The 57671-nt window shown below is 72.4% G+C and carries 36 protein-coding genes and 2 pseudogenes (2 of these 38 only partly in view); 9 read left to right on the top strand and 29 right to left on the bottom strand.

Going from position 1 to position 57671, the window contains the following annotated elements:
* Together ACZ4WQ_RS33220 and ribA are read right to left on the bottom strand one after the other, a co-directional pair.
* Window positions 1-319, bottom strand: partial view of an antibiotic biosynthesis monooxygenase gene (locus ACZ4WQ_RS33220; protein ID WP_311728670.1) — the 5' portion only. Its footprint begins 278 nt before the window's first position; only the first 319 of its 597 coding nucleotides appear in the window; it begins with the start codon at window positions 317-319; its stop codon lies beyond the left edge, outside the window.
* Between the two features lie 345 nt (window positions 320-664).
* Window positions 665-1321, bottom strand: a complete 657-nt coding sequence (ribA, locus tag ACZ4WQ_RS33225; protein WP_468022673.1) for a GTP cyclohydrolase II — start codon at window positions 1319-1321, stop codon at window positions 665-667.
* Between the two features lie 170 nt (window positions 1322-1491).
* Here ribA and ACZ4WQ_RS33230 point away from each other — a divergent pair, with 170 nt between their 5' ends.
* Both ACZ4WQ_RS33230 and ACZ4WQ_RS33235 read left to right on the top strand, forming a co-directional pair.
* A complete protein-coding gene (locus tag ACZ4WQ_RS33230; protein ID WP_361185591.1) occupies window positions 1492-2241 on the top strand; it encodes a creatininase family protein in 750 nt (249 codons plus the stop codon).
* Window positions 2238-2891 (top strand): annotated as a pseudogene (locus ACZ4WQ_RS33235) (RibD family protein); the annotation flags it as partial. The gene ACZ4WQ_RS33230 and the pseudogene ACZ4WQ_RS33235, both read left to right, overlap by 4 nt.
* A 279-nt stretch (window positions 2892-3170) precedes the next feature.
* Here ACZ4WQ_RS33235 and ACZ4WQ_RS33240 read toward each other — a convergent pair.
* From ACZ4WQ_RS33240 to ACZ4WQ_RS33260, 5 genes and pseudogenes are all read right to left on the bottom strand, one after another.
* Window positions 3171-4010, bottom strand: a pseudogene (locus ACZ4WQ_RS33240) (lysylphosphatidylglycerol synthase transmembrane domain-containing protein); the annotation flags it as partial.
* Window positions 4007-4861 (bottom strand): class I SAM-dependent methyltransferase, encoded by an 855-nt coding sequence (locus tag ACZ4WQ_RS33245; protein WP_311728667.1) that lies wholly within the window; start codon window positions 4859-4861, stop codon window positions 4007-4009. The gene ACZ4WQ_RS33245 and the pseudogene ACZ4WQ_RS33240, both read right to left, overlap by 4 nt.
* Entirely contained in the window at window positions 4858-5979 is a 1122-nt protein-coding gene (locus ACZ4WQ_RS33250; RefSeq protein WP_361185595.1) for a glycosyltransferase family 4 protein, read from the bottom strand. The genes ACZ4WQ_RS33245 and ACZ4WQ_RS33250 overlap by 4 nt, the downstream gene beginning before the upstream one ends.
* Before the next feature lie 11 nt (window positions 5980-5990).
* Window positions 5991-6389, bottom strand: a complete 399-nt coding sequence (locus ACZ4WQ_RS33255) for a 6-pyruvoyl trahydropterin synthase family protein (RefSeq protein ID WP_311728665.1) — start codon at window positions 6387-6389, stop codon at window positions 5991-5993.
* 81 nt (window positions 6390-6470) lie between these two features.
* Window positions 6471-7472, bottom strand: coding sequence for a zinc-binding alcohol dehydrogenase (locus ACZ4WQ_RS33260; protein ID WP_398373629.1), 1002 nt, complete (start codon window positions 7470-7472; stop codon window positions 6471-6473).
* Window positions 7473-7605: 133 nt separating this feature from the next.
* On the opposite strand from ACZ4WQ_RS33260, the gene ACZ4WQ_RS33265 reads away from it, so the two are divergent.
* Together ACZ4WQ_RS33265 and ACZ4WQ_RS33270 are read left to right on the top strand one after the other, a co-directional pair.
* Window positions 7606-8382: a CDP-alcohol phosphatidyltransferase family protein gene (locus ACZ4WQ_RS33265; RefSeq protein ID WP_311728663.1), complete on the top strand. Its 777-nt coding sequence runs from the start codon at window positions 7606-7608 to the stop codon at window positions 8380-8382.
* 269 nt (window positions 8383-8651) lie between these two features.
* Window positions 8652-9770 carry a mechanosensitive ion channel family protein gene (locus ACZ4WQ_RS33270; RefSeq protein WP_361185601.1) on the top strand — a complete coding sequence of 373 codons (1119 nt, stop codon included), beginning with the start codon at window positions 8652-8654 and terminating at the stop codon, window positions 9768-9770.
* Window positions 9771-9817: 47 nt separating this feature from the next.
* On the opposite strand, the gene ACZ4WQ_RS33275 is transcribed toward ACZ4WQ_RS33270, so the two are convergent.
* Window positions 9818-10141 (bottom strand): hypothetical protein, encoded by a 324-nt coding sequence (locus tag ACZ4WQ_RS33275; RefSeq protein ID WP_361185604.1) that lies wholly within the window; start codon window positions 10139-10141, stop codon window positions 9818-9820.
* Between the two features lie 27 nt (window positions 10142-10168).
* Entirely contained in the window at window positions 10169-10579 is a 411-nt protein-coding gene (locus ACZ4WQ_RS33280) for a DUF6010 family protein (RefSeq protein WP_311728660.1), read from the bottom strand.
* A gap of 276 nt (window positions 10580-10855) precedes the next feature.
* On the opposite strand from ACZ4WQ_RS33280, the gene ACZ4WQ_RS33285 reads away from it, so the two are divergent.
* Window positions 10856-11803: a GlxA family transcriptional regulator gene (locus ACZ4WQ_RS33285; protein ID WP_311728659.1), complete on the top strand. Its 948-nt coding sequence runs from the start codon at window positions 10856-10858 to the stop codon at window positions 11801-11803.
* 16 nt (window positions 11804-11819) lie between these two features.
* On the opposite strand, the gene ACZ4WQ_RS33290 is transcribed toward ACZ4WQ_RS33285, so the two are convergent.
* The 4 genes from ACZ4WQ_RS33290 to ACZ4WQ_RS33305 form a co-directional block, all read right to left on the bottom strand.
* Window positions 11820-12791: a phosphotransferase family protein gene (locus ACZ4WQ_RS33290; RefSeq protein WP_398373630.1), complete on the bottom strand. Its 972-nt coding sequence runs from the start codon at window positions 12789-12791 to the stop codon at window positions 11820-11822.
* Between the two features lie 88 nt (window positions 12792-12879).
* Window positions 12880-13227, bottom strand: a complete 348-nt coding sequence (locus ACZ4WQ_RS33295; protein WP_385345982.1) for a DUF1330 domain-containing protein — start codon at window positions 13225-13227, stop codon at window positions 12880-12882.
* Window positions 13228-13324: 97 nt separating this feature from the next.
* A complete protein-coding gene (locus ACZ4WQ_RS33300) occupies window positions 13325-13585 on the bottom strand; it encodes a hypothetical protein (RefSeq protein WP_398373659.1) in 261 nt (86 codons plus the stop codon).
* 56 nt (window positions 13586-13641) lie between these two features.
* Window positions 13642-14454 (bottom strand): phytanoyl-CoA dioxygenase family protein, encoded by an 813-nt coding sequence (locus ACZ4WQ_RS33305; RefSeq protein WP_398373631.1) that lies wholly within the window; start codon window positions 14452-14454, stop codon window positions 13642-13644.
* A 70-nt stretch (window positions 14455-14524) separates the two neighbouring features.
* Between ACZ4WQ_RS33305 and ACZ4WQ_RS33310 the strand changes: the two genes are divergently transcribed.
* Entirely contained in the window at window positions 14525-15322 is a 798-nt protein-coding gene (locus ACZ4WQ_RS33310) for an AraC family transcriptional regulator (RefSeq protein WP_385345986.1), read from the top strand.
* Window positions 15323-15342: 20 nt separating this feature from the next.
* On the opposite strand, the gene ACZ4WQ_RS33315 is transcribed toward ACZ4WQ_RS33310, so the two are convergent.
* Window positions 15343-16335, bottom strand: coding sequence for a helix-turn-helix domain-containing protein (locus ACZ4WQ_RS33315; RefSeq protein WP_398373632.1), 993 nt, complete (start codon window positions 16333-16335; stop codon window positions 15343-15345).
* Between the two features lie 307 nt (window positions 16336-16642).
* Window positions 16643-19060, bottom strand: coding sequence for a glycoside hydrolase family 65 protein (locus ACZ4WQ_RS33320; RefSeq protein WP_398373633.1), 2418 nt, complete (start codon window positions 19058-19060; stop codon window positions 16643-16645).
* Between the two features lie 211 nt (window positions 19061-19271).
* On the opposite strand from ACZ4WQ_RS33320, the gene ACZ4WQ_RS33325 reads away from it, so the two are divergent.
* The gene (locus tag ACZ4WQ_RS33325) at window positions 19272-21890 is read left to right on the top strand and encodes a cation-translocating P-type ATPase (RefSeq protein ID WP_398373634.1); all 2619 of its coding nucleotides are present in this window, start codon (window positions 19272-19274) and stop codon (window positions 21888-21890) included.
* Here the strand turns inward: ACZ4WQ_RS33325 and ACZ4WQ_RS33330 are convergent.
* The 14 genes from ACZ4WQ_RS33330 to ACZ4WQ_RS33395 all read right to left on the bottom strand — a co-directional run bounded on the left by ACZ4WQ_RS33330 (window position 21856) and on the right by ACZ4WQ_RS33395 (window position 49589).
* Complete coding sequence (locus ACZ4WQ_RS33330; RefSeq protein ID WP_398373635.1) at window positions 21856-23016, bottom strand: alkaline phosphatase PhoX; 1161 nt, start codon at window positions 23014-23016, stop codon at window positions 21856-21858. The two genes, ACZ4WQ_RS33325 and ACZ4WQ_RS33330, sit on opposite strands and share 35 nt — an antisense overlap.
* A gap of 182 nt (window positions 23017-23198) precedes the next feature.
* Window positions 23199-24842, bottom strand: a complete 1644-nt coding sequence (locus ACZ4WQ_RS33335) for a hypothetical protein (protein ID WP_398373636.1) — start codon at window positions 24840-24842, stop codon at window positions 23199-23201.
* Window positions 24843-25013: 171 nt separating this feature from the next.
* Window positions 25014-25859 (bottom strand): SAM-dependent methyltransferase, encoded by an 846-nt coding sequence (locus ACZ4WQ_RS33340; RefSeq protein ID WP_398373637.1) that lies wholly within the window; start codon window positions 25857-25859, stop codon window positions 25014-25016.
* A gap of 141 nt (window positions 25860-26000) precedes the next feature.
* Entirely contained in the window at window positions 26001-26705 is a 705-nt protein-coding gene (locus ACZ4WQ_RS33345) for a VOC family protein (protein WP_398373638.1), read from the bottom strand.
* A gap of 13 nt (window positions 26706-26718) precedes the next feature.
* Entirely contained in the window at window positions 26719-28080 is a 1362-nt protein-coding gene (locus tag ACZ4WQ_RS33350) for an MFS transporter (protein WP_385346002.1), read from the bottom strand.
* Window positions 28081-28120: 40 nt separating this feature from the next.
* On the bottom strand, window positions 28121-29095 hold the full coding sequence (locus ACZ4WQ_RS33355; protein WP_385346004.1) for an amidohydrolase family protein: 975 nt from the start codon (window positions 29093-29095) through the stop codon (window positions 28121-28123).
* Window positions 29092-29562 (bottom strand): hypothetical protein, encoded by a 471-nt coding sequence (locus ACZ4WQ_RS33360; RefSeq protein WP_398373639.1) that lies wholly within the window; start codon window positions 29560-29562, stop codon window positions 29092-29094. Before ACZ4WQ_RS33360 ends, ACZ4WQ_RS33355 begins: the two co-directional genes overlap by 4 nt.
* 47 nt (window positions 29563-29609) lie before the next feature.
* Window positions 29610-30800, bottom strand: a complete 1191-nt coding sequence (locus tag ACZ4WQ_RS33365; RefSeq protein WP_385346008.1) for an FAD binding domain-containing protein — start codon at window positions 30798-30800, stop codon at window positions 29610-29612.
* The gene (locus ACZ4WQ_RS33370) at window positions 30797-32200 is read right to left on the bottom strand and encodes an MFS transporter (protein ID WP_398373640.1); all 1404 of its coding nucleotides are present in this window, start codon (window positions 32198-32200) and stop codon (window positions 30797-30799) included. The genes ACZ4WQ_RS33365 and ACZ4WQ_RS33370 overlap by 4 nt, the downstream gene beginning before the upstream one ends.
* A gap of 77 nt (window positions 32201-32277) precedes the next feature.
* Window positions 32278-33765 carry an aldehyde dehydrogenase gene (locus tag ACZ4WQ_RS33375; protein WP_361185639.1) on the bottom strand — a complete coding sequence of 496 codons (1488 nt, stop codon included), beginning with the start codon at window positions 33763-33765 and terminating at the stop codon, window positions 32278-32280.
* A gap of 264 nt (window positions 33766-34029) precedes the next feature.
* Window positions 34030-36519 carry a SpoIIE family protein phosphatase gene (locus ACZ4WQ_RS33380; RefSeq protein WP_398373641.1) on the bottom strand — a complete coding sequence of 830 codons (2490 nt, stop codon included), beginning with the start codon at window positions 36517-36519 and terminating at the stop codon, window positions 34030-34032.
* A gap of 101 nt (window positions 36520-36620) precedes the next feature.
* Window positions 36621-37991, bottom strand: coding sequence for a cytochrome P450 (locus tag ACZ4WQ_RS33385; RefSeq protein ID WP_398373642.1), 1371 nt, complete (start codon window positions 37989-37991; stop codon window positions 36621-36623).
* Window positions 37992-37995: 4 nt separating this feature from the next.
* Window positions 37996-39333, bottom strand: a complete 1338-nt coding sequence (locus ACZ4WQ_RS33390) for a cytochrome P450 (RefSeq protein WP_398373643.1) — start codon at window positions 39331-39333, stop codon at window positions 37996-37998.
* Window positions 39334-39401: 68 nt separating this feature from the next.
* Window positions 39402-49589 carry an SDR family NAD(P)-dependent oxidoreductase gene (locus ACZ4WQ_RS33395; RefSeq protein ID WP_398373644.1) on the bottom strand — a complete coding sequence of 3396 codons (10188 nt, stop codon included), beginning with the start codon at window positions 49587-49589 and terminating at the stop codon, window positions 39402-39404.
* A 241-nt stretch (window positions 49590-49830) separates the two neighbouring features.
* Between ACZ4WQ_RS33395 and ACZ4WQ_RS33400 the strand changes: the two genes are divergently transcribed.
* Together ACZ4WQ_RS33400 and ACZ4WQ_RS33405 are read left to right on the top strand one after the other, a co-directional pair.
* The gene (locus tag ACZ4WQ_RS33400; RefSeq protein WP_398373645.1) at window positions 49831-52599 is read left to right on the top strand and encodes a helix-turn-helix transcriptional regulator; all 2769 of its coding nucleotides are present in this window, start codon (window positions 49831-49833) and stop codon (window positions 52597-52599) included.
* 79 nt (window positions 52600-52678) lie between these two features.
* Window positions 52679-57671: part of an SDR family NAD(P)-dependent oxidoreductase coding region (locus ACZ4WQ_RS33405; RefSeq protein WP_468022681.1), annotated on the top strand (this coding region is incomplete at its 3' end). 2183 nt of the annotated region lie beyond the right edge of the window; the window shows 4993 of its 7176 annotated nt.

The following is a 57671-nucleotide window of genomic DNA, read 5'->3' on the forward strand; positions in this document are numbered from 1 at the left end:
GCCGCACCGGCCCTTCGAACCAGTTCTTCAGACCGGCCATGCGCTGCACCCCGGTCTCCTGCACGAAGGACCCCGCCCGGGCCGCCCAGCGGGCGCGTTCCATCGAGTACTCCCAGGCCTGGGCGGATTCTTCTCTGTCGAATCGGTAGATGACATGCCACTCCGCGCGGCCCTGCCCGGAGCCCAGCACGCCGCCGCCCAGATAACCGGGAAGGCGGGCCGTGACATTCAGCATCGCAATGGCCCAGGCGTAGAACTCGCTCTCCTGGCCGGGGTCCACTCGGTATGCGGCAGTCACCGTGACCGGTTCACTGTCCACTCCAGCCGCAACTCCTTTCCGGGCAGCGTACGGCCCGACTGCGGGCCGTCGCCAAAAGGCCGTGCCGACGGCCTCTTCCGCCGCATCGGCCCGCCGGAACAACGCTTTCTCGGTGGGTCCTTGCTGCGGACGACTCGAAGTGTCGCACACCGGACATGCTTTGCGAGCGAAATGCTCACCAACGGATATAAATAAGCGAAGGAAAGGCCGTGACCTGGGCGTTACCCGGGGTTCTGGCGATAGCCGCCCGCGAAAAAAGGTTTTCTCGGGACCGAGGGGCGGCGCGCGGTGTATATTTCCGGGGCGGGTGAGTTTCCGTGCGGCGGCCCCCCGGCCACGCTTCTGTCAGGAGCGTTCGGCCATGCCGTTCAGATGCGGCAGATGATGGTCGAGGCGGTCCGCTTTGGCCTGGAGATAGGCGAGGTTCTCCTCGCGCGGCGGGATCAGCAGCGGCACCTGCTCCGCGATCTTGATGCCATGCCGTACCAGCGCCTCCCGCTTACGCGGGTTGTTCGACAGCAGCCGCACGGACCGCACGCCGAGGTCGTGCAGCATGTCCGCCGCCACCCGGTAGTCGCGGGCGTCGACCGGGAGTCCCAGCGCGAGGTTCGCCTCCACCGTGTCCAGCCCCTCCGCCTGGAGTTGCATCGCGCGGAGCTTGGCCAGCAGCCCGATGCCACGCCCCTCGTGACCCTGGAGGTAGATCAGAACGCCGCGTCCCTCGCTCACGATGGCGCGCAGCGCCGCGGAGAGCTGATCGCCGCACTCGCAATGCCGTGAGCCGAAGGCGTCTCCGGTCAGACACTCCGAATGCACGCGGGTGAGCGCTCTGTCTCCCTGGATATCGCCGTAAACCAGCGCCACTTGTTCGTCTCCGCGAATGCAGTCCAGGTAGCCGACCGCGCGGAAAGCGCCGTACTCGGTGGACAGTTGGACCTGTGCCACTCGTTCGACGCCTGACGGTCGAGTGTTCTCGCCGAACGGGCCATCGCTTTCTGTCATGTTCTGATCCTAACTGGAAAACGGGAAAATACTCGCGGTGTGCGCGAAAATGACAAAGGAAACCAACTCGCTGTCCGGTTCATCACGTTCGGTCGATGAAAGTGCGCCGGACCGCGTAGCCTGGCATCCCGCGCACAAACACGGAACGCAGAGCGAAAGGCCAAAGAGACATGACCGGTTCGGGAACGCGACCGCAGGCCCCGGGCCTGCTGCCGCCGGACACCACCGAGGACATACGGGCCCGGAAGGCCGGCGTCGCCGTCCTCCCCATCGGCAGCTTCGAGCAACACGGCGCATTTCTGCCCCTGGTGACCGACACGGTCATCGCCTCCACCATAGCCCGGGAGATCGCCGCCGCATATCCGGTCCTTCTCCTTCCCCCGCTCACCATCTCTTGTTCGCATGAGCACGCGGCCTGGCCGGGAACCGTCAGCATTTCCGCAGCGACCCTCCACGCCGTCGTGCGGGACATCGCCGATTCGCTCCGCCGATCCGGTGTCGACGCCCTGGTTCTGGTCAACGGGCACGGCGGAAATTACGTGCTGCGCAACGTGGTTCAGGAATCCGCCGCCACCGGTACCCGCATGGCGCTTTTCCCGGGGTCCGCGGACTGGAACACCGCGCGCACCGAGGCCGGAATCCAGACCCCGGCGCCGAGCGATATGCATGCCGGGGAAGTAGAGACATCCATTCTCCTGCATGCTCACCCCGAACTCGTCCGCCCCGGATACGAATCCTCTGATTTCCTCGCCGACGACCGTAGACATCTGCTCACCCTCGGTATGCCGGCCTACACCGAATCCGGAGTCATCGGCCGCCCTTCCCTGGCGTCCGCCGGGAAGGGAAAGGAACTCCTCACCGCACTCGTCGATTCCTTCGCCGAATACCTCTCCCTGCTGACCGAGAAGGAGGCGCGATGACCGTGCTCGACGAGGCGGCGGCCTGGGAGCGGCTGCGCGCCATCCGGTCGGCGGCGGACGCCGAGGCCGCCGGCCTGGTCCGCGGCCCCGACGGCGCCCGGCGCTGGCGGGAAGAGGCCTCGCCCGCGGCGCGGGCCCTCACCGACCGCTATCTGCCGCTGTGCCTGGCCGGCCCGCGCCTCACCTTCGCGCAACTCGGCCAGAGCCTCGACGGCTTCATCGCCACCCGCACGGGCGACGCCGACTATGTCACCGGGGAGGAGGACCGCGCTCATCTGCACCACCTGCGCGCGCTCGCCGACGCGGTGGTGGTCGGAGCCGGGACCGCCATCGCGGACGACCCCCAACTCACGGTGCGCGCCTGCACGGGGACCAACCCGGTGCGCGTCGTCCTCGATCCGCACGGCCGGGTGCCACCGCAACGCCGGGTGTTCACGGATGGCTCAGCTCCCACCCTGTGGGTGGTGGCCGCGGACAGCGGCCACGGCCGGCACCCGGCGCACGGCGACGGCGACAGCGTCGGCGTTGACATACTCACCCTCCCGGACAGCGAGGCGTTCGCGCCCCGGCGCCTGGTGGAGGCGCTGGCGCGCCGCGGCCTTGGCCGGGTGCTGATCGAGGGCGGCGGCGTCACCGTGTCGCGGTTCCTGCACGAGCGGGCGCTGGACCGGCTCTACGTCACGGTGGCCCCGGTGCTGCTCGGCGACGGCGTCCCCGGGCTGCGCTTCGCCGGTACGACCGTCATGCGGGAGGCGCTCCGCCCGCCGATGCGCCGTGCCCACCTCGGCGAGGACACCCTCTTCGAGATCGATCTGCGGACGGCGCAACCCGGCACACCACTGCGCCACGAGCACGCCGAAGCCGGGCAGGCTCGCCGCGAAGCTGAGCACTCCGTACACCACGGCGACGGTCAGTCCCTGGGCCGCGCCCAGTCCCGCGGCGCCGAAGGCCCAGGCGGTGACGCCCTCCCGGGGCCCCCAGCCGCCGACGTTCAGGGGCAGCGCCATGGCGAGCAGCGCCAGCACCATCAAGGGCAGCAACTCGGCCACCGGGGCCCTTGATCCGGCGGCCCGGGCGGCCAGCAGGAACATCCCCAGATAACCGGCCAGCACCACGACGGACGAGACCGCCACCCCCGGCCAGCTCCCACGGGCGAGCAGTCCGCGCCGCGCCTCCGCCAGCGCGGCGCGGACCGCCCGCCGCCACCGCGACGTACCCGGACCGCCACGCCGCCGTACGGCGGCCACCACCGCCAGGGCGCACACCACGGCGAGTACCGCCAGGGCGCCCGGCGTCGTCGCCACGTGGTGAGCGAGGCGGCGGATCTCCGCCACGGCCACGGACGGGTGGGCCAGCAGGACCGCCACCCCGACCACGGCCAGAACCACCTGGCCCGCGGCCCGCTCCAGCACCACCGCGCGCACCCCCCGGCCGACGTCGCCGGAGTCGCGACCGTGCCGCACCGCGCGGTGCACATCGCCGAGGACACCGCCGGGCAGCGCCGCGTTCAGGAACAGGGACCGGTAGTAGTCGGCGACGGCCCGGCCCAGCGGCAGCCGGATGCCCAGCGCCCGGGCCACCACGCACCAGCGCCAGGCGCTGAACACCGTGGTGAGCAGGCCGAGACCGAGCGCGCCCACGAGCGTCACGGCGTCGATCCGGCGCAGGCCGTCCAGAAAGGCGCCCGTGCCCACCCGCCACAGCACCACGGCGAGGATGACCGCTCCCGCGACCGTGCCGAGCCGGGCCTTCAGCGCCCCCGCCTTCATGAGACCCCGCCCCCGTAAGGCAGCGGCCCGGGCAGCGCCAGCAGGTCGCTGTGGTGCACCACCACCCGCAACTCGCCCGCCGCGCACTGCGCCAGACGGCGCTCCAGATACGCCTCGGCGCGCGGCGCGAGCTCCGGCCGCTGCTCGACGGCGGCCCCGACCCAGCCCCGCAGCCACTGAGCCGTCAGCGCGGACTCACCCGCGCCGAGCCGCCACGGGCTGCTGTGCACCCGCACCGTCGCGCCCCGTTCCGCGAAGGCCTCCGAGGCCACCGTGACCGCGTCCGGCCCCAGCAGGCCACCGCGGCGCTGATGGGCGTTGAACGCCTCCGCGATCTCGGCGTCCAACGGGTCGGCCGGGGCGAGCTCGACCCGCCCCGCCACCGACAGCGCGAGCAGCACCGGGCACTCGGCCCCGGCGCACGCGGCGACCAGCGCGTTCACCTCGTCCCGGGTCAGCACGTCCAGCAGCGCGGAGGCCGTCACCAGCGAGGCCCCGGCCAGGTCGTCCGCGATCAGCCGGCCGAGGTCGGCGCGCCGGGTCAGGACCGTGACGCCGCTGCCGTCGGCGGTTGTCGAGGGCGTCTGCGCGGCGGCCCGGCCCAGCAGCGCCGGATCGCGGTCGTACAGCACCCAGTGCTGCGGGCCGGGCAGCCGGGGCGCGAGCCAGCGGCCCATCGAGCCGGTGCCGCAGCCGAGGTCATGGACCGTCAGCCCGCCGGGCCGCAGTCCGGGGCCGGCAAGCCACGCGCGCAGCGGATCGAGGAGTTCAGGGGCGCGGGCGGCTGCGTCGGCGTCCTCCCGCAACTCCAGCCACTCCGGCTGGTACAGCGGCACATCCGTGGTGCTCATGCGGCCCTCCGGGGTTCATATCGAAGCTGTTCCAGCACCTCGGCCAGGCGCCGCGCCGTCGTCTCCCACCCGTCAAGAGCGGCGCGCCGCCCCCGGGCTGCGGCCTTCAACCGCCCCCGTACTCCCGGCTCGCCGAGCCAGCGCCGCAGCGCCGCTGAGAGCGCGGCCGGGTCCCGCGGGGGCACCAGAACGCCGGGCAGCCCGCCGTCGGGGGCCCGCCCCATCGCCTCCGGGACCCCGCCCACGGCGGTGGCCAGCACCGGAATGCCCCGCGCCAGCGCCTCGGTCACCGCCATGCCGTACGTCTCGGCGTACGAGGCGAGCACCAGAAGGTCGGCCGCGGCGTAGCTCGCGTCCAGATCGGCACCGGCGCGCGGGCCGGTGATCCGCACCCGGTCGCCGAGGCCGTGCCGGCCGATCAGTTCACGCAGCCGGGTGACATAGCCGGGGTCCTGGCCGAGGCCGCCGACACACAGCAGGCTCCAGGGCAGGTCGGCGACCTCGGCCAGGGCCTCGACCAGCTGATGCTGGCCCTTGCGCGGGGTCACCGCGGCGACGCACAGCAGCCGCGAGGCGCCGTCGGTGCCGGGCGCCGGGGGCGCGAGGTCCGCGCCGGGCGCGGCGACATGGACCCGGCCCGGGGCGAGCCCGTGGTGGGCCACCAGCCTGCGGGCCGCCCAGTCGCTGGTCGCCACCACCGCCGGGACGGCGCGCAGCGTCCTGCGCTCCAGCGCGTCCAGGTCCGCGGCGCGGCCGGGGGCGAGCCCCGTCTCGTCGCCCAGCGGCAGATGCACCAGCACCGCCAGGCGCAGCCGCTCGGCCTCGGGGACCACGAGGTACGGCACGGCGCAGGCCACCAGCCCGTCGATGAGGACGACGCTGCCGTCCGCCCGCTCGGCCAGGACACGGGCCAGCTCCGCGCGCGCCTCGGCCGAAGGCTGTGGCCAGGCGCCCGCGACGGCGTGCTCGTGGACCTGCCAGCCGACGCCGGGCAGGTCCCGGCACACCCTCAGGTCATAGGTGTTCCCGCCGCTCGGCGCGGCCGGGTCGGCCACGCCGCCGGGCATGACGACGTGCACGGAGCGCGGGTCCGTCGCGGTGGCGTCGGCGCGGCTCATCGGGCGCGCCCTCACAGATCCCGCTCGTAACTCGCCCAGGCGATGTGCGACTCGTGCAGCGTGACCGTCAGGCTGGACAGACCGCGGGCGCCCTCGCCCAGTGCGCCGTCCTGTACCCGGTCGGCGAGCCGGTCGGCGATGACCTTCGCCAGGAACTCCGTACTGGTGTTGGTGCCCGCGAAGGCGGGCTCCTCGTCCAGATTGCGGTAGTTCAACTCGCCGACCACGGCGTTCAGCTGCTGGGTGGCGAGGCCGATGTCGACCACGATGTTGTCGGCGTCCAGCTCGGCACGGCGGAAGGTGGCGTCCACCAGGAACGTCGCCCCGTGCAGGCGCTGCGCGGGCCCGAAGACCTCGCCGCGGAAGCTGTGAGCGATCATCAGGTGGTCACGGACGGTGATGCTGAACAACGTACGACCCTCCAGGTGCGGCACATCCGGCGGCCCTCGGCCGGGCCGCGTCATGTAGTACGGCCTACCCGTTCCCCTTGTTCAGAGCCGCGGCGAATCCGGATCCCCGGCGGGCGCGTACCGGACCAGGTGACACAGCGCGGGCAGCTCCCCGGACGCGAGGCGGGGCAGCACCGCGGGCAGCTCCTCGAAGGCGCACTCCCCGGTCAGCAGCGCGTCGAAGACGGGGTCGGCGAGCAGATCAAGCGCCAGCGCCAGCCGGTCGGCGAAGGTGCGCGAGCGCCGGGCCGGGGACACCGTCCCCACCTGGCTGCTGCGCATCACCAGGCGGCGGGAGTGGAAGGCCTCGCCCAGCGGCAGACTCACCTTCCGGTCGCCGTACCAGCTCAGCTCCAGAACGGTCCCCTCCGGGGCCAGGAGTTCGAGAGAGCGCGCGAGCCCGGCCTCGGTGGCGCTGGCGTGGACGACGAGATCGCGGTCGCCCGCGGCGTCCTGGGGGAGCGCGAAGTCCACCCCGAGGGCCTCGGCGAGCGCGGCGCGCGCGGGCTCCGCGTCGACCAGCTGGACCCGCACGCCCGGGTAGCGGGCGAGGACGGCCGCCACACACGCGCCGACCATCCCGGCCCCGACCACCGCGATCCGGTCACCGACCAGCGGTGCCGCGTCCCACAGGGCGTTCACCGCCGTCTCCACCGTCCCGGCCAGCACCGCCCGCGCGGCCGGCACCGTGTCCGGCACCGGGGTCACGGCGCTCGCCGGGACGACATACCGCGTCTGGTGCGGATACAGGCTGAAGACCGTACGGCCCAGCAGGGCGGGCGGCCCCTGCTCCACCAGGCCTACGCTGAGATAGCCGTACTTGACCGGACCCGGGAACTCGCCCTCCTGAAACGGGGCCCGCATCGCGGCGTACTGGCTCCGCGGCACCCCACCGCGGAAGACCAGGGTCTCGGTGCCCCGGCTCACCCCGGAGAACAGGGCGCGCACCACGACGTCGCCGTCGCCGGGCTCCGGCAGCGGGGCCTCCCGTATCTCGCCGTGGCCGGGTGAGCGGAGCCAGAAGGCGCGGGCGACGCGCTCCATCGACGTCCTCCAGAAAGATCGGGTCGAACCAGGTGCTGAACACTCGGCCCGTGACGCACGTACTGACCATCATCAAGCCGCGAACACGGTACGCGGCACTCAACAACTCCGCCACACAGCCGGAGGGTGCACGGTGGCTGCCCTGAACAACACATACGACACGACGCTGTTGCGGCAGGAGACCGCCGTCGGAGCGGTCGCACAGATACTCCTGCTGACGCTCCTCGGCACGGCGCTCGGCCTGGGACCCGCGGGATGGCTGACGGGCCTGGTCTTCGCGTTCGCCACCTGGGCCGTGCTCACCCGCGCCGTGTGCCGCTCCTGGCTCAGGACCTTCGGGGCGGCCAACCGCGTCACCCTGGCCCGCGCCACGCTCGTCGGAGGCGTGACCGCGCTGGTCGCCGACTCCTTCGAGAGCCCGCCGCGCGTCCCGGTCCTGGTCGCGCTCACCACGGTGGCGCTGATCCTCGACGGGGTCGACGGCAAGGTCGCCCGGCGCACCGGAACGGCGTCCCCCCTGGGGGCACGCTTCGACATGGAGGTCGACGCCTTCCTCATCCTGGTGCTCAGCGTCTACGTCGCCACCTCGATGGGCCCGTGGGTCCTGGCCATCGGTGCCATGCGCTACGCCTTCGTCGTGGCGGCCCGCGCGCTGCCGTGGCTGAACGGGCCACTGCCCGTGAGCACCGCACGCAAGACGGTCGCCGCGCTCCAGGGGATCGCCCTCCTGGTGGCCGCGTCCGCGCTCCTCCCGCGCCCGGCGGCGCTCGCGGTGGTCCTGGTGGCGCTGGCGCTGCTCGTCTGGTCCTTCGCCCGCGACATCATCTGGCTGTGGCACCACAGGACCCGCCACACCGCCCTGCCCCAGTCCGCCACCGCCGTCCGGCACATGACCCACGCGGACGCCTGATGTCCTGCGGCGGTGGCTGGTTGGCGCCGCCCGCCGGGAAGGCATGAGGCAGGATGGCAGACCGCGTCAGGGCCCCGCAGCACGCCCGGGCGCGGCCCGACATCCCAGGCACGAGCAGGTGACACGGTGACAAGACAGCACTCCGAACACCCCGGCAGACGCCGCCGCGAGGGCGCACCCGGACCACGGCCCGCCGCCCCGTACGGCCCGGCCCGCCACAGGTCGCCTCGCCCCTCGCGGCGCACCGTCCGAGGCGCGGGGAGCGGCCGGTGAACCGCGCGCTCACCCTGCACGACCTCATCGTCGTCTGCGCCGCGCTGGCGGCGAGCGTGGCGATGGGCCTGCTGTCCCGCATGGCGCTGCGCTGGCTGGGCGAGCGGGCGAGCAGAACCCGGTGGCGAGGCGACGACATCATCGTCGACGCGCTGCGCACCATCGCCCCCTGGGCCTGCGGCGCCGCCGGTGTGTCCGGGGCGGCCGCGGCTCTGCCACTGACCGCCACGGTCGACCACAGCGTCAATCAGGTGCTGACCGCCGTGCTCATCCTGGTCACCACCGTCGCCGTGGCCCGCGTGATCGCCGACCTGGTGCGCGCCCAGGCGCTGTCCCGGTCCGGAGTGGCGGGCAGCGCCACCATCTTCGTCAACATCACCCGCATCGCGGTGCTGGCGATGGGCGTCCTCATCCTGCTGGAGACGCTCGGCATCTCGATCGCCCCGCTGCTCACCGCGCTCGGCGTGGGCGGCCTCGCGGTCGCCCTGGCGCTCCAGGACACGCTGGCCAATCTCTTCGCGGGCGTCCACATCCTCGCCTCCAAGACGGTGCAGCCCGGCCACTACATCCGGCTCGGCAGCGGCGAGGAAGGCTATGTCGTCGACATCAACTGGCGTAACACCACCGTGCGCCAGCTGCCGGACAACCTCGTGATCATCCCGAACGCCAAGCTCGCCGGCGCCATCACGATCAACTACCACCAGCCGGAAGAGCAGATGTCCATCATGATCCAGGCGAGGGTCGACTACGACAGCGACCTCGACCACGTGGAGCGGGTGAGCATCGAGGTGGCCACGGAGGTGATGGCCGAGGTGTCCGGCGGTGTCCCGGACCACGAACCGGTCGTCCGATTCCACACCTTCGGGGAGGCCGGCATCGACTTCTCGGTCATCCTGCGCGTCCAGGAGTTCAGCGACCAATACCTGATCAAGCACGAATTCCTGAAGCGGCTCCACCAGCGCTACCGGACCGAGGCCATCGACATCCCCCTGCCGATGCGCACGGTCGTGCTGCAACAGCCGGGCCAGGTACCGCTCCCCGGCCCCCGGACCCCGGAGGGCGACCCCGCCCTGGGCCCGAAGTCGCCGGTGCGGATGTCGAAGGCCGGCCACTGAGCGACGCGCCGCACGCGGCGGCAGCGCCCGCGCGCTGCCGCCGCGGCCTACTCCTCGAACCAGACCACCAGGCGGACATGGTGTTCGCCGTGGACATCGGCGAGCGCGCGCATCACGGTCCACACCGGCCGCCAGATGCCGTCGGCCGGCACGGCATCGCGACGCCGGGCGCGCTCGGCGCGGAACACCGTGGTGCCCACCTCCCACTCCGTGCCCTCGTCCCACAGCTCGCCGATCCGGTCGGCGCCGACCGTCAAGGTGTCCACTCCGAGCATCGACAGCTCGATGGCCGCGTACCAGGCCGTCTCCCCGATCTCGAGCCCGGGGCCCCAGGTGCGGCACTCCACGAACCCTCTGATGTCTGTTCCCACAGGCAGATTCTGCCCCGGCCCGACCGGTCACGGGTTCTGGCGTACGACACGCGCCGAGGTGAGGAGCTCACGCGGCGACGGGCCCCCGCGCAGGCACCACAGCGCGATGACCGGGTCGCAGATCGCGCAGCCCAGCGACGAGTCGTGGAAGAACGGGATCAGGGGGCTGCCCTTGAGGTGGTGGACGATGTCCCACGCGGTGTGCAGCAGCCAGCCGATGCCGATGAACGTCCATGAGTCCAGGCCGCGGTAGGCCACGTAGGTGGCGAGCGCGGCGAACGCGAACTCCCAGCCGCCCAGACCGGCGCCGTTGCTGAGGTAGGCGGCGCCCGCCCCGGCGACCATGATCGCGTTGAAGCGGCGTCGGTGCGGTTCCCGGATGAGGGACATCAGCAGCGCGTAGAGGACGCCGATGACGATCGGCATGACGTATTGCATGGGTGTGCCCTTCCGGGAGCGTGACGGTGCGTCCTGCCGCCGGCTCGGTGGCGCGCGCCCGGGCTGCGAGACCTCTGGGTACGGGGGCGGACGCGGACCGGGCCGCGGAGTCGATCTCGACGCTATCGACGGGGCCCGGCTCCTCCCAGTGGCGTTAATGACGGATTCCAACGGGATACCGCCACTGCCGTGAGATGTGCGCCGACCTCCTCGGAAAGGCAAGATCGGCGCCGGGGCGCCCGCGGGGTCGGCGTGGCGGGCCGGTAGGTTCCGGACATGCACACGGTGGCCGTCCTCGCGCTCAGCCAGGTGATTCCGTTCGACCTCTCCACCCCGATCGAGGTCTTCACCCGCGCCCGGCTGCCCGACGGGCGCCCCGGCTACCGGGTGCGCGTCTGCGCGGAGCAGCCGGAGATCGACACCGGTGTGTTCACCCTCCGCGCGCCCTGGGGCCTGGAGGGGCTCGCGGCCGCGGACACCGTCGTCGTGCCGGGCATCGCCGACCCCGCCGCCCCACTCGCCCCCGCCGTGCGCACCGCCTTGCGCCGGGCCGCCGCCGACGGCACCCGCATCGCCTCCATCTGCACCGGCACCTTTCCGCTGGCCGCCAGCGGGCTGCTGAACGGCCTGCGCGCCACCACCCACTGGCTCGCCGCGGACAAGCTGGCCGCCGCCTACCCGGACATCGAGGTCGACGCGAATGTGCTCTACGTCGACAACGGACAGATCCTCACCTCCGCCGGCGCGGCCGCCGGGCTGGACCTGTGCCTGTACCTGATCCGCCGCGACTACGGCGCCGCGGTGGCCGCCGACGCCGCCCGTCTGTCCGTGATGCCGCTCGAACGCGAAGGCGGGCAGGCGCAGTTCATCGTCCACGACCACACACCCGCTCCGGCGGGCTCGGCGCTCGAGCCGGTGCTGGCCTGGATCCGGGACAACCTCGCCGGCCCCCTCACCCTCGACCAGATCGCCGCACACGCCGGGATCAGCACCCGTACGCTCATCCGCCGCTTCCGGGACCAGACCGGCACCACTCCGCTCCAGTGGCTCCACCGCGCTCGCATCCGCCAGGCCCAGCACCTGCTGGAGACCACCCAGCACTCCGTCGAACGCATCGGCGCCCAGGTCGGCTTCGGCTCACCCACCGCCTTCCGTGACCGCTTCAAACGCACCGCGGGCGTCAGTCCGCACACCTACCGCCGCACCTTCGGCGGTCGGCAGTGAGGGTGTCCGGTCCCGCTCAAAGCCGCCGGCTCAGCCAGCGCAGCGAGGAGAGGCCCAACGCGGTCATCATGGCCACGAGGTTGCGGTCCGCGGCCGGCCCGGCCGAGGTGGCGGCGCGCAGCAGAAAACCGGCGTGCAGTGCCAGCACCTCGTCGAGCCGGCCGCGGTCGAGGTCGCGCGTCAGCGGGTGGCTCTCGGCGATCGGCTGTGGATCCACACCGCTGAGCGACGCGCTCGACAGCAGCGTGACGACATCGCAGTGCCGGGGCCCGACCCAGGCGTGCGGCCAGTCGACGACGAAGACACGGTCCGCGGTCAGCATGATGTTGAACGGGTAGAGGTCTCCGTGCAGGAGCGTGCGGCCGTCGAGCGAGGCGTTCTCCTCCAGGCCGACGAGCCGGTCGATGCGGCGGGCCGCCCACGGCGACAGCTCCGCCACCTTCGCCCAGGCGGCGGTGTCTTCGGCCAGGGCCGACCATCCGCCGAGGCGCGGTCTGCCCAGCACCGCTGCCTCGACGGGCGACGGCGTCAGGACGTTCGCCATCTCGGTGACCGCCGAGAGCACCCTGTCGAGTTCCTCCGGCCGCCACGGCTGGGCCGGCAGACGCCCCGGGATCTCCTCGAAGACCAGCGCCACCCAGGTGCCGTCGTCGTAGGCGTCGAGCAGCCGCGGCACCGGCGCCCGACCGGGAAGCCGCCGCGAGACCGCGATCTCCCGGCGGTGGAAGTCCGCCACCGCGGGCGCCGTCGACGAGCCGGCCGCCTTGACGAACGCCCGGCTGCCGTCCGCCAGCAGCACTCGCGCGGCCAGGCCCTCCGAGAACCCGCCCGGCTGGCTGATCGCGGTGACCACCGGGCTGCCGAGCAGCCGCTCGATCCGGGTCGTCACCTCACGCGGCAGCGCCGCCCAGGCCACCCTCCGGCTGCCGGTGGCCTCGGGCAGGGCCAGGGCCACCGCGGCGAGCTCTTCGCCGGGATCGCGTGTCATCGTGGTTTTCCCCTGTCGATCGGCGTGGATGTGGCCGCGTGAGATTCCATCCGCCACTCGGCCGTGCCGGGCCGCGCCGTTCGCAGGGCTACCCGGCGGGCAGGGCCTCCCGCATCGACTGCGCGGTGGAAGCCGCGTCGTAGCCGTCGGGGAGGCCTCCGACCAGGATGATGTCGCTCCCGATGTGCTTCGAGCGCAGAGGGGCGATCTCCTGGTACGCGGGGGAGTCCCACCAGGCCCGCGCCTCGGCGGTCCCGGGGAAGCCGATGACCACGGCATACCCGGGCCAGCTGCCCTCCAGCACCTCGTGGCGCGTGGCGTGCACGAGGAAGCGGCCGCCGTACGGCTCGAAGGTGGCGGTGATGCGCTCAATGTACTCGGCGATCTCCGCGTTCGGGGCGGCTTCCTGGAGATGGGCTATGACGTAGGCGGTCATGGTGTCCCTCCGGTCGGTCTCCGTATGCCGACGATCGTGGCAGGTGGCCATGGCCGGGTCGATGACCTCACAGGTAAGCGGCCGTGCGTGAGGCCGTTCAGGCGAGCTTCTCGAAGAAGAACTCGTGCTTGAGGAACGATGTCTCGTGCTCGGCCCCGGGGTACGGCGGGATGAGCTGGGCGGCCTGGAACAGCCGCCAGCCGTCCTCCAGCGCCGCGACACCCGTCTCGTACGGGGGCTCGTCGCTGTCGCCGGTCGTGGGGCGGGTGCGGCCGGTGCCGTCATAGCGGGCCCAGCCTACGACGTCGGAGTCGAGGGCGGAGGTGGTCAGGTACAGGACGAGGACCTGCTGCTTCACGGCGCTCTCCGGAATCCTGGCGCTCTCGGTGTTCTCGGTGGTCACGCGGTGCTCCTTCACGCGGGCCGGTTGGCGACGCGAGTGGCCCAGTAGTCGATGTCGTAGCCGGGGTCGGCGGTCATGGCCCGCCACAGCTTGATGCGGTTGTGGATCTCCAGCCGGCCGGTGGCCTTCTCGTACCAGGGGAAGCTCCGCCGCAACTCCTCGCGGACCGCCGGGCTGTCGGGGCTGTCGGGGGCTGTGGTGTCCCACAGGCGGACCTGCGGCACGGTCGGATTGAAGCGGATCTTGTACATGTGGCGGACACGGCCGCTGTCGTTGCGGCGTCCGCCGTGCCAGATGCCGTGGTGCAGCAGGATGACGGTGCCGGCCGGACAGGTCAGCCGGGTCTGGCCGCGCAGGTTCTGGTAGCGGCCGGTGTCGGACTCGTTGGTACGGCGCAGATGGCTGCCCGGGACGATGAGTGTGCCGCCCATCGCGGCGGTGACTTCCTGCGGGTAGTACATGAGCTGTACGTCGAACGCGTCGGTCCGCAGGTCGATGAGGGCGTCGGCGTGCAGCGGCTGGGCGCTGCCCTGGTGCGGCTCCCGGGTGTGCACGAAGTGGTGGTCGACGGTCGGGTCCGGCCCCACCAGACTCTCCAACGCCCCGGCCACGAAGGGGAGCTCGACGAGCCGTCGGGCGAAGGAGCCCTCGGGAAACGCCTCGGGGACCGGCGTACCGTACGGCACCGAGGGCAGCCCGGCCTCGAACACGCCGAACGCCTCGTCGTTCATCTCCTGGGGGACGGCCCCGTCGAGCCTCAGGAAGCCGTGCGCCACGAACCGCGCCACCTGAGCGGACGTCAAAAGGTGTCGTGTGGTTGACATGCGACAACCATAGGAAGCCCCACTCGGCCAGTCGTGGGTCGTAATCAGCATCGACTGGTAATTTTTCACCATGACCGAGCGCGTGGAACTGGCCCTCGACCTGCCGCCGCAGGTCGTCAACGCGGGCGTGGGGGTGCACGGCTCGGCCGGGCCCGAGGTGTTCCGGCTTCCTCACCTGTGGCAGCTCCATCTGTACGGCTACTCCGGGACGTTGGAGCTGGGCGGGTCCGCGCATCCGATCCGGCCCCGGTATGTGAGCCTCGTACCGCCGGACGCGGAGGTGCGCTTCCACTACGGCGCGCGACGCTGTGAGCACCTGTACGCGCACTTCCGCCTGCCCGGCGGCGGGGAGCGCCGGAAGGTGCCGGTGATGCAGGACGCCGGCGCGGAGGCGGCGGCGCTGCGAGAGGCGCTGCGGCAGACGGTCGCGGCGACCGCCCAGTCCCAGGCGCGGGCATCGGCCGAGCTGTGGACGGTGCTGTGGCGCACGACCGGCCTGACCGGTGCCGCCGAGAGCCGCCCGGGCGCCCCACACCCCGCCCTCCGGACGGCCCTGGCCCATATCGAGGAGCGCCTGGCCGGCCCCGTGAGCGTTCCGGAGATCGCCCGTGCCGCCGGTGTCTCGCACACCCATCTGACCCGGCTGTTCCGCGAGGGCACCGGGGCCACGGTCGTCGGTTACATCAGACGGCGTCGCATGGAACGGGCCCGGCACCTGCTGCGGGCCTCGACCCTGGCGATCCCGGCCGTCGCGGCGACGGTCGGGATCCCGGACCTCCAGGCGTTCAACAAGGCGTGCCGCAAGGAGCTCGGGGCCTCGCCGCGCGCGGTGCGCGACGCCGCATGGTCGAGCGCGGCAGATCGCTGACCGTGCGCCGCGGGTCGCCGTTATTCGCGCGGCCCGCCTGTCGCCCCGCCCACCAGGGACTCGTGGGCGACTCGGAACTCGCTGGGCGATGCGCCGTAGGTGGCGCGGAAGAGCCTGCTGAAGTGGGCGGCGTCCGTGAAACCCCAGCGTGCGGCGATGGCGTGAATGGCGCGTCGGCTCTGGCGGGGATCCATCAGGGCGCGGCGGCACTGCTCCAGGCGTTTCCGCCGGATCATGGACGCGGGAGTCGTGTCGGCGGTGGCGAGCAGCTGTTGCAGATGGCGCAGGGAGACATGGTGAGCCTCGGCCACCGTCTGCGGGGAGAGGTCCGGGTCCCCGAGATTCTGGTGGATGAACGTGTGAACCCGGGCGAGCAGAGCCTGCCGATGGCTCTCCGGTGGCAGAGTGCGCAGCGCGTGGAGTTCATGGGCCAGGAGCGTGGTCAGCAGTTCCAGAGCGATGTCGAACAGACGGATGATCTCGGCGGCTCGGTACGGGGCGGGCTCCCTGAGGATTTCGCGCAGGCACTGGGACAGGATGCCGCCGATGCCGTCGCGGCCCGAGAGCGGTGTGGCCAGGAGGATGGCCACTTCTGTGGCGGGCAGCGGCAGCACGGCTTTGGGCAGGAAGAACATCTGGTGCGCGCCGCCCTCGTAGCACGCGCGGAACGGCTGCGAGGAGTCGAAGAGCACCAGATCGCCCACCCCGACGGTTGCCTCGCGGCCTCGTTGGCTGAAGCCATGGGTGCCGGTCCGGATGACTCCGAGCAGGTATTGCTCCGGATCCGACTGGCGGATGTGCTTGGCGGTGCGGTCCGCGCGCAACGGCGACCGCACCACTTCGGTGGACACCTGAAAGGTGTTCGTGCCGATCACCCGGGCCGAGGCGCGGAAGTCGGCCGCGTCCTCACTGCGCACCCGGGTCGAGATGAGCGCGTGGCGGGTCATCTCGTACCAGCTCGCGAAGCGCTCTCCGGCGGGTAACCTCTCGCTGTCGAAAACCGTCTCGATCATTGATCCCCCCGTGTGGCCGACCAGTCTTCGAGGCACGGACTCACCATGTGCGGCCGGTCTTGCCGGAACCTTGGCGGCACCTTGAAATGGCTGGCCGGGGCGTGGCGGGCGGCGACCGAGCCGCGGCACGATGCGTACAGGGGCCGGTCAGCACTGTCGCTCCGGGCCGCATGGTGGTGTTATGGAAGTGGCACCGAGGGCGACAAGAGACACGGAGAAGCGGTTCAGGCCGCGCACCGTGCAATCAGGGCCCGCGAGAAGTGGGCAGCCCTCGGCGCCCCGTGTTGTGACGGACGGTGGCGCCTCGTCACCCGCGGCACAGGGGCAGCAGACAGCTCTCGCCCGGGGCCACGGACACCGTGCGGCCGCCCAGCACCACGTGGATCGGTTCGCGGTCGGAGGACGGCACGGCGATCCGCAGCCGCTCGGTGCTCAGCGCCAGCCGCACCCCCCAGTGGCCCCGGTAGCGGATCGACAGCCCGAACCGGGACAGCTCGGGCAATGGCACGGGGTCCAGCCGCAGCGCCCCGCCCCGGGGCTCCAGTCCGGTCAGGCCGCGCTGTACGAGGTCGAGGGTGCCGGCCATGGCGCCGAGGTGGATGCCCTCCCCGGTGGTGCCGCCCTGGAGGTCGGCGATGTCGCCGGCGAGCGCCTCCTGGCAGAACCGCCACGCCTCCGCCCGCCGCACCCGGGGCAGGACCCAGGCGTGGACGACGCTGCTGAGGGTGGAGCCGTGGCTGGTGCGGCGCAGGTAGTAGTCGACGGTCCGCCGCCAGGTGGTGTCGTCCAGCTCGTAGCCGAGCCTGCCGAAGAGGCGGCGCAGCTCGGCGGGCGCGAAGAGGTAGCCGAGCATCAGCACGTCGGCCTGTTTGGACGCCTGGTAGCGGTTGACCGTGTCGCCCTCGGCCTCCAGGATCCGGTCCAGGCGCCGGATGTCGCCGTAGGCCTCGCGATAGCGGTCCCACGCGAGCTCGGCGAGCTCGCCGAAGCCGTCGAACTGGCTGATGATCCCGTGGTGCCAGGGGACCAGCAGCCGCCGGGAGACGTCCTGCCAGAGATCCAGCTCCGCGTCGGCGAGCCCGGTGCGTTCGAACAGGTCCCGGCGGCGCGGCTCGGGCAGGGAATGCAGCAGGTCGAGGGCGCGGGCGAGCACCCACGCCGCGGTGACGTTGGTGTACGTGTTGTCGTCGATGCCGGGGCGGGAGGCGTCGGGGTAGGCGTCGTGATACTCGTCGGGGCCGACCACGCCGAGGATCCGATACCGTCCCCGGGCGCTGTCCCAGGTGGCCGCGTCGGCCCAGAACCGGGCGATCTGAAGCAGCATCTCGGCGCCTTTGGTGTGCATGAACTCCGCGTCGCCGGTGGCCTCGCCGTACTGCCACACGTTGTACGCGATCGCCGAGCCGACGTGGTGCTGGAGCCGGGAGTGGTCGGGCAGCCAGCGCCCCGAGCGCGGGTTGAGGTGCAGCCGCTGGGTCTCCTCGCGGCCGTCGCTGCCGCTCTGCCACGGGTACATCGCGCCGGCCCGCCCGGCGTCACGGGCCGCGAAACAGGCCTGCTCCAGCCTGCGATGGCGGTAGGCCAGCAGTGCCCGGGAGACCTCGGGGAGGTGCAGGTTCAGATAGGGCAGCACGAACAGCTCGTCCCAGAACACATGGCCCCGGTACGCCTCGCCGTGCAGCCCGCGCGCGGGCACCCCGACGTCCAGGTCCGCGGTGTGCGGGGAGAGCGTCTGGAGCAGATGGAACAGATGCAGCCGCAGAATCCGCCCCGCCTCCCCCGGCACGTCCAGCTCGCACGCCCGCCACAGCTGCTCCCAGGCCGCACGGTGGGCGGCGGCCAGCGCCGTGAAGCCCGGCGCGCGGGACACGCGGTCCACGGCGGCGTGCAGCGGATCGCTGATCGCCGGGTCGCGTGAGGTGTGCAGGGCGACACACTTGTCGACGGTCACCGTCCGGCCCGGCTCCAGAGCGGGCCGCAGCAGGAGGCGGGCGCGTCCCGGCGCATGGGCGGTGGCCGTGCCCGTGTCGCCGTCGGCGGTGGTCCGGGCGGCCATGCCGACGCGGATGTCGGAAGTGCTGGTGCGGCAGCGCAGCCAGACCACGTCACCGCCGGGTGCGGTGCCCGTGTGCACATGGGTCAGATGCCGGCCGGCCAACTGCTGGTACCGGGCCACACCGGTGTTGGCCACCGTGCCGTCCAGCGCCGATTCCACCTCGAGCCGACCCGACCAGTCCTCCGCGGTGAACTCGGTCCGCAGCGCCGCCAGATGCGGGTCGCCCATGTGGATGAGGCGCAGCTGCCGCACCGCCAGGTGCCGGCCGGTGCCGTCCACGTACCGCGCGGTGCGCTCCAGGACACCGGCGCGCAGATCGAGGGCCAGCCGGTGGTCGAGCGGCGGGTGGGTGTCCGGTGAGAACCACGGCGCCGTGGACTCGTCGGCGGTGTCCCCGTCCCTGATCCGGAAGCGCAGGGGCAGCCAGTTGGGCAGGTTGACCAGGTCCTCGTTCTGCACGCGCCGGCCCGCCACCTCCGACTCCAGCCGGTTGTAGCAGCCCGCGACATAGGTGCCGGGGCTGTGCACGGTGTCCGCGGCGCACTCCGGGACGGCGCCCCGGGTCGCGAAGTAGCCGTTGCCGAGGGCGCACAGGGACTCCCTCAGCCGCTCCTCGGCCGGGTCGTAGCCCTCGTACACCCAGGTCCACGCGGGCGGCGTCGCACCCATGGATCACCCCCGCGGCTCCATGACGACCACCGCCCTTCCCGTGGGCTCCGTCTTTCCACCCTGCCCCCGCCACCGCGCGGTGTCAGCCCGGGGCGCGGCGGCACACACGCCGAGCGCCGGGGAGCGACGCAGCGGATGCGGCCGGGCTCCACCGACACCACGATGAAGGCATGACCGCCCCTCGCCCCGCCGACCGCTTCGAGGCCCCCGGGTGACGGAGGGGCTGTCGCGGGAGGAGGCGGCACGACGGCTGGCGGAGTACGGGGCCAACGTCGTCGCCCAGGAACAGCGCACCCCCGTGTGGCGCCGTGTGCTCCAGCAGCTGCGCGACCCCCTGATCGTGGTGCTCCTCGTGGCCGCCGTGCTGACCCTCGCCACCGGAGACCTCCCCGACGCCGCGGTGATCCTGCTCGTGATCACGGTGAACACCGTGGTCGGCGTCGTCCAGGAGGTACGGGCGGAGCGGGCCGTGGCGGCCCTCTCGGCGCTGAGCGCCCCCGTCGCCCGCGTGGTACGCGGCGGCGCGGAGTGTTCCGTACCGGCCGCCGATGTGGTGCCGGGGGACCTGGTCCTGCTGGCCGAGGGCGACATCGTGCCCGCGGACGGCGAGGTGTGCGACGCGGCGCGGCTCCTGGTGGACGAGTCGGCGCTGACGGGCGAGTCGGTCCCGGTGGAGAAGGCGGCCGGCGAGGACCAGTCGCTCCGTACGGTGTCGGCGGGCACGGTGGTCGTGCGCGGCCGCGGACGCGTCCGGATCACCGGCACCGGGCCGCACAGCGCGCTCGGCCGGATCGCCGCACTGATGGGAACCGCGTCCGGCCTGACCCCGCTCCAGCGCAGGCTGGCCCGGTTCGGCCGGGTGCTGGCGGCCGTCATCGTCGCGCTGTGCGCGGTGGTGCTCGCCCTGGGGCTGGCGCGCGGACAGCCGGTGGAGCTGATGGTGGTGGCCGCGATCAGCCTCGCCGTGGCGGCCGTACCCGAGTCGCTGCCCGCCGTGGTCACCCTCGCCCTCGCGCTGGGAGCCCGGCGGATGGCGGACCGGCACGCCATCGTCCGCCGGCTGCCCGCGGTGGAGACCCTGGGATCGGTCACGGTGCTCGCCACCGACAAGACCGGCACCCTGACCGAGGGGCGGATGGCCGCCGAGAAGCTGTGGACGCCACAGGGCGAGGCCACGGTCACGGGCGTCGGCTACGACCCCGAAGGCCGCGTCACGCGCGGCGGGCGGACCGTGACCGCGGACGACGCCCCCGACCTGGCCGCCCTCCTGTGCGCCTCGATGCTGTGCAACGACGCCGCGCTGGAACCACCGCCGGACGGCGACACGCCGTGGCGCGCGATGGGCGACCCCACCGAGGCCGCGCTGCTCACGGCCGGAGCCAGACTGGGAGTGGACCGCGGCGCGCTGGATCGCGGGCTCCCACGGGTCGACGAGATCCCCTTCGACAGCGCGCGCAAGCGCATGACGACGGTGCACCGCACGCCAGGTGGCGGACTGCGCGTCGTGTGCAAGGGAGCGCCCGAGGCCATGCTCGGCCCCGCGGTCCTCGCCGACCCTCCGGACACTCTCTCCCGGGCCGCAGCCCAAGCCGAGGAGCTGGCCCGCGGCGGATACCGGGTCCTCGCCGTGGCCTCGTCCGACCACGACGAAGCACGCGCCCGGAGCCCCGAGACCTGGGAGACGGGCCTGTCGCTGCTCGGGCTCGTCGGCATCCTCGACCCGCCCCGCGACACCTCGCGGACGACCATCGCCGCCTGCGAAAACGCCGGGATCACCCCCGTCCTGATCACCGGCGACCACCCGCTCACCGCACGGGCGGTGGCGGCGCGCTCGGGCATCGTGGCCCGGGCGGACGAGGTCACCACGGGCGAACGCCTCCGCCGGGGCACCGCGGGCGAGCCCACCTCGCTGCGCGTCTACGCCCGGACCACGCCGGAGCAGAAGCTGGACATCGTCCAGGCGTGGCGCACGTCGGGCCATGTGGTGGCGATGACCGGCGACGGCGTCAACGACGGGCCCGCCCTGCGCCGGGCGGACATCGGCGTGGCCATGGGAGAGCGCGGCACCGAGGTCGCCCGCCAAGCGGCCGACCTCGTGCTCGCCGACGACAACCTGGCCACCGTCGTCGCCGCTGTCGAGGAGGGCCGTCGCGTCTACGCCAATGTGCGGCGGTTTCTGCTGTACGCCCTCGCCGGAGGCACCGCGGAGATCCTGGTCATGCTCCTCGGCCCCTTCCTCGGGATGCCCCTGCCCCTGCTCCCCGCCCAGATCCTGTGGATCAACCTGCTCACCCACGGCCTCCCCGGGGTGGCGCTCGGAGCGGAACCCGTGGCCCCGGGCGTCATGCGCCACCCGCCCAGGCCGCCCGAGGAGAGTGTGCTGGGCGCCGGGCTCTGGCCCCGCCTCCTCGCCATGGGGGCCTTCGTCGCCGGTGTGACCCTGGTTGCGGGGGTGTGGGCGCGGGAGACCGGCCGACCGTGGCAGTCCCTGATGTTCCTGGTGCTCGGCGCCACCCAACTCGGTGTCGCCGCGGGCTCCCGCGCCCGTCCGGGCAGTCTCTCCAACCCGTTCCTGCTGGTCGCCGTGGGTGCGGCACTGGCCCTCCAGATGGCGGGCGTCTATCTGCCGCCCCTGCGCGCCCTGTTGGGCACCGAACCACTGCCGCCCCTCGACCTCGTGATCGCCTGCGCGCTCTCCGGCCTGGGACACGTCGTCATGCGGGCACAGCGGAGTCTCTTCCCCGAGCGCCCGCCACGCGCGGGTCCCGCGTCAGCCCCGGCCCGACAGCGCCGCGTCAGCGACGGAAGGGCCCGGTCACCTCGTACGTGATGCCGTCCGCGGAACTGCCGCTCGTGCCGCGCTGGCTGGAGAAGTACAGCCGGGTGCCGTCGGGGGAGAAGGCCGGGCCGGTGATCTCCGAGCCGGACTGGCCGTTGACGCGCAGGAACGGCGCGACGATCTCGTCCGGCGTGATCATGCAGATCTCCATGTTGCCGCCGTCCTCGGCGACGAACAGGTCGCCGGAGGACGAGCCGGTGACATTGTCCACGCCGGTCAGCGGGGCGGAGCCGGGGTTGACCAGGGAGTCGTCGTAGGCCAGCTCGTAGGTGCTGTCGGTCAGGTTGAGCCGCCAGACGCGGTTGTCGCCCTTGGTGGTGAACCAGACGGTGTCATTGGCGTAGTGGCAGCCCTCGCCGCCGTTGAAGATCTTGGCGCCCGAGACCTGGTCACGGGTGTACGTGGGAGAGCCGTCGGGGTCGGGCACATTCGTCCAGCTGAACGACCCGGCGGCGCCGCTGCCCGCGACCAGCACCTGAAGGGTGCCCGAGGAGAGATTGCCCCAGGTGGTCGGTATGAACCGGTAGAAGCAGCCGTCCGTCTCGTCCTCGGTCATGTAGACCACCTTGCGCACCGGGTCCGCGGCCGCCGCCTCGTGCTTGAACTGGCCCATGGCGGCGCGCCGAGTGGCGGCGTTCACACCCCACGGGTCCGTCTCGTAGACATAGCCGCGGCTGACCTCCTCACAGGACAGCCAGGTCTGCCAGGGGGTGGCGCCGCCCGCGCAGTTGTTCCGCGTGTTGGACAGGATGCGGTAGGCGCCGGTGATGGCTCCGGAGGAGTCGAACTTGACGGCGCTCGCGCCGCCACCGGTGCTGATCTCCGAGTTCGAGACGTAGATCCAGCCCGTGCCGTCCGCGAAGCAGGCGCCGCCGTCAGGGGCGTTGTGCCAGGCGTAGGAGGTGCCGGAGACGGCCTTTCCGGAACGGGCGATGACTCTGCTGGTGAAGCCGCCCGGCAGCAGGATGCCGTTCGCGTCGGCCGCGCCCAGCGCTCCGTAGGGGCTGGGGCCGTTCTGGGCCGGGGCCGCGTAGGCGGCGCCGCGCATCAGGGTGCCGCCGAAGGCCGCGGCCGAGGTGCCGATGACGGCTCCGCGCAGGAAGGTACGACGTTCCACACTCACTCCCGGGGGTGTGTTCACCCGCCGCCGGTCGGCGGCGGGCCGCGCTCAGGGACCCTAGGGAGAAGAGATTGACTGTCAATAGACGACCGATGAAGGGGTCGTGAGGTGCGACACAACGGCTGAAAGCGATCGCCCCAGCCGACAGCGCCGGTGCAGATCGTTCGCGTCGGTGCCGCTCAGCTACCGCCGGCGCAGAAGCAGGACGTGGCGATCGGAACGTCGGCGAGCGCGGCGGCGACGGTCAGTTGCTGGGCCACGATCCCCGCCTCCGCCACCTTGCCGAGCCGCACCAGGCATGCGTGGTACCCACGCAGCGACCATACGTTCCCGGGGTGTTGAGAGGCTCTCGGGAGCGTGTCGTCGAGCCCGAGATCCGCCCGGTACACGGCCTCCGCCTCCTCGACCCGCCCACGCTCGAGAAGCAGCGCGCCATATGCGTGACGGGTCGGTTGCATCCAGCCCCAAGGCTCGTCGTAGGGGAGGTTGTCGTCGAGGCCGATCGAACGGGCGAGCGACGCGAAGGCCGCGTCGTACTCGCCCTTTCGGTAGTGGAGCTCGCCGTCGAGCATCGCCGACGCGATCGCGAGAATGTCCCGGCAGGTGTTGTTGAACAGCATCCGGCGCTCCGGAACATGCTCGACCGCGGCCACGAAGGACTCACGTTCGGCTTCGGCCTGCCGGACCATCCCCGTGGCCGAGTACGCCACGCCCCGGGCATAGTGCAGCATCGCGGCCGTGACGCAGTAGAGCTGACGATCGGTCGGCGACGGCAGCGCGAGGATGTCCTCCCAACGGCCGAAACGGATCAGCACGTGTACCCGCATGGCGAGGAAGCCCTCGAGCCAGTCGGCCATGGGCGGGCTTTCGACCCGCAGCAGCTCCTCGGGGATCGACGCCTCCAGCCGGGCCGCGGTGTCGAGCGCTGTCCTGTACCGCCCGAGAAACATCGCACCGTAGATCTTGAAGTGATAGTTGTGGCAGCGGTAAAGCGTGTAGAAGTTCATCGCGCCCGCATGCCGCAGATATTTCTCGTCGGCCGCGATGGCGTCCGTGTTGACCTCCACGACGTGCCGGTAATCGCCGCAGAGTACATCGAGATGTGACGGCATGTGATGCAGATGGCCCGCGTCGGGAACCAGCCCGCGCAATTGGTCGGCGACCACGAGCGCCTTTTCGGGAGTCGGCGACATCTCCATCAGATGGATATACATATGGAGAACGCCGGGATGGCGGGCGCCGGCCTCGCTCACCAGCGCCCGGTTGAGCACGGTCTCGGCCTCGACCGTCCGCGCCTCCGCGGCGGGCTTCCCGGTGCGCAGGTCCCACAACTTCCACGGAGTGAGGTTCATCAGCGCGTCGGCATAGAGGGTGGCGACATCGAGGTCATCGGACGCCAGTCCGTACACCGCGCGCATGGCGTCGGCGTACGACGCGTTCCAGATCGAGCAGTCCTCCACCGCGTGCGACTGCGGATAACGGGCGCGCAGGGCTTCGACCAGCGCCCGCTCGGTGGCCGTCGCTCCTGCTGACGTCGCGTGGGCCCGCTCCGCCGCGGCGTGCGTCCTGCGGACCGTCCGCTCCAGATCCGCCTCGTCGAAGAAATCCCAGGGCTTGTTGTAATTGGGCCCCAGCGCGTACGCGACACCCCAGTGAGCCATGGCGCAGTCAGGGTCCGCGGCCGCGGCGGCCTCGAAGCAGACCACGGCCTCCTCGTGGTTGAACGCATACGTCCACACCATGCCGCGGTCGAACCAGAGCTGCGCTTCGGGTGAACGTGTCGAGACGGGCCGGGAGAAGGTCCCCAGGTCGAAATAGTCCATCAGCTGTGCCGTTCGGGAACTCGTCGTCGCCTTCGCGTTCGATGCGGGCGACGCCTGTTGCGGTGGCCGGGCGTGAATTCAAAAGATCGCGCGGAGTTCGCACCGTAGCATCCCGACGACCCGCTCGCGGTGTGCGTCAACCCTCGCGCGTTGGAATGCGCTTGTACGCGCTCACTCGGGGCGCTTGGCGGTCAGGATCGCATAGCCGAGTTCCATCGCCGCGGTGATCTGTGCCCACTCCGCCACGACCGTGTCGAACCGCTCGGCTTCGACGCCGAACGCCGCCGCGAAGTCCGCGGGCTTGGCGGAGACGGCATGGCCCAGGGCTTCCATGGACGGGCGGACGATGTCGTCTCCCAGGTCGGCCAGCTCCTCCAGGCGCAGGCCCGCGCCGAGGATCAGCCGGGGGTACTCCGCCAGTTCGATATGGGCCGGGACCGCGAACATCGAACGGCCGCGCTGGACGGCGTCGTGATCCCGCGCCGCGACCGGCTCCCGCAGCACGACGTCCATGACGGCGAGCCGCCCGCCGGGGCGGAGCACCCGCGCGATCTCCCCCAGCACCTGCGCCGGGCTCGGCATGTGGAACATGCACTCCAGCGCCCACACAGCATCGAACGAGGCGTCGGGGAACGGCAGTGTCATGGCGTCGGCGCAGACGAAACGCACCCGGTCGGCGACCCCTTCCCGCTCGGCGAGCGCCGTCGCCCGCTCGACCTGCACGGGGCTGACGGTGACGCCGACGACCTCGACGGGCGCGCTGAGCGCCAGCCGTACGGCCGGCTTGCCGGAGCCGCAGCCGACGTCCAGGACCCGGCGGCCGGCGATGTCGCCGAGCTTGCCGATGAGATGGTCGGTCAGCCGGTCGGCGGCGACCCCGAGCGGGCTCCCGTCGTGCGGGTGCGGCCAGTAGCCGAAGTGGAGGTTTCCACCCGCCGCCTCACCGAACAGGTCGGTGAGGCGGTTGTAGTAGTCCGCCACATGGTCGGGGGAAATTTCCTGCGATGCGGTGGTCATGGTGCGAATCCCTCCAGGTCAGGGGCGCCCGTGCGGGCGGCCGCTGCCGCCGTGACGCGACCACCCTAGGGATTCCGGAGCGGCCGGAGACCCCCCTAGTGACTCCAGTTGTTCAGCCCCGCCGCCGGTACGGGTTCGATGTCATCGAGATGCGGCTCCGTCGCGCGGCACCCCGGTCCGGGTGACGGCCGTGCGGCGGATGACCACCTCGCCCCGGTCCGTGGCGACGGCCACGGCGTACAGACCGGGACGCTCGCCGTTGTACTTCAGCGGAAGGTCGGCGGCGCCGTCGCCCAGCCAGGAGCGCATGTCCTCCTCGGTGCCGCCGACCTCCATCCAGGTGATGCCCCGGGGAGTGGTCTTCTCCTCGGACCGCGGCAGTGCGGCCGGGTGGTCGGCGAGGTCCTCGATGAGGAAGACATTGGGCAGCCCCCGCTGCCAGCAGGGGATCGTCTCGGGGACGCGGATCGCGTTGCGCTGGATGCCGTCCGTCCGCTTGCGCAGGGGCTTGTCGATGACGTCGGTGCCGAAGTGGATCGCCATCTGCAGCAATTCGTCGCGGGTGTCGACGCGCAGACACCAGCCGATGAAGACGTCCCCGCCTTCTATCTGGTCGTAGAACCAGCGGGCGTTGGGGTTGGTCTGCGGGGAGTACGCGTCGATGACGCTCTCCACCTCGATGTACTGGGCCGGGCCCAGCGGCACGATGCGGTTGGCGATGCCGAGATGGGGGAACCAGCCGCCCTCGTACTGTCCGAACCCGGTCTCCTCGCAGAGTCGTTCGGTTCCCTCGTAGATGTTGCGGGCGCCGAGGGAGATATGGTCGATGTGAAGCATGGTGTCCATCCTCGATGGGTGATCAGTGAGCGGCGATCTCTTCGGCGCCGTCGTGGTGGGTGGCGGTGGACCGGCCGTGGTCCGAGGGCCTCGGCCGGATGCGGTTGCCGGCCACGGTGACGACCGCGCAGGCGATGAGCGACACCGCGATGAAGTACAGGCCAGTGTCGAAGTTTCCGGTCGCGTCGCGCAGCCAGCCCACGATGTACGGCGCCATGAAGCTGCCGACGTTGCCGAGCATCGTGGTCAGGGCGATGCCGACCGACATGGCGACCGGGCCCGACAGGTGCGCGACCGGAATCTGCCAGATCAGGAAGAGGGCGGCGTAGATGCCGGAGGTGAGCAGGATCGTGCCGAGCAGGGTCGGCCACAGACCGGAGGTGGTGACGGCCACCACGGTGCCGACCGCCGCCAGCAGCGCCCCCGAGGCCACGTGCCACACCCGCTCGTTGCGCCGGTCCGAGCTGGAGACCCACACCAGGGCGACGAGTGTCGCCGGGACGTAGACGAAGCCCGACAGCAGCCCCGTCTGGATCAGGCTCAGCTTCGAGCCGGCGTGCTCGGCGAAGCCCGCGACGATCAGCGGCAGGAACGAGGTGATGGCGACGAAGCCGACCCACAGGAGGCTGACGCCCAGGGCGAGGGTGACCAGGCGCGCGTCGCGGACATGGTGGAGGATGTCACGCGCGCGGATCTTCGGCTTCTCCGTGGACTTCTCCGCCGAGGTGACCCGGAGCAGGGCTGCCCGCTCCTCCTCCGACAGCCAGGTCGCGGTCGCGGGGGAGTCGGTGAGGAACTTCAGCAGCACCAGGCCGATGACGACCGTGGGGGCTCCCTCCAGAAGGAACATCCACCGCCATCCGGCCAGGTCGGCCAGGCCGTCGGCGTACTGCATGATGAACGCGGACAGCGGGGTGCCGAGAATCGCGTAGAACGGCAGACACACCAGCGCGGTGATCCGTCCGCGCATCCGCGGCGGAAACCAGATCGTCAGGTACATGAACATTCCGGGGAGCATCCCCGCCTCGACGGCGCCCAGGACGATCCGGACGACGATCAGGCCCGTCTCGCCCTGGACCAGGCTCGTCAGCATGGCGACGATCCCCCAGGACATCGTGAGGAGACCGAGCCAGCGCCGCGGGCCCAGCCTGTTGAGCGCCAGATTGCTGGGGATCTGGAGGGCGATGTAGCCCGCGGAGAAGATCCCGGTGGCGAAGCCGAAGGAGGCGGAGCTGATGCCGAGGTCCGAGTTCATCGTGAGCGCGGCGGTTCCGAGGTTGACCCGGTCCAGATAGCCCGCTGTGTACAGGAGGAGGATCAGCGGGGCCAGCCGCTTGGCGGCCTTTCTGACGGCCTGGCGCTCGATCACGGAGGAGTCTTTCACTGTGGATCTCTTTCGGTTGCGCAGGTGTGTCGAGGCGCCGTCACAGTCCGAGGAACGCACGGGCGTTGGAGATGAGTGCTCCGGCGTCCGGTCCGTGGGTGGTGGCGAAGCGGACCGGGTCCCGCTGGGCCATGTCGAAGGGATAGTCGCTGCCGCAGACGACCCCGGCCTTGGAGGCGTGCGCGGTCAACAGCCGCAGGAGCTCGGGATCGTGGGTGACGGTGTCGAAGAAGAGCTCGCCGAACACCTCGTCCGGCGGCCGGGTCGAGTGGCGACGCACATCGGCCCGGGTGTGCCAGCCGTGCGTCCAGCGGCCGAGCAGCCCCGGCGCGCATCCCCCGCCGTGGACGAAGCAGATCCTCAGCCGTGGCAGCCGCTCCTTGACGCCCCCCAGGATCAGTGAGGCGACAGCGGTGGCGCTCTCGACCGGGTTGCCGATGAGGTTGGACAGGTAGTGGTCCGTCCACTCGGGCCGTGGCAGCTGCATCGGGTGGACGAGCACGGCGAGGCCGAGGTCCTCGGCGTCGGTCAGGATGCGGCGCAGCGGGTCCTGGTCCAGGGACCGGCCGCCGAGCAGGGGCGGTATCGCGACTCCGGCCATGCCGTCGGTCCGCGCCAGCCGCTCGAGCTGGGCGCGGGCCCGCTCGGGGTCGTCGAGGCTGACCAGCCCGAGCCCCACCAGCCTGCCGCCGGCCTCGGAGACCACGGCGGAGAGGGCGTCGTTGAACGCCGCCACATATGAGGCCGCCCCGGCCGTGCCCTGGACCGGGAAGGCGAACGGCGGCGCGGACAGGACCCGCACGCCCACGCCCGCGGCGCGCATGTCCGCGAGGATCGCGGGTATGTCGCTCATCGCCCGCGTCGGGATGGACAGCGGGATGTCCCCGAGACAGAGCTCGCCGTCGCGGTCCCGCATCGGCCCGTACGGGGCGCCCGGGGGAAGGTCGAACAGTTCGGCGGGCAGCCAGTGGGAGTGGACGTCGATCACTCCATCGGCGAGCGGAGCGCTGATCATGCCTGGCCCTCCTGCCGCCGGTCCGAGCCGTCGCCGTGGATGTCCAGGGGCGGGTTGGCGCTGTCGAGGTGTTCGACGGTGGTGAAAACCAGCTCGCCCTCGCCGATGTTCTCGATGTCGTGCAGCAGGTATTCGCCCGGGCCGAAGGTGAAGTGGCGGGTCTCCCCGGCGGAGTAGGAGACCTCACGGACGGTTCCGTCGTGGGTGTGCTGGCGGCTGCTTCCCGCGTTCACCGCGGTCCAGAAGTAGTCGAGGACATGCCGGTGGGCGTGCCAGCGCTCGCCGGGGGCGAGCCGGATCTCCCACACGCGCACCCGTGCTGTCTCGCTCAGCAGCCGGGAGCCGACCCGGCCGTCGTGGGAGTGGGTCTCGAACTCGTCCCGCAGGGCCGGTGACCATCCGTCGAACCCGGTGGCGACGAGCTTGCCCGCCAGGGGCAGGTCGGTGAGAAAACGGTTGTCGGTCATCGTTCCTCCGTCTTTCATCAGGGGGTCTCGGTGTACGTCGGGTGGTGTCAGAGCCCGGGGCCGTAGAGGCCGAACCGCAGGCTGGGGTCGCCGGGTGTCCAGGTGTTGGCGAACTGGGACCGATTCCCCATGGCGACCACCCGGTCGAGCAGTCGGGCGCTGAGTTCCAGCTGGGCCGGCTCCCAGGCGCGCAGGGCGGCGCCGATGTCACCCGCCGCCTTTTCGAGCGCGGCGCTCAGCGCCCAGGCGTCGGCCGCCGCCTTCGCGGTGCCCGCCGCCGCGTGCGGTCGCGCGGCGCAGGCCGCGTCCCCGATCAGGGCCACCCGGCCCTCGGCCATCCGGGACGCGCGTACATCGGTGACGACCTGGACGTACGGAGTGGCCGTCGACGTCACCACCTCGGCCGCCGCGGGGGACAGCATCCGGCGCGCGGCCTGCCGCATCTCGTCGACGTAACGGTCCTGGACCTGGTCCGGATGCACCGACACCGTGCCGGGGATGCCCCGCTTGTCGATCCGCAGCTCGGACAGGTCCGGGCCCTCGGGCACATTTCTGTACCAGACGTAGTTCATGAGCCGGTCCTGCGGGCCGGTCCCGCCGTCGCCGGGGATCGGGTAGAGCGTGATGTGCGAGTGCGGCACCACGGTGTAGCTGATGGAGTTCCGCAGCAGCTCACGAGTGTCCTCGGACAGCTCCCGCTCCGGCACCGTGCCGCGCCATCCGATGTAGCCCGAGTACCGCAGAGCCGCGGCCGGATCGAGGCGCTCGCGGCCCACCGAGGTGATCCCGTCGGCGAAGACCACCAGGTCCGCGGACACCTCGCGGCCGCTCACAAAGCGGACGGTGACCCGGCGTTCGTCCTGGTCGAAGCCACAGGCGAACTCGCCCAGGTGGTAGTGGTCCGTCCCGAAGTCGCCGAGCAGGGCCCGGTAGAACGTGCCCCAGGACGTATAGCTCCACCGCGTCCGCTCGCGGTGGACGACCGAGTTGTCGGTGTCCAGGTACTGAACCCAGTCGGTGCTGGTGCTCAGGTCCTCGGGGTGCTGCTCGCTGCGCTCGGTGAACCAGCGCAGGGTGTCCGGCTGGAGCACGATGCCACTGCCGCGGCCGTCGAGGGCGTTGGGGGTCCGCTCGAAGACATCGACCGAGAAGCCGAGGTCGCGCAGCAGCAGCGCGGTGGTCAGCCCGCCGATCGACCCGCCGATGACCGCCGCGGTGGCGCCGTCGTAGGCGTTCATGAATGCATCTCCTTGACTGTGGCCGGTCCGGCAGGCGCCTGCGCCTGCTCCGGACCGGGGTGGACGGGGTCGCGTGGCAGGTCCGCCCCGCGGGTCTCGGGCGCGTAGACCAGCCCCACGGCCGATATCAGGCCGACCGCCGCGACACAGGTGGTGGCCAGCCCCAGATCCCCGCCGAACCAGGAGGTCGCGATGACCCCGGCCACGAGCGGGCCCGCCGCGGTGATCAGGCGGCCGACGCTGTTGCACAGCGCCATACCGGTTGCCCGCACACTGGGCGGGAAGAGCTCGGGGCCATAGACGAACGTCCCGGACAACGCCCCGAACAGGCCGAATCCGACGACGGGAAGGGCGGCCAGGAACTCGCCGTAGCCGTGCTGGAAGGGGAAGAGGTAGGCGACGCCCAGGGTGGACACCGCGAAGCTGACGGCGAACGCCTTGCGCCGTCCGACCGCGTCGGCGAGGAACCCCCATGAGGCGTAGCCGACGACGCCGCCCGCGTTGAACAGCATCGACGCGACCGCGACATGGCTGTTGGCGGTCCCCGGGGACAGTTCGTCGGCGACGGCGATTTGACGGATGATCTGGGGGTACCAGGTCGACACGCTCCAGAAGGAAACCAGCGAGCCGGTGGCCAGCGCCGTGCCGACGAGTGTCCGGCTCAGGAAGGGCGGGGCGAGCAGCCGGCGCAGCACGAACCGGTCCTCCGGGGCGGTGTGGCCCTGAGCCTTCCGTGTCCTGCGGGCCGCGATGACATCCTTGATCTCCGGGGGGTCGGGGACGTACCGGCGGATGAACCAGACCAGGAGGGCGGGGACCACGGCGATGCCCAGCATGGGACGCCAGCCGTGGTCGCCGAGCAGCTCGTACGCGAGCGCGGCGATGAAGAACCCGGCGGCGTAGCCGGACATCATCACACCGCAGGCGCGCGCCCGGTAGCGGTTGTTCCACACCTCGGCCACCAGCGCGGCCCCCACGGGCGCCTCGACACCCGAGCCGAGCCCGGCGATGAACCGCAGCACGCCGAGCTGCCACCAGGTGTCGGTCAACGCCGCCAGCGCGGTGAACACCGCGTAGGTGACCACGCCGACGGACAGCACCCGGACCCGTCCGAAGTAGTCGGCCAGAACGCCGAACAGGATCCCGCCGACCGCCCAGCCGGTGAGGAACAGGGCCACCGTCAGTCCGCCGTACAGCCCGATCCCGCTCGCGTCGGCCTGGATGCCGCTGTTCGGGAGCAACTCGGTCATGGCCGGGCCGAGGACCAGGGCGTAGAGGCTTCCGGAGAAGCCGTCCAGGGCCCAGCCCAGCGTCGTCCCCAGCAGGACGAGCCATTGCATCCGGGTGATCTCCGTACGCCGGCCCTGGTCGGGGCTGCCGTCGGTCACTGATTTCGACATGTGCGGGTCCTTCGCTGTACGTGGCGGAAGAGGTGGTGTGTCAGAACCAGTGGGGGGTGAGGCCATGTGCGCGGTGGTCAGTTGAGGCGGCCGGGCTCGGCGCTCCCGTACCAGTCGACGTCGTCGGCGGCGGTGCGCACCACAACGGTCTTGACCCAGGTGAAGTCGTCGAAGGACTCCTGGCCGGCGTCCCGGCCGGTGCCGGACTCCTTGACCCCACCCCACGGAAGGGACGGCTCCAGCCGGTGGTGGTCGTTCACCCACACCATTCCGGCGACGACCCGGTCCGCGACCCGGTGGCCGCGCGCGATGTCCCGGGTCCAGACGCCGGCGCCGAGACCGAACCGGTTGTCGTTGGCCATCGCGACCGCCTCGTCCTCGTCGTCGAAGGGCACGACGACCGCGACGGGGCCGAAGATCTCCTCCTTCGCGACGGTCATCGACATGGTGGCGTCAGCCAGGACGGTGGGCCGCAGGTAGTAGCCGCCGGCGAGCTCGGCGGGCAGCTCGGGAACACCCCCGCCGGCGGTGACGCGGACGCCTTCCTCGACACCGGTGGCGATCAGCCGCAGCACCTTCTCGCGCTGGACCTCGCTGATCAGCGGGCCGAGCTGGGTACCCGGCTGCGCGGGATCCCCGATCCGGATCGCGGCGGCCCGGGCGCTGAGCGCCTCGACGAACGCGTCGTAGATGCCCCGCTGGACCAGGAAACGCGAGCCGGCGACACAGGACTGCCCGGCCGCCACAAAGGCCGCGAACGCCGCTCCCTCGGCGGCCACCCGCGGATCGATGTCGTCGAAGACGACGATCGGGGTCTTGCCGCCGAGCTCGGCCGTGACGCGGGCGAACCGGGCCGCGGTGGCCACCGCGGCCGCTCGTCCCGCCTCGGTCCCCCCGGTCAGGGTGATCTTGGCGATGTCCGGATGCCCGGTCAGCCGCTCACCCACCTCCCGCCCGCCGGTCACCACGGTGACGACCCCCTCCGGCAGCCCGGCGTCCCGCAGGATGTCGACCAGCGCGAGCGTGGTCAGCGGAGTCAGCTCGGAGGGCTTGACCACCACCGTGTTCCCGGTGGCCAGCGCAGCGGACAGACTGCGGGCCAGAATCAGGAGCGGGTGGTTGAACGGGGTGATGATGCCGCACACGCCGAGCGGTGAACGACGCTGGTAGGTGAGGTACGGGCCGTCTCCCGGCAGCACCGCGTCCCGCTGGGCGGCCAGCAGCCCCGCGTTGTAGCGGAACCACTCCGGAACACGCGAGAGCTGGGCCCTGGTCTCGCTGATGGGACGGCCGTTGTTCCGCGTCTCCGTCTGGAACAACACCTCGCTGTTCGCCTCGATCGCGTCGGCGCACCGCAGCAGGTGCCTGGCTCGTTCGCTGCGCGGCAGGCGTGGCCACGGGCCGGACTCGAAGGCGGCCTTGGCCGCCCTCACCGCCTCGTCCACCTCCGCCGCCGTGTTGTCCGCGACGGTGCGGATCACCTGGCCGGTGGCCGGGTTGACGATGGCTCGGTCGCGCCGGGGAGCGGCGGCGCTCGGCGTCGAGGCAGAGGTATGGGAGAGCAAGCTGCTCGTCTCCTTCGAGGTGCGGGCTTCGAACGAAGCGGGACTGCTGGTTCGTCCGGTGCGGCGGGCATGGCAGGGCAGCCGCGCGACGCGCGGAGTAGGGGTGCGTAACCGGGGCCGGTGCTGCTGTTCACCGAACTGCGATCGAGTATTGGCCGAGGCAAAACGCATTTCTATGTTCGGTCGGACATAGTCAGCGCATTTCTATGTCGGCTGAAACATTCCCCCGCCATGCGGCCCCCGGAGCCCCGGTGAACCCCGCGATCAGGGCATCTGCTGCTCGGTCCAGATGCATTTCCCGGCGGAGGTGTAGCGGGTGCCCCAGCGCTGGGAGAGGGCGGCCACCAGCTGGAGTCCGCGCCCGCCCTCGTCGGTGTCCGAGGCGTGGCGGATCCGGGGGGTGGTCAGACTGGCGTCGGAGACCTCGCAGATCAGCTTCTCGCTCCGCAGCAGACGCAGCCCGATGGGCCCCTTCGCATGCCGGATGGCGTTTCCGACCAGCTCACTGACCAGCAGCTCGGCGATTGTGGTGAGCGCGTCGAGATCCCAGCGGGCCAGCTGGTCCCGGACGTGGTCGCGGGCCTCGCGCGCGGCGATCGGCCCCTCGGGCAGCAGCCAGGTCGTGATGTCCTCGGAGGTGATCGCATGGGTGCGGGCGATCAGCAGCGCGGCGTCGTCGTCCGTGAGCTGTTTGTCCGGCAGCAGCTCGGCGAGCACGTCGTCGCACAGATGCTCCAGCGATTCGTTCTGTCCGCCCGGCCCGAGGCCGGACCTGGACACCGCTCCGGACAGCGCCCTCGCCAGATGGCTCATCCCGTGGTCGATATCGCGGGTGCCGGCCTCCACCAGACCGTCGGTGTACAGCACCAGCAGGCTCCCCTCCGGGAGGCTGATCTCGCTGGTCTCGAACGGTGGCCGGGCGGCGCCCAGCGGTGGGTCGGGGGAGTAGTCCGGAAACCGCACGGGCTGTCCCGGGGGCACGACGGCCGGTGGCGGATGTCCGGCGCAGGCGAAGGTGCAGGTGGCGGGCGCGGGGTCGTACACGGCATACAGGCAGGTGGCGTAGAAGCTCTCCCCGAGGTCGCTGACGAGGTCGTTGAGGCGGGTGAGCAGTTCGGCGGGCGGGAACTCCAGATCGGCCAGCGTGTGCACGGCGGTGCGCAGCCGCCCCATGGTGGCCGCCTCCGGCAGGCCGTGCCCCATCACATCCCCGATGACCAGCGCCACCCGGGCCCCGGACAGGGGGATCACGTCGTACCAGTCGCCGCCGACGTCGATGCCCTCACTGGCGGGCAGATAGCGCGCGGCGGTCTCCACGGAGCGCAGTGAGGGGAGCGCCCGCGGCAGCAGTCCCCGCTGGAGCTCCTTGGCGCGGTTGTGCTCGGTGTCGTACAGCCGGGCGCGCTCGATGGCCTGTCCCAGCAGCCCGCTGAGCGTGGTGAGCAGACCCCGTTCCTCTCCGTTGAGGTGGCGCCGCTCGGCGAAGGAGATGACGCAGCAGCCGATGCAGCGGCCGGAGACGATCAGTGGCAGAAAGGCCCAGGAGGCCTTGCCGGCCGCGGCGGGGAGCCGGGACATCAGGGGATAGCGGGCGATGTACTCCTCGACCGAGCCGATGAACGCGGGTTTCCCGCTGTGGTACACCTCCGCGACCGGGGAAATGGCGGCGACGGGGGATCCGTCGAGCCGGTCGAGAAACGCCTGGGGGTATCCGACGGCCCCGGCGATGCGTATCGCCTGGCCCTCGATGAGCTGGATGACCAGACCCGAGGCGCCGAACGGCGGCAGCAGCCGCTCCGCGATGGCCGCCACCACATCGCGCATGGTCAGGGCCTGTGCGAGGGCGGTGGTCAGCTCGGTGATCCGGGCGGTGCGCGCGGCCGCGGACCGTTCGGCCGCGGCGCGTTCCGCCTCCCGGACCTGGCTTTCGGTGACGTCGGCGGCGTAGACCGTCAGCCCGTCCGGCACCGGGACCAGCCGCATCTGGTACCAGCGCTGGTTGGTGGGCCAGCGCATCTTGAAGTTGGCCGGGACGCCGCTGTCGACGGCCTGTCGGCAGCGGGTCTGGAGGCCCGGCTCGGCGAGATCGACGCGCAGATCCGCGAAGGCGTCCCACAGGGTGCGGCCGAGCAGCGAGCGCGAGGCGCCCAGCAGCCGCTCCGCCTCCGCGTTGACGAACGTGATGCGCCACGCCCTGTCCAACGCGAAAAACGCGTCGCCCATGTGCCACAGCGCCCGGCTCACCGAGTCCGGCGCGGCGGGGGTCAGTCCGCCGCCACGCGGCGCGAGCCACGCGGCGAGCGCTTCGACGGCCGCGCGCTGCCGCGGCGTGAGCCCCTCGGCGGTGGCCGTCAGCACGGACAGTGCGCCCGCCGTCCCCTCGGGAGCGATCAGGGGAACGGCCAGCAGCCCACCGCCACCGGGCAGCGCCACACCGGTGCGTTCCTCGACGGCGCGGGAGGGCTCCCAGACCGGCACCCCGCGGGCCACGGCGCGGGCCGGGGCGGTGGGGCCCGTCTCGTCGATCTCCCTCCACTGCCGGGCGGCCGTGCGGAGCAGCCCGTGCACTGCCGCCAGCAGCAGCCCACGGCCGCCGGGGTCGCGTAGATGGACCATGCCGCCAAGGCCACCGGACTCGGTCACCGCGTGGTCGAGGGTGAAGCCCAGCAGGTCGGTGCCGGTCAGATGGTCGCCCGCTGTGGTGATCACGCGCAGTCTGGCAGCGGCCGCGTCCACGCGGGCCCGCTTGGACATTCGCTCACCTCCGCCGGGAGCGAGGGAGGTAGTTGTTCTCGATAGTTCTTATTTTTGCAATATATGGCGGCAAGGGGGCGTGCCGCGGGCACGGACCGGCGTCATCCGCGGGCGACCAGGCGCATGGCCGGGGGTGGTGCCGATCTCCTGGACGGTGAGATGGAGCGGGCCCGGCCGGGTCGGGCCGGCTCCAGACGCCAGCGTGCCGCGATGGTGGAGAGGGCGAGAACGCCCTCGATCGTGCCGAACTTGTCGCCGATGCATTTGCGTGCCCCGCCACCGAAGGAGAGGAACGCGCCCCGGGGAGGCTTCCGGCCAGTGTCCAGCCATCGGTCGGGGAGGAAGAGATCCGGCTGCGGATAGACGTCGGGGCGTCGGTGGACGACCTGACCCGAGTAGGCGACGACGCTCCCGGCGGCCAGACGGAGCCCGGCGACTTCGGTGTCCTCCGTGGCCACCCGGGTGACGAGCCAATCCGACGGGAAGTGGCGCATCGCCTCCGTGAAGATCCTCCCGGTCAGGGGCAGGGCAGGCAGATCGTCCCAGGTGGCGCATCGGCCGCCGAGCACCTCGTCCACCTCGGAGTGGAGGCGTTTTTCGATGTCGGGGTGTTGCGCCAGGTTGTGGAATGCCCAGCTGAGGGTGTTGGGGACGGTACCGGTGCCGGCGAGAACCATCGTCACGACCTCGGCGAAGATCTCCGCGTCGGTGAGCCCGCTGCCGTCGTCGTCGCGTGCGGACAGCAGCATGGACATCAGATCGCCGTGGTCGGTGTCACTGGCACGGTATCGCCGGGCCATGGTGTACACGGCGGAACGGAGTTCTTCGGTGGTGCGGGCGAAGTGGCGCTTGCCGGGGGTCGGTACCCCCTTGAGCGCCGCGTCCCACAGGAGCCGCCAGCTCAGCTTGGAGGTGATCAGCTCGGCGTAGGGGATGAGCGCCGCGATCGCCGGGCCGCTGAAGTCCGCGGTGAAGATCGTCCTGCTCAGCACTCTGGTGGCGAGCCCCGTCAACTCGTTGCGCAGATCCAGGATCTGACCGTCGGCCCAGGACCGCGTCGTCTCCTCGATCTGCTGGGTCATCACCGTGGCGTACAGAGGGAGCCGGGTGTGATGGAACGCCGGCTGCACCAGCCTGCGCCGACGGCGGTGGATGGCGTACGGACACGAGGCGAGACCGTCGCCGATCAGGTCGCGCAGCCTGTCGTACAGAGGCCCGCCCTTGTCGAAGCATCGGTCGGAGGCCAGGAGGCGGTGGACGAGTTCGGGGTGGCAGACCACATGGACCGGCCACGGCCCCATCCTGATCTTCACCAGGTCCCCTTGGTCCGGAAGGGAAGCCAAGAAGTCCAGCGGCTTGAACAGCAGTTGCGCGGCATGTCCCAGCAGCGGAACCCCGCCCCGCGCGGACGCCACCGAGAAATCCACGACCGGCGGTTCCGAACTCGGCCGGTGTCGGCTGTTGTCGGTCATGACGTCACCGCCGCCGCTCGACCAGCCGTACCGGAAGGTAGCGCGGGGGCGGGGCGACCGCCCCCGCGTGGGGGCGGACGCGCGCGTCGGGGAGGCACTCCAGGCGCCACCGGCTCGCGATCGTGGCCACGACGAGCTTGAGCTGGGCCATGCCGAGGACGTCTCCGACGCACTTGCGCGCGCCACCGCCGAACGCCTTGAAGGCGCCGCGCTGGGCGGCCGAATCGCACTCCGGGCGCCAGCGGTCGGGATCGAAGGCCCTGGGGTGTTCGAAGAGGTCGTCGCGGCGGTGCGGGATGAGGGGGACGACGAGAACGGTGGCTCCGGCCGGCAGGTCCCGTCCGGCCAGCCGGACTTCCCTGGTGGTCTTGCGGAAGATAGTCCACGCGGGCGCGTACAGGCGCAGTGTCTCGGTGATCACTCGGCCGGTGAAGGCCAGGTCGGGAAGGTCCGTCCAGCGAGCCGGGCGCCCGCCCAGCACGGCGTCGACTTCGCGGTGGAGCCGGTGCTCGGCCGCCCGGTGCTCGGCCAGCAGATAGAAGACGGAGGTCAGCACGGTGGCCGGGCTGTGACTGCCGGCCGCCAGCATGATGATGGCCTGGTTGCGGACCTCGGTGTCGTCCAGCCGCTCACCGTCCTCGTCCCGGGCGGCGAGCAGCGCCGACAGCATGTCCTTCCCTGTTTCACCGGCCCGCCGATAGTCCGCGACGATTCGGTCCACGGTGCCGCGGAGCTGATGGGCGGCCCATCGCCGGCGTCCTTCAGCCGGGCCGGGCCGCCTGATCAGCCGTGCCACCCCATGGCGCGGTGCGACTCCGCCGGTCATCGCGAGGAACAGGCGGTGCACCTCGTCCTTCGTCGCTTCGTCCACCCGGTCGGAGAACAACATGCCGATCACGGATCGCAGGGTGAAGGTGTACAGCACGGGAAAGAGGTCGAAGGTCTGCCCCTCGCGCCATGAGTCCGGCAGTGCCGCGGCGTCGGCCTCCACCACCGGGGCGTACCCATCGAGCCGGTCGTGGTGGAACGCGGGCTGGATGAGGCGGCGTTGTCTGCGATGACCGTGGTGCGTGGCCGTGGCCACGCACTCTCCGAAGAGTTCGAAGAACTGATCCTGAAGCGCGCCGCCACGGTCGAAGGTGCGGTCGTCCGTCAGGACCTGTCGCACCAGCTCGGGGTGGCAGGGCACATAGACCCGCTCGCGGCCGAGTCTGATCTCGACCAGGTCGCCGATGCCCGGCAGCGACTCCAGGAAACGAAGGGGGCGCCGCCGCAGCTGTCGCGCGTGGCCCAGCAGAGGAAGCGCTCCGGGCGCGAGGCCGGAGGTGAAGGTCTTCGACATGGTCGTTCTCTGCTCTTTCTGTTCTCGGAGTCGGGCGCGGAGTGGTCATCCGGCCGGAAACCCGCGGCTCAGCCCCCGCCCACCGTCATGAGCCACGCATGGACGCACCGGGCCGTTGAACCGGCGTGGTCGGCCAGCATGTTGAGGTGATTGCCCGGCACATCGACGACGGTGTGCGGAAGTGTCCAGGAGGGGCGGACGTCGAAGCCCTCCAGCGGCTCTCCCGTCCTTCCGGGAAAGGGATCCCGCGCGCGCAGCAGGAGGGTCGGGGTGGCGATCTCGGCCGGTGTCCAGTCGGCGAAGACCCGAAGATATCCGCCCATCGCGCTGACCATCGCGTGGTCCACCCGGACCAGGGACCGCACCCGTTCCCACATACCGTTGTTCATCGCCGTCTCGAAGACCAGGGCCGAGTCGTCGGGCGGGTAGGTGTCCATGAGCACCACACCCGCCGGGGCCATCCCGAGGCTCTCCAGACGGTGGGCCACCTCATGCGCGAACCAGCCCCCCGCGCACTGTCCGACGAGCGCGAACGGAGCCCCGTCGGCGCATTTCCGCGCGGTGTCGGAAAGCAACTCGGCGACCGCGTCCACGGTCGCGGGAAGGCGCTCGCCCGCGGCGAAACCCGGCAGCGGCACATGCCATACGTCGTGGCTGTTCTCCAGAGCCGAGGCGAAGCCGGCGTAATGGCGGTGATCGGGCGGGCCCGCGATCGTGGGAAAGCACACCAGGAGAGGCTGTTTGTCACCCCGCGCGAGCCGAGTGGCCTCCGGCAGCAGGCATTCGCCACCGGGGCGGTCGAAGGTGGGACGGAGCCGGGAGGCGGCTTTGATCAGTTCGATGCCGGCGCCGGCCCGGCCGGACGTGCAGGAATCGAGGAACATCGAAGCGACGGTGTCGGGTGTGTCCTCAACAGATGCCGCCCCGCCCCCTCCGCTGTCCTTGGCGACACCGCTCGCGGCACCAGGCTTCCCCGCCGTCAGCCGCGTCAGCAGATCCTGTGCCAGGGCCATGGGCGTGGGGTGGTCGAAGACGACCGTGGCGGGCAGTCGGCAACCGGTCGCGTGTACCAGCCGGTTACGCAGCTCGATCACCGTCAGGGAGTCGAACCCCATGGCGCGGAATTCGCGCTTCGCCTCGATCGTGCCGGTCCCGGTGTGGCCGAGGACGGTGGCGGCGTGGGTTTGGACCAGTTCCAGAAGAGCCTGGTCCTGCCCCTCCGGAGGAAGCCGGAACAGACGGTCACGGGTCCCCGCCGGGGCATCCGCGTTCCGGCCGGCGCGGCCGTGTGCCGAGCCGTGCGACGGCCGTCGTGGCCCTGCCGCGGCCGGGGCGATGAGCGCCGGGGTGTTCAGCCGGGCGGCGATGAGGCAGGGGCGGTGCGAGGCCCGTCCGGTGTCGAACAGGGACAAGCCCTCCTGCACGGTCATGGGGGTCACGCCCTCGCGCGCCATGCGGGCTCGGTCGGTGTCGCTCATGCGACCGGTCATGCCGGTGCTCTGGGCCCACAGGCCCCAGGCCAGCGAGACGGCGGGGAGCCCCTGCCCGCGGCGGTGTTCGGCGAGGGCGTCGAGGAACGCGTTGGCTGCCGCGTAGTTGCTCTGGCCGGGATGGCCCAGTACGCCCGCGGTCGAGGAGAACAGGACGAAGGCCGCCAGATCGGCGTCCTGGGTGAGCGCGTGAAGGTTCAGTGCGGCATCCACCTTGGCTCGCAGAACGGCTTCGCACCGTTCGGGGGTGAGCGAGGTGAGCACGCCGTCGTCCAGGACACCGGCCGCGTGGATGACGGCCGTCAGCGGATGCCGGTCCGGGACGGTGGCGAGGAGGCGGTCGAGCGCGTCACGGTCGGCCGCGTCACATGCCACCACCGACACCTCGGCGCCCGACTCCTCCAGATCCGCGGCGAGTCGGGCCACGCCCTCGGCCCCGACGCCCCGCCGGCCGGCCAGGATCAGGCGCCGTACCGCGTGAGCCGCCACCAGGTGCCGGGCCACCAGCCCGCCCAGCACCCCTGTGCCGCCGGTGATGAGCACCGTCCCGTCGGGGTCGAGCGGGCGAGGCACGGTGAGCACATTCTTGCCCACGTGCCGGCCCCGGCCGAGGAACCGGAACGCTTCCGGGGCCTGCCGCACGTCCCAGGCGGTGACCGGCAGCGGACGGAGCACACCGCGCTCGAACAGGGCCAGCAGTTCGGTCAGCATCCGCTCGATCCGCTCGGGCGCGACCGTCAGCAGGTCGAAGGCCCGGTACGCGATGCCACGGTGGCCCGCCGCCACGTCACGGGGATCGCGGACGTCCGTCTTGCCCATCTCGAGGAAGTGGCCGCCGCGTGGCAGCAGGCGCAGCGACGCGTCCACGAACTCCCGCGTCAGGCAGTTCAGGACCACGTCCACGCCGCGCTCCTGCGTGGCGGCCATGATCCGCTGTTCGAAGTCCACGGTGCGGGAGGAGGCGATCCGGCCGTCGCCGATTCCCATGGACCGCAGGACGTCCCATTTGCCGGGCGCGGCGGTGGCGAACACCTCCGCGCCGAGGTGGCGGGCGAGTTGTACGGCGGCCATGCCCACCCCGCCGGCCGCGGCGTGCACCAGCAGGGATTCGCCCGGCCGCAGCTCCGCGAGGTCGACGAGCGCGTGGTAGGCGGTGAGGAACACGACCGGGACCGACGCGGCCCGGGCGAACGACCAGCCGGCCGGGATACGGGCGAGCAGCCGCCGATCGGCGATCGCCACCGGGCCGAAAGCCCTGGTGAAGACGCCCATGACCCGGTCGCCCACGGCAAGTCCGCGGACCCGCGGCCCCACCTCGGTGACGACCCCGGCACCTTCGAGGCCCAGGCCTTCCTGACCGGTCACCAGACCATGCGCGACGGCGACGTCGCGGAAGTTCAGGCCGGCGGCCCGTACGGCGATCCGCACCTGCCCCGGCTCCAGCGGGGCCACCGCCGTGGAGCACGGCCGCAGGGCCAGGCTCCCCACCGTGCCCGCGGGAGGCAGCTCCAGCCGCCAGGACCGTGCCCGGGCCGGAGACGGCAGGGCGTCGTCGCGGCCCGCGCGGGCCAGAGCCGGAAGGTGGACGGCGCCGGCCCGTACGGCGATCCGCGGCTCCCCGATGGTCAGTGCAGACGGGAGCGCAGCGAGCGAAGCGGCCTGCCCGTCGACATCGGCGAGCATGAACCGGCCGGGGTGTTCCGCCTGCGCCGAGCGAACCAACCCCCAGACCGGAGCGTGTGCCAGGTCCCGTACTCCCTCTCCGGGAGCCACCGCGACGGCGCCGCGCGTGAGCACCACCAGCCGGACGGCGGTGAACCGCTCCTCGGCAAGCCAGGACCGCAGCAGATCCAGGACCCGGTACACCGCGGTGTGCACCGCCCCGGCCGCACCGCGGTCCGTCCAGGTCCCCGGCCCGGGTGCGCCATCGGCGAGGAAGGCCTGCGCTCCGTCCGCCAGGACGGGGACGATCACCGTGTCCGGGAGCGGAGCGCCCGTGGCGACGGCCTCACCCAGCCGGGCCGGATCCGTGTACCCGTCCACCGGGCTACCGGCGTCGCCCAGAGCCTCGGCGACACCGAGCGGGTCCGGGCCCAGGACCGCCCAGCGGCCCCCGGCCGAGGCGGATGTCTCGGGGACCACGGCTGGGTTCCACTCCAGCTGAAAGATCCCGGCGGCCCGGCCGGTGCGGGCGGCCTGGAGCTGCTCGTCGGAGACCGGGCGCAGCACCAGCGACCGTACGGTGGCCACCGGCCGGCCGCGGTCGTCGGTCACGGCCATGGCGACCTCGTCCGGCCGCAGTGGCGACAGCCGCACACGCAGCGCCGAGGCACCGCGGGAGTGCAGGGTCAGCCCGCTCCAGACGAACGGCAGCCGGATCCGCCGCGTCTCCCGCCCCTCCGCCAGGCCGAGCGCGAGCGGGTGCAAGGCGGCGTCCCACAGGGCGGGATGCACCGCGAACCGGTCGGACTCGGCGGCCTGCGCGCCCGGAAGGCACACCTCGGCCACGATGTCCCCGCCGTGCCGCCAAGCCGCCCGCAGCCCTTGGAACTCGGGTCCGTACTGGTAGCCGAGAGCGGCCAGCCGTTCGTAGACGTCATCGAGGCCGATCGGGACCGCTCCGGTCGGCGGCCACATTCCGTCTGCGTCGCACACCGCCCGCACCGAGGCCGGGCCGGCCTCGGTGTCCGACTCGGCCAGCACACCGGTGGCGTGCGGGGTCCACTCTCCGCGCGCGGGTGCGGCGGCCGAGCCGTCGTCGATCCGGGCGTACACGGCCAGCGCCCGCCGCCCGGCCGCGTCGGGAGCCTTGACCTGGAGCCGCACCACCACCGAGCCACCTTCCGGGATGGCGACGGGGGTCTCCAGGGCCAGCTCCTCCACCCGGTCACAGCCGACCTGATCCCCGGCCCGGAGCGCCAGCTCGACAAGTGCCGTGCCCGGCAGCAGCACCACACCGGCCACCGCGTGGTCGGCCAGCCAGGGATGCGTCCGCAGTGAGATCCGGCTGGTGAACACCGTCTCGCGGCCGTCGGCCAGTTCGACGACGGCGCCCAGCAGAGGGTGATCGGCCGCGTCCACGCCCAAGGCCGCCGTGTCCCCGGGCGGGGCGGGCGGCTCCAGCCAGTAGCGCTCCCGCTGGAAGGCGTAAGTCGGCAGCTCCACCCTCCTGGGCGCCGGCCGGCCCGCCAGCGCCGTGGCGAAGACCTTCGGCCAGTCCACTCCGACACCGGCCGTGTGGACCTGCGCCAGCGACGTCAGGAAGCGCGGCATCCCGCCCTGGCCACGGCGCAGCGACCCCACCACGACAGCGTCGTCGACACCGCTGCGATCCAGGGTTTCCTGTAGTCCCGCCGCCAGCGCCGGGTGGGGGCTGACCTCGACGAACACCCGGTGACCCGCCGTCGCCAGGGCCTCGGCGGCCTGCTGGAAACGTACGGTGTGCCGCAGATTGCGGTACCAGTACTCCGCGGTGAGCTCGGCGGTGGCGATCGGGCCGGCCGCTACGGCGGAGTAGAAGGGAATCCGGGCGGGGCGCGGGGCGATGCCGCAGAGCGCGTCGACCAGACGGTGCTCGACGGCCTCGACCTGCGGGCAGTGCGAGGCGTAATCCACGGCGATCCGCCGGGCGTCCACCCCCTCGGCCTGGTACGCGGCCATCAGTTCCGCCACGGCCTCGGCGTCACCGGAGACCACGGTGGTACCGGGGCCGTTGACCGCCGCCACCGCCAACCGGTCCTTCAAGTCCTCCCACTGCGGGGACGCGGTGACCTCCTCGGCCGGCCGGGGCACCGACACCATGCCCCCACGACCGGCCAGGGCGCCGACCGCCCGGCTGCGCAGAGCCACCACCCGCGCCGCGTCCTCCAGGGACAGGGCACCCGCGACATGCGCCGCGGCGATCTCCCCCTGGGAGTGGCCGACGACCGCGTCCGGCTCTACGCCGCAGGACCGCCACAGCGCGGCAAGGGAGACATTGACCGAGAACAGCACGGGCTGGATCACATCGACGCGGTCCAGTGGTGGCGCGCCCGCCGCCCCGCGCAGCACCTCGGGCAGCGACCAGCCGACGTACGGGGCCAGGGCCTCGGCACACGCCGCCATCCGCTCGGCGAACACCGCCGACGAAGCCAGCAGTTCGGTGGCCATTCCCGCCCACTGCACACCCTGGCCGGGGAAGACGAAGACCACGGCGGGGGCGGCTACGGCAGGGGCCGGCCCCCGGCCTTCGACGACCTCCGGCGCCGGTTCCCCGTGCGCCAGCGCTTCCAGACCGCGCAGGAAACCGTCGTGGTCCGCGGCGAGAACCACCGCACGGTGCTCGAGCATCGATCGGGTGGTGGCCAGGGCATACCCGACGTCGAGTGGCCCGGCGCCCCGTTCGTCCGCCACAAAACTCCGCAGCCTGCGCGCCTGGTCCCGCAGCGCCCGAGTGCTTCTGGCCGACAACGCCCACGGCACGACGGGCAGCACCGTGGAGGGGTGCTCCGCGCCACTGTCCTCGGCGGCGGGATCTCGTTCCTGTTCGGGGGCTTCTTCCAGGATCAGATGGGCGTTGGTGCCGCTGATGCCGAACGAGGAGACCCCGGCCCGCCCCGGCCCTCCGCCGCGGGGCCAGGGCGTCGCCTCGGTCACCAGCCGGACGGCGCCGTCCGCCCAGTCCACATGCGGCGAGGGCTCCGTCGCGTGCAGCGTGGCCGGGAGCGTCCGGTGCCGCAGCGCCAGCACCGTCTTGATCACGCCGGCGACTCCGGCCGCGGCCTGGGTGTGCCCGATGTTGGACTTCAGCGACCCCAGCCACAGCGGCCGTTCCGCCGGGCGTCCCCGACCATAGGTGCCCAGCAGCGCATGCGCCTCGATCGGATCACCGAGCCCGGTGCCCGTGCCGTGCCCCTCGACGGCGTCGACGTCCGCGGCGCACAGACGGGCGTCCGCGAGGGCCGCGTGGATCACCTGCTCCTGGGCCAGCCCGTTCGGCGCCGTCAGCCCATTGCTCGCGCCGTCCTGGTTGATCGCACTGCCCCGGATCACCGCGAGCACCGGATGTCCGGCGCGCCGCGCGTCCGACAGCCGCTCGAGGAGCAGTACGCCCACCCCCTCGGCGATGCCGAAGCCGTCCCCGTCGGAGGAGTACGCCTTGCACCGCCCGTCCGCAGACAGGGCTTTCTGCCGGGAGAACTCCACGAGGAGCCCGGGATCCGCGACGACCGAGACCCCGCCGGCCAGCGCCAGTCCGCACTCGCCCGAGCGCAGCGCCCGGCCGGCCAGGTGCACGGCCACCAGCGACGACGAGCACGCCGTGTCCACGGTGACCGCCGGGCCCCGCAGACCGAAGGCGTACGCGATCCGTCCCGAGACGACACCGCCCATGCCACCGGTCAGCAGATACCCCTCAACCTCCTCCGGCGCCCGGTACGGTCTCGGCACATAGCCCTGGTCGTACGCTCCGGCGAACACGGCGGTCCGGCTGCCGCGCAGGGTGGCCGGGTCGATCCCGGCCCGTTCGAACACCTCCCAGGAGGCCTCCAGCATCAGCCGCTGATGCGGATCCATCGCCAGGGCCTCGCGCGGACTGATTCTGAAGAAGCCCGCGTCGAAGTCCGCGGCGTCGGCCAGGAACCTGCCACCGCGCGCGTATGTGGTGCCCGCCCGGTCCGGATCCGGGTCGTAGAGGGCGTCCAGATCCCATCCCCGGTCGTCGGGGAAGCCCGGCGTGATCTCGCTGCCGGAGGCGACCAGTTGCCAGAGGTCTTCGGGAGAGCGCACATCCCCCGCGAACCGGCAGGCCATCCCGACGATCGCGATCGGCTCACCGGCGGAATCGGCCTGGCCCCTCACCGGCGGCGGGCCGGCCGAGGGTTGCGTGTCGCCCAGCAGGGCGCCCAGATGGCCGGCCAGTGCCCCCGCGGTGGGGTGGTTGAAGGCCACGATGGCCGGCAGCCGCAATCCGGTGGCGGAACCGAGGCCGTCGCGCAGCTCGAGCGCGGCCGCGGAGTCGAGGCCGATCTCCTCGAAACTGCGCTCCGGATCCACCGCGCCGGCTCCGGGCAGCCGCAACACCTCGGCCACCTGGCTTCGTACGAGCGCCAGCAGGCGGCGGCGCCGCTCCGCTTCGGGCAGACCGGAGAACCGGCCCGCCGGGCGAGGTGAGCCGGTCGCGGCGGACACGTCGCCGGGGGTTCGCGGTCGGCAGGGCTGCCGCTGGAACGCGTACGTGGGCAGGTCCACCCGCCGGACGCCGGGCGCGGAGAACACCGGCGCCCAGTCCACCTGGACACCGTGGACGTGAGCGCGCGCCAGGGAGTGGAGAAACTGCTCCATGCCGCCCCGGCCGCGGCGCAGCGTGCCCACGACCACGGCCTCTGGAGCGGCATCCTCGAAGGTGTCCCGCAACCCCATGGCCAGCGCCGGATGCGGGCTCAGCTCGACGAACAGCCGGTGCCCGTGGCTGAGCGCCAGCCGGGCCGCCTGCTCGAAGCGGACGGTCCGGCGCAGATTCCGGCACCAGTAGTCGGCATCCAGCTCCTTGGTGTCCAATCGACTGCCGACGACCGTGGAATAGAAGGGGATGGGCGACGACCGGGGCCTGATGGGCGCCAACGCACTCCGGATCTCGTCCATCAGCTCGTCCGTCTGCGGGGAGTGCGTGGCGAGATCGATCGCGACCGGGCGGGCGCGAACCCCCAGGGCGGAGACCTCCGTCACGAACTGGCGGACGGCGTCGCCGTCACCGGAAACCACCGTGGAATTGGGCCCGTTGACCGCGGCGACGGCCAAGCGCTCCCCCCAGGATCGTAGCTGTGAGCGCACCTGTTCCTCGGGCAGCAGCACCGAGGCCATCGCCCCGCGCCCGGAGAGCCTCGCCTGGGCCCTGCTCCACAGCGCCACGACACGAGCCCCGTCCGCCGGCGACAGCCCGCCGGCGGCACAGGCGGCCACGACCTCGCCGACACAGTGCCCGACCACGGCGGCCGGTTCGACGCCGTGGGAACGCCAGAGGCCGACCAGCGACATCATCGTGGTGAACAGGGCGGGTTGCACCACGTCAGCCCGATTCCAGGCAGCCGCGTCGGGCTCCTCGCGGCTCAGCAAGCTGAGCAACGACCAGTCGAGGAACGGCTCGAACGCCGCGGCGCAGGCCTCCACGCCCTCCCGGAAAACCGCGGAAGTCCGCAGCAGCTCCCGCGCCATCCCCGGCCACTGCGGGCCCTGACCGGGGAAGACGAACACCGGCCCGGTGTCGGGGACCGTCCGGCCCATGACGAGGCGCGGGTCGTCCCGCCCCGCGGCCACCGCCTCCAGGCCGTCCATGAGGTCCTCAGCACCGGCGCCGAGGACCACCGCCCGGTGTTCGAAGGACGCCCGGGTAGTCGCCAGCGAGTACCCGACATCCTCCGGCGCCGGCTGTGGGCGCCCTGCCACATGGTCGAGCAGCCGCCGCGCCTGCGCCCGCAGCGCGGCGGGGGTCCGGCCGGACAGCACCCAGGGGACGAGCGTGGCCGGCCGAGCGCCGCCGCGCCCTGTCGCCCGCCGGGACCGGGCCGGGGCGGCGGGCGTGTCGGGGGTGGCCGGCGGGGCTTCGCCGAGTACGAGGTGGCAGTGCGTGCCATCCGCCCCGGACGCCAGCACACCGGCCAACAGCGGCACGCCCTCCGCCCCGGGCCACGGGCGCGGCATGCGGCGGATGTCACCGGGGTCAGGCGGCAGGCAACGGTGTTCGATCGACAGCACACTCTTGAGAAGTCCCGCCACCCCCGCGACGCTGCCCAGCCGACCGATGCCGGTATCGGCCGAATCCGTCGCCGCCCCGGAGCCGTGCGCCCTGCCGGATTGGAGCAGCGCCCGCGTGGCCGCCCCGATGCCGTCCTCGGCCGAGGCTCCGCCGCCGTCGACCGCGAGATAGGAGACGCGGCCGGGAGCGACACCGGCTCGCGCACACGCGTCCCGCAACACCTGGGCCTGTGTGACACCTTGCGGGATGGCCGGCTCCTCGCCGCGGCCGTTGTGGACCGCTCCGCCCAGGATCACGCACCGGACCCGGTCGCCGTCGGCGAGGGCAAGGGAGAGCCGTTTCAGGGCGAACAGGCAGCCACCCTCGCCAGGGACCGGAGCTTCCTCCGTCAGGTGGCCGGGCCGGTCTTCATCCCACCCGATGCGCAGCCGCACGCCACCGGCGAGGGCGAGCACGCACTCCCCCCGGCGCAGACTCTCCCCGGCCGCGTGGACGGCGGCGAGCGCGGACACCTGGGCGGCGTCGACCGCGAGGCTCGGGCCGGTGGTGCCGAGGAAGGCGGCGACCGTGTCGGCGATGGTGTCACGAACCGTCTCGGAAGGCGGTTCCACGCCCTGCGCGCGCAGTACGTCGGCGTAGTCCTCGCGCGCCGCGCCGAGGAACACTCCGGTCTCGCCGTTCTTGACGCGGTCGATCACCACCCCGGCGTCTTCCAGGGCCTCCCAGCCCAGCTCCAGCGCCAGGCGCCGCTGAGGATCCATGGCCGCGGCGTCCTGCGGGGCCATTCCGAAGAAGGATGAGTCGAAGTGGTCGATGCCGTGAAGGAAGGCACCCCGGCGGGGAGCCCTCGACTGCTGTTCTCCGGGTTCCGCGAAGAGGGTCCGACGATCGCACGGCAGCCATGTGACGGCGTCCTCGCCGTCGCGGAGCAGTCGCCAGAAGCTCTCGGGATCGGGCGACTTCGGCAGTCGGCACGCGTACCCCACGATCGCGATCGGCTCGCCTTCCTGGCTGCCGGGATGTCCGCCGGTCATAGAACTCCCTGGGAGGCGAGGACGAGGTGAGCGGGCACTGGGACCTTAAGGAGGCCCACGGCGCCGTAGAACCCCCTAACCGCCCCTGGCCGGGAAGGCCGGGCGCTGCCCGCGAGGCCGTCGGAGCGCGGCGGGCGGGGCTCCGCCGCCGCGCGAGGGTGACTCCGCCGAGACTCGAGCGCGCCGGAACACACTGCGGTCCGGAAGTAGTCATGAGATGTGACATGAGTCCTGGAGGGCCATGCTCATTGAACGGAGCGCGCACACAGCCCTGGCAGAGGCGACGCTTCATGAGTGTGCGGCAGGCGCATTCCGGCTGTTGATCGCCGAGGGCGGGCCAGGGTGCGGCAAGAGCGAATTCCTGAAGCGATTCCTCGGGATCGCGGCCGAATCCGGTGCCGTTGTCCTCGACGTCCCCGGTCTGCCCGACGACCGCGCCACTCCTCTCGGGCTCGTACGGCGGCTGGCCGGGCACCCGGCGCTGCCGGACCGGACCCGCGAACGGCTGCGGCTCGCAACGGCACAGGACGCGGCCGACGCCACGGAGCCGCTGCGTGCGCTCTCCATATCCGCGCCGGTGGTGATCGCGGTCGACGATCTGCACCACGCGGACCAGCCATCGCTGCGGCAGCTGCTGCATCTCGCACACCACGCCCGCTCGGCCAGGATCCTGCTGATCGGCACGGAGGGCCCGTACGACCGGGGCGGCGACCCGCTGCTCGGCACCGAACTGCTGCGCCACCCCGGCTTCCGGCGCATCACGCTGGACCCGCTCAGCCCCGAAGGCGTGACCAGGCTGGTCGGGACCCTCGGCACCCTCGGCGACCAGCAGGCGGATGGCCGCCGCGGCGCCGAGTGCTACGCCATGACCGGCGGCAATCCGCTGTTGCTGCGGGCCCTGCTCCAGGACCGGTGGGCGGCGCCGGACACCGGCGGCCGGGGCCCGCGGCCCACCGCCGGGGGACCGTTCCACCAGGCGGTGGCGGCCTGTCTGGCCCGCACCGGCACGCCCACCCGGGACGTCGCCGGGGCGCTCGCCGTGCTCGGCCCCTCCGCCACCCCCGCCCTGCTGAGCCGGTTGCCGGGACTGGACACGGCCGCGGTGGCCCGCGCCCTCCAGGTCCTGGAACTGAGCGGGTTGACGGACGGACACCGCTACCGGCACCCGGTCGTCACCGCGGCCGCACTCGACCACCTGGACGCCGACGACCGGCGGCTGCTGCACGAGCGCAGCGCCCTGTTGCTGCACGACCAGGGTGCCCGGGCCACCGAGGTCGGCGAGCATCTGCTCGCCGCCCAACCCACGGCCCCCGCCTGGGCGGTCGCCGTACTGCGCGACGCCGCCGCCGAGGCCCTGGTGGACGACGACGCGCCCGCGGCGATCCGCTATCTGGATCTCGCCTGCCGCGCCTGCCAGGAACCGCCCCAGCGGGCCGCGACCCGGATCGCACTCGCCGCCGCCCTCTGGCGGGTCAACCCCTCCGCCGCCGAGCACCACGTCGGCGAGACGCTCGCCGACCTGCACACCGGCGCACTGGCGGACGGCGACACGGCCCCGCTCGTACGGCTGCTGATCGGTTTCGGCCGACTGGAGGAGGCGAGCCGGGCGCGGGCCCGGCTGGAGGCGGCCGGCCACCCGCACAGCGGTCCAGGGCCGGATCCCGACCCGGCGCGGCCGTCGGTGGTGCACCCCTGCCCCTGGCCCGTCGAGCCCGAGGAGAACCGGCCGCAGCCCGCGCCCGACGCGGCCGCCCCCCGCGAGCCCTGGGACGAGACCCCCGGCGCCGGCACGGCCGCCGCCATCTGGGGCATCCCCGGCCCCGGCACCAGCGAGGCCGCCGCCGACGAGGCCGAACGGCGGCTGCGCGCCTGCCCGCTGCTGGACGGCACGCTGGCGGTGGTGGCCAACGCCGTACGGACCCTGCTGCGGGCCGGCCGGACGGCCGAGGCCGACGAGTGGTGCCACCGGCTGCTGAAGGAGGCCACGACCCGGCGCTCGCCGGGCTGGGAGGCGGAGTTCCTCGCCATCCTCGCCGAGATCGCCCTGCGCAAGGGGGCCCTGCCGGACGCCGAGGAGCGCGCCCGGCAGGCCCTGGCCTGCCTGCCCGGCCGCGGCGGCAGCGTCCTCGTCGGAGGTCCGCTCGCCTCCCGGCTCCACGCGTACACCGCCATGGGCCGTTACCACGACGCGGCCCGCGTGCTGCACCACCCGGTGCCGGCCGCGCTGTTCCAGAGCGTGTACGGCCTGGCGTACCTCCGCGCCCGCGGCCACTACCATCTGGCCACCGACCACACCCGCGCCGCGCTCCGCGACTTCCTGGCCGTCGGCCGTATGGCACAGTGCTGGGGCCTGGACCACCCCGCCCTGCTGCCCTGGCGCACCGACGCCGCCCAGGCGTTCCTGCGGCTCGGCGAGCGCCCCGGGGCGGCGCGGATGATCACGGAACAGCTGTCCTGCGCCCGCCTGTGGAGCGACCCGCACACCCGGGGCGTCTCGCTGCGGCTCCGGGCCCGGGTCGCCGCCGCGCCGGAGCGCCCGCACCTGCTCACCCAGGCCGTCGAGGTGCTCCAGCAGTGCGGGGACCGGCTCGAACTCGCCCGGGCGCTCGCCGACCTGGGTGCCGCCTACCAGAGTGTCGGCGAGTCGGTCCGGGCCAACAACGTGAGGCGCAGGGCGTGGCGGATGGCCGAGGAGTGCGGTGCCAAGGCGCTGTGCGACAGCATTCTGCCCCGGCAGGCGATGTGCGGCGGGGACCGGCCGGACCCGCCCGGCCGCGACCAGGGAGCGGGACTCAGCGAGTCGGAGATGCGCGTGGCCATCCTCGCCGCGAACGGCAACTCGAACCGCGAGATCGCACTACGGCTGTGCGTGACGATGAGCACGGTCGAGCAGCATCTGACGCGTGTTTACCGCAAGCTGCGCATCAGCCGTCGCCAGCAACTGCCGAAGAGCCTGATCGGCCCGGTGGGGACACGGGCGACAAACCACAAAGAGCTGTCCTCGTTCTGACGAGCCGTTCGAACACACCGTCCGTGAATCCACGGAAGTCCGCAGGTTGGAGATGCCGATGGCCGCTGCCCCCGACAAGGTGATCGAGGCGCTCCGGGCCTCTCTCAAAGCCAATGAGCGGCTGAAGGAACAGATCCACAGACTCACCACGGCCGCGCGGGAGCCCATCGCCATCATCGGCATGGCCTGCCGCTATCCCGGCGGGGTGGCCTCGGCGGAGGACCTGTGGGGGCTGGTGGCCGACGGCCGGGATGCCATCGGCACCTTCCCCGACGACCGCGGCTGGGACGTGGAGCGGCTCTACGACCCCGACCCCGACCGGGCCGGCACCTCCTACACCCGACACGGCGGTTTCCTTTACCACGCGGGCGAGTTCGACCCGGGCTTCTTCGGCATCAGCCCGCGCGAGGCGCTGGCGATGGACCCCCAGCAGCGGCTGCTGCTGGAGATCTCCTGGGAGGCGTTCGAGCGGGCCGGGATCGACCCGGCTTCGGCGCGCGGCAGCCGGACCGGGGTTTTCGCGGGCGTGATGTACCACGACTACGGCTCCCGGCTGCACACCGTCCCCGAAGGGTTCGAGGGCTACGTCGGCAACGGCAGCGGCGGCGGCGTGGCGTCGGGCCGGGTCGCCTACACCCTCGGACTCGAAGGCCCGGCCGTCACCGTGGACACCGCCTGCTCCTCCTCACTGGTCGCCCTGCACCTGGCCTGCCAGGCGCTGCGGGCGGGCGAGTGCACCCTCGCCCTGGCGGGCGGCGTGACGGTGATGTCCACCCCCAGCCTGTTCGTCGAGTACTCCCGGCAGCGCGCCCTGGCGGCCGACGGCCGCTGCAAGGCGTACGGGGCCGGGGCGGACGGCACCGGCTGGGCCGAAGGCGCCGGGATGCTCCTGGTGGAGCGGCTCTCCGACGCCAGGCGGCTCGGCCACCGGGTACTTGCGGTGGTACGGGGCAGCGCCGTCAACCAGGACGGCGCGAGCAACGGCCTCACCGCCCCCAACGGCCCCGCACAGCAGCGCGTCATCCGGCAGGCGCTGGCGAGCGCCGGGCTGTCCGCGTCCGAGATCGACGCGGTCGAGGGACACGGCACGGGCACCAGGCTCGGCGATCCGATCGAGGCGCAGGCCCTGCTGGCGACCTACGGCCAGGGGCGGCCCGGGGACCGGCCGCTGTGGCTCGGCTCGATGAAGTCCAACCTCGGCCACGCACAGGCGGCCGCCGGCGTGGGCGGGGTCATCAAGATGGTGATGGCCATGCGGCGCGGGACGCTGCCGCGCACGCTGCACGCGGACGAGCCGTCGCCGCACATCGACTGGGACTCGGGCGCGGTGCGGCTGCTGAAGGAGCCCATCGCCTGGCCGGACCACGACCGGCCCCGCCGCACCGGAGTGTCCTCCTTCGGGGTGAGCGGCACCAACGCCCACATCATCCTCGAAGCGGCGCCCCACCCGGAAACCGGCGACGGACCCGAGCCGCCCGACGCGCCCGGCCATGCCGTGACGGGGCCGCTGCCCTGGCCCGTGTCGGGCGCCACGGCCGAGGCGCTGCGCGCCCAAGCGGCCGAACTGCGCCGCTTCGTGGCGGCCGACGAGCGGCTGAACCTCGCCGACGTCGGACACACCCTGGTGTCCGGCCGGTCCGACCTCGCACATCGCGCCGTCGTCCTCGGCGCCGACCGGGAAACCCTGCTGCGCGGGCTGGACGCCCTGGCCGGGGGCGAGCCGGACGACAGCGCGACCGTGCGGGGCGTGGCCGCGGCCGCGACCGGCGCGGGCGTGGTGTTCGTCTTCCCGGGACAGGGCGGCCAGTGGGCCGGCATGGGGCTGCGACTGCTGGAAACCTCGACCGTCTTCGCCGACCGGATGGCGGCGTGCGAGGCGGCGCTGGCACCCTATGCCGAATGTTCGCCGCTGGACGTCCTGCGCCGGGACCCCGAGGACCCGGTGTGGGAGCGGGCCGATGTCGTTCAGCCGGTGCTGTTCTCCGTGATGGTGTCGCTGGCCGGGCTGTGGCGCTCGTACGGCATCGAACCGGACGCCGTACTCGGCCACTCCCAGGGCGAGATCGCCGCCGCCCACGTCTGCGGCGCGCTGACCCTGGACGACGCGGCCAAGGTCGTCGCCCTGCGCAGCCGGGCCCTGCAGACCCTGCGCGGCAAAGGCGGCATGGCCTCCGTACCACTGCCACCGGACCAGGTCGGCGAGGTGCTGCGGACGGCGTGGCCGGACCGGCTGTGGGTTGCCGCCGTGAACGCCCCCACCGCCACCGTGATCTCCGGCGACGCGGAAACCCTGGCGGAGGCGCTGGAACACTACCGGGACCAGGGAGTCGACGCGAAGCGGATCCCGGTCGACTACGCCTCCCACTGCCCGCACGTCGAAGCCGTGGAGAAGGAACTGCTGAGCGCCCTTGGGGGGATCACCCCCCGGGCCGCCGACATCCCCTTCTACTCCACCGTCGACAACCAGTGGGCCGACACCAGCGGCCTCGACGCCCGGTACTGGTACCGCAATCTGCGCCGGCCCGTACGGTTCGCCGAAGCGGTCCAGGCCCTCGGCGCCGCCGAGTACCGCACCTACATCGAGGCCGGCCCGCACCCCACCCTCACCCCAGCCATCCAGGACACCACCGAGGCCGGCGGCGCCCCGGCCACCGTCGTAGGATCCCTGCGCCGCGGCGAGGACGACGCCCGCCGCATCCTGACCTCGCTGGCCCTCGCCCACACCCACGGCCTGCCCGTCGCCTGGGACCGCCACTACCGGGCACAGGCCGCCGCGCCACACCAGGTCGAGTTGCCCACCTACGCCTTCCAGCGCCGCCGCTACTGGCTGGACGCCCCCACGACGGCCGGGGACGTCACGGCCGCGGGGCTGTCCCCGGCCGGACACCCACTGCTCGGCGCGGCGGTCGGGCTCGCCGAGGGCGACGGACATCTGCTCACCGGACGGCTCTCCCCGCACACCCACCCCTGGCTCGCCGACCACGCCGTCGCCGGCGCCGTCCTCCTCCCGGGCACCGCGTTCGTGGAGCTGGCCACGCACGTCGGCGAACGCCTCGGCTGCCCCAGACTGGAGGAGCTCACCCTGCACACCCCGCTCATCCTCCCCGAGAGCGGCGGCGTGGCATTCCAAGTGGCCGTCGGCGCGGCGGACGACACCGGCCGCCGCGAACTGAGCGTCTACGCACAGCGCGACGACGACCCCGCACAGCACACGGCCGGCGAGGTCGCGTGGACACGGCACGCCACCGGCACACTCGCCGTGGACGGGGAAGACAACGGCGCCGACCCCATTCCGGCGGCCTGGCCCCCGCCGGGCGCCCAACCCCTGGACCTCGACGGCCTGTACGACCGGATGGCCGCCGCCGACTTCGCCTACGGCCCGGCCTTCCAGGGGCTGCGCGCCGCCTGGCGGCACGGCGAGGAGACCTACGCCGAGGTACGGCTCCCCGACCATGTCGCCGACGCGCCCCGTTTCGGCCTCCACCCCGCCCTGTTCGACGCAGCGCTGCACGCCCTGGCCCTCGACGGCGGCCGACCGGCCCTCGACGGCGGCCGGGAACGGGAGGACGACGCATCCGACCAGGGTCGGCTGCCGTTCGCCTGGCGCGGGGTCCGCGTACACACCGCGGGCACCTCAGCGCTGCGCGTACGGCTGCGGCCGCTGGGGCCGGACGAGGTGGCAGTCGACGTGGCCGACGAGACGGGCGCCCCGGTGGCCTCGGCCGAGTCGCTGGTTCTCCGGCCGGTGGCGCCGGAGAACCTACGGGCCCTCGGCGGCCGGCTGCGCGACGCTCTCCACATCCTGGAATGGCCCGTCGCGCCCGAGCCGTCCACGGTGGCCCTCGGACGATGCGCCGTGCTGGGCGACACCACCCCCGGATGGGCGGTCGCGCTGGAGGCGGCGGCCGACGGGCCCGTGCGGCGATACCCGGACCTCGCCGCACTGACGGCGGCCCTGGACGCGGGCGACCCGCCGCCGGACCTGGTGTTCGTGAGCTGCCCCCCGGCGGCTGCCGGGCCCGACGACACGACGATCGCCGACGTTCACACCCGCACCCGACAAGCGCTCGAACTGCTCCAGGGCCGACTCGGCGAAGCGCGGCTGGCCGACACTCGACTGGCCCTCGTCACCTGCGGTGCGGTGGCCACCGCACCGCAGACAGACCGTGTCGACGACCCCGCCGCCGCTGCGGTCTGCGGACTGGTGCGATCCGCCCAGGCCGAGGAACCCGACCGCATCCTCCTGATGGACCTGGACCCGGCTGAGGAATCGTGGGCCGCGCTGCCGCGCGCGGCAGCGTTGGGCGAACCACAGGTGGCCATCCGGGCCGGCCGCCTGCACGTGGCCCGGCTGGTGCGAGCCGACACCCAGACGGACGCTCTCCTCGTGCCGCCACAGAGCGGCGGCTGGCGCCTGGACTGCGCCGAGACCGGCACGCTCCAAGGGCTGGTGCCGGTGGCGTCCTCCGCAGACACCGCCCCGCTGGGCCCGCGCCAGCTACGGATCGCGGTACGCGCCGCCGGGCTGAACTTCCGCGACGTCCTGGTGGCCCTGGGAATGGTCCCCGGACAGCGGGGGCTGGGCAGCGAAGGCGCGGGGGTGGTGCTCGAGGTCGGTCCTGAGGTGGCCGACCTCGCGCCCGGAGACCGGGTGATGGGTGTGTTCGCCGACGCGTTCGGCCCGATCGCGGTCGCCGAACGGGCCACCGTGACCCGCTTCCCCGACCACTGGTCCTTCGCGCAGGCCGCCGCCGTCCCCGTCGTCTTCGCCACCGCCTACTACGGGCTGGTGGACCTGGCGCAACTGCGCCCGGGGGAGTCGGTGCTGGTACACGCCGCGGCGGGCGGGGTGGGAATGGCCGCCGTCCAACTGGCCCGCCATCTGGGCGCCGAGGTGTACGCCACGGCGAGCCCCGGCAAATGGGACACCCTTCACACCCAGGGCATTCCCCGAGAACGCATCGCCTCGTCCCGCACCCTGGACTTCGCGGACCAGTTCGCCGACCGGTTCGGCGAGCGGAGTTTCGACGTCGTCCTCAACTCCCTGGCCCAGGAGTACGTCGACGCCTCGC

It is taken from the genome of Streptomyces sp. NPDC028305 (genome assembly GCF_055569495.1).

What these genes read in the sequence shown, in the direction of transcription:
- ribA (WP_468022673.1), bottom strand. Translation starts at nt 1,321, where the DNA reads ATGACAGAAAGCGATGGCCCGTTCGGCGAGAACACTCGACCGTCAGGC.
- ACZ4WQ_RS33230 (WP_361185591.1), top strand. Translation starts at nt 1,492, where the DNA reads ATGACCGGTTCGGGAACGCGACCGCAGGCCCCGGGCCTGCTGCCGCCG.
- ACZ4WQ_RS33245 (WP_311728667.1), bottom strand. Translation starts at nt 4,861, where the DNA reads ATGAGCACCACGGATGTGCCGCTGTACCAGCCGGAGTGGCTGGAGTTG.
- ACZ4WQ_RS33250 (WP_361185595.1), bottom strand. Translation starts at nt 5,979, where the DNA reads ATGAGCCGCGCCGACGCCACCGCGACGGACCCGCGCTCCGTGCACGTC.
- ACZ4WQ_RS33260 (WP_398373629.1), bottom strand. Translation starts at nt 7,472, where the DNA reads ATGGAGCGCGTCGCCCGCGCCTTCTGGCTCCGCTCACCCGGCCACGGC.
- ACZ4WQ_RS33280 (WP_311728660.1), bottom strand. Translation starts at nt 10,579, where the DNA reads ATGCAATACGTCATGCCGATCGTCATCGGCGTCCTCTACGCGCTGCTG.
- ACZ4WQ_RS33285 (WP_311728659.1), top strand. Translation starts at nt 10,856, where the DNA reads ATGCACACGGTGGCCGTCCTCGCGCTCAGCCAGGTGATTCCGTTCGAC.
- ACZ4WQ_RS33290 (WP_398373630.1), bottom strand. Translation starts at nt 12,791, where the DNA reads ATGACACGCGATCCCGGCGAAGAGCTCGCCGCGGTGGCCCTGGCCCTG.
- ACZ4WQ_RS33295 (WP_385345982.1), bottom strand. Translation starts at nt 13,227, where the DNA reads ATGACCGCCTACGTCATAGCCCATCTCCAGGAAGCCGCCCCGAACGCG.
- ACZ4WQ_RS33305 (WP_398373631.1), bottom strand. Translation starts at nt 14,454, where the DNA reads ATGTCAACCACACGACACCTTTTGACGTCCGCTCAGGTGGCGCGGTTC.
- ACZ4WQ_RS33310 (WP_385345986.1), top strand. Translation starts at nt 14,525, where the DNA reads ATGACCGAGCGCGTGGAACTGGCCCTCGACCTGCCGCCGCAGGTCGTC.
- ACZ4WQ_RS33315 (WP_398373632.1), bottom strand. Translation starts at nt 16,335, where the DNA reads ATGATCGAGACGGTTTTCGACAGCGAGAGGTTACCCGCCGGAGAGCGC.
- ACZ4WQ_RS33320 (WP_398373633.1), bottom strand. Translation starts at nt 19,060, where the DNA reads ATGGGTGCGACGCCGCCCGCGTGGACCTGGGTGTACGAGGGCTACGAC.
- ACZ4WQ_RS33335 (WP_398373636.1), bottom strand. Translation starts at nt 24,842, where the DNA reads ATGGACTATTTCGACCTGGGGACCTTCTCCCGGCCCGTCTCGACACGT.
- ACZ4WQ_RS33340 (WP_398373637.1), bottom strand. Translation starts at nt 25,859, where the DNA reads ATGACCACCGCATCGCAGGAAATTTCCCCCGACCATGTGGCGGACTAC.
- ACZ4WQ_RS33345 (WP_398373638.1), bottom strand. Translation starts at nt 26,705, where the DNA reads ATGGACACCATGCTTCACATCGACCATATCTCCCTCGGCGCCCGCAAC.
- ACZ4WQ_RS33355 (WP_385346004.1), bottom strand. Translation starts at nt 29,095, where the DNA reads ATGATCAGCGCTCCGCTCGCCGATGGAGTGATCGACGTCCACTCCCAC.
- ACZ4WQ_RS33360 (WP_398373639.1), bottom strand. Translation starts at nt 29,562, where the DNA reads ATGACCGACAACCGTTTTCTCACCGACCTGCCCCTGGCGGGCAAGCTC.
- ACZ4WQ_RS33365 (WP_385346008.1), bottom strand. Translation starts at nt 30,800, where the DNA reads ATGAACGCCTACGACGGCGCCACCGCGGCGGTCATCGGCGGGTCGATC.
- ACZ4WQ_RS33370 (WP_398373640.1), bottom strand. Translation starts at nt 32,200, where the DNA reads ATGTCGAAATCAGTGACCGACGGCAGCCCCGACCAGGGCCGGCGTACG.
- ACZ4WQ_RS33380 (WP_398373641.1), bottom strand. Translation starts at nt 36,519, where the DNA reads ATGTCCAAGCGGGCCCGCGTGGACGCGGCCGCTGCCAGACTGCGCGTG.
- ACZ4WQ_RS33385 (WP_398373642.1), bottom strand. Translation starts at nt 37,991, where the DNA reads ATGACCGACAACAGCCGACACCGGCCGAGTTCGGAACCGCCGGTCGTG.
- ACZ4WQ_RS33390 (WP_398373643.1), bottom strand. Translation starts at nt 39,333, where the DNA reads ATGTCGAAGACCTTCACCTCCGGCCTCGCGCCCGGAGCGCTTCCTCTG.
- ACZ4WQ_RS33395 (WP_398373644.1), bottom strand. Translation starts at nt 49,589, where the DNA reads ATGACCGGCGGACATCCCGGCAGCCAGGAAGGCGAGCCGATCGCGATC.
- ACZ4WQ_RS33400 (WP_398373645.1), top strand. Translation starts at nt 49,831, where the DNA reads ATGCTCATTGAACGGAGCGCGCACACAGCCCTGGCAGAGGCGACGCTT.